The sequence below is a fragment of the Streptomyces sp. NPDC058086 genome (genome assembly GCF_042885015.1).
Lineage (GTDB): Bacteria > Actinomycetota > Actinomycetes > Streptomycetales > Streptomycetaceae > Streptomyces.
The window spans coordinates 67,428-122,937 of sequence record NZ_JBHVST010000009.1 but is presented as its reverse complement, the minus strand read 5'-3'; the positions used below and the strand labels follow the sequence as shown (position 1 = coordinate 122,937).

54 protein-coding genes (2 of these 54 only partly in view) are annotated in these 55,510 nt (G+C 71.3%); 32 read left to right on the top strand and 22 right to left on the bottom strand.

The window, feature by feature from the left end:
• On the bottom strand, positions 1-683 hold the 5' portion of the coding sequence (locus tag ACFVWD_RS09925; protein ID WP_389594826.1) for a DUF4765 family protein. It extends 490 nt beyond the left edge of the window; the window shows 683 of its 1,173 coding nt (coding positions 1-683); it begins with the start codon at positions 681-683; its stop codon lies beyond the left edge, outside the window.
• A gap of 233 nt (positions 684-916) precedes the next feature.
• Between ACFVWD_RS09925 and ACFVWD_RS09920 the strand changes: the two genes are divergently transcribed.
• The 4 genes from ACFVWD_RS09920 to ACFVWD_RS09905 all read left to right on the top strand — a co-directional run bounded on the left by ACFVWD_RS09920 (position 917) and on the right by ACFVWD_RS09905 (position 3,643).
• Complete coding sequence (locus ACFVWD_RS09920) at positions 917-2,497, top strand: phage tail sheath subtilisin-like domain-containing protein (RefSeq protein ID WP_385376043.1); 1,581 nt, start codon at positions 917-919, stop codon at positions 2,495-2,497.
• 71 nt (positions 2,498-2,568) lie between these two features.
• Positions 2,569-3,012, top strand: a complete 444-nt coding sequence (locus ACFVWD_RS09915; RefSeq protein ID WP_054230236.1) for a phage tail protein — start codon at positions 2,569-2,571, stop codon at positions 3,010-3,012.
• Positions 3,012-3,488 (top strand): hypothetical protein, encoded by a 477-nt coding sequence (locus ACFVWD_RS09910; protein ID WP_389594823.1) that lies wholly within the window; start codon positions 3,012-3,014, stop codon positions 3,486-3,488. The genes ACFVWD_RS09915 and ACFVWD_RS09910 overlap by 1 nt, the downstream gene beginning before the upstream one ends.
• Complete coding sequence (locus ACFVWD_RS09905; protein WP_095856654.1) at positions 3,485-3,643, top strand: DUF6760 family protein; 159 nt, start codon at positions 3,485-3,487, stop codon at positions 3,641-3,643. The genes ACFVWD_RS09910 and ACFVWD_RS09905 overlap by 4 nt, the downstream gene beginning before the upstream one ends.
• Before the next feature lie 2,246 nt (positions 3,644-5,889).
• Here the strand turns inward: ACFVWD_RS09905 and ACFVWD_RS09900 are convergent.
• Positions 5,890-6,066, bottom strand: a complete 177-nt coding sequence (locus ACFVWD_RS09900) for a hypothetical protein (RefSeq protein WP_389594821.1) — start codon at positions 6,064-6,066, stop codon at positions 5,890-5,892.
• A gap of 757 nt (positions 6,067-6,823) precedes the next feature.
• Between ACFVWD_RS09900 and ACFVWD_RS09895 the strand changes: the two genes are divergently transcribed.
• Genes ACFVWD_RS09895 through ACFVWD_RS09860 form a run of 8 tightly spaced genes read left to right on the top strand, consistent with a single transcriptional unit; the run spans position 6,824 to position 14,719 of the window.
• The gene (locus ACFVWD_RS09895) at positions 6,824-7,105 is read left to right on the top strand and encodes a hypothetical protein (RefSeq protein WP_389594820.1); all 282 of its coding nucleotides are present in this window, start codon (positions 6,824-6,826) and stop codon (positions 7,103-7,105) included.
• Between the two features lie 42 nt (positions 7,106-7,147).
• Positions 7,148-7,573: a phage tail protein gene (locus ACFVWD_RS09890; RefSeq protein ID WP_054235291.1), complete on the top strand. Its 426-nt coding sequence runs from the start codon at positions 7,148-7,150 to the stop codon at positions 7,571-7,573.
• 15 nt (positions 7,574-7,588) lie between these two features.
• Positions 7,589-8,317, top strand: coding sequence for a LysM peptidoglycan-binding domain-containing protein (locus tag ACFVWD_RS09885; protein WP_382017667.1), 729 nt, complete (start codon positions 7,589-7,591; stop codon positions 8,315-8,317).
• Complete coding sequence (locus ACFVWD_RS09880; protein WP_389594818.1) at positions 8,317-10,233, top strand: VgrG-related protein; 1,917 nt, start codon at positions 8,317-8,319, stop codon at positions 10,231-10,233. The genes ACFVWD_RS09885 and ACFVWD_RS09880 overlap by 1 nt, the downstream gene beginning before the upstream one ends.
• 40 nt (positions 10,234-10,273) lie before the next feature.
• Positions 10,274-10,714: a GPW/gp25 family protein gene (locus ACFVWD_RS09875; RefSeq protein ID WP_382178605.1), complete on the top strand. Its 441-nt coding sequence runs from the start codon at positions 10,274-10,276 to the stop codon at positions 10,712-10,714.
• The gene (locus tag ACFVWD_RS09870; RefSeq protein ID WP_389594816.1) at positions 10,714-12,672 is read left to right on the top strand and encodes a putative baseplate assembly protein; all 1,959 of its coding nucleotides are present in this window, start codon (positions 10,714-10,716) and stop codon (positions 12,670-12,672) included. The genes ACFVWD_RS09875 and ACFVWD_RS09870 overlap by 1 nt, the downstream gene beginning before the upstream one ends.
• A complete protein-coding gene (locus tag ACFVWD_RS09865; RefSeq protein ID WP_389594814.1) occupies positions 12,669-13,226 on the top strand; it encodes a phage tail protein in 558 nt (185 codons plus the stop codon). The genes ACFVWD_RS09870 and ACFVWD_RS09865 overlap by 4 nt, the downstream gene beginning before the upstream one ends.
• On the top strand, positions 13,223-14,719 hold the full coding sequence (locus ACFVWD_RS09860; protein WP_389594812.1) for an NADase-type glycan-binding domain-containing protein: 1,497 nt from the start codon (positions 13,223-13,225) through the stop codon (positions 14,717-14,719). Before ACFVWD_RS09865 ends, ACFVWD_RS09860 begins: the two co-directional genes overlap by 4 nt.
• Positions 14,720-15,226: 507 nt before the next feature.
• Here the strand turns inward: ACFVWD_RS09860 and ACFVWD_RS09855 are convergent.
• The 8 genes from ACFVWD_RS09855 to ACFVWD_RS09820 all read right to left on the bottom strand — a co-directional run bounded on the left by ACFVWD_RS09855 (position 15,227) and on the right by ACFVWD_RS09820 (position 24,073).
• A complete protein-coding gene (locus tag ACFVWD_RS09855) occupies positions 15,227-16,444 on the bottom strand; it encodes an SPFH domain-containing protein (RefSeq protein ID WP_389594810.1) in 1,218 nt (405 codons plus the stop codon).
• 12 nt (positions 16,445-16,456) lie between these two features.
• Complete coding sequence (locus ACFVWD_RS09850) at positions 16,457-16,708, bottom strand: hypothetical protein (RefSeq protein WP_389594808.1); 252 nt, start codon at positions 16,706-16,708, stop codon at positions 16,457-16,459.
• 108 nt (positions 16,709-16,816) lie between these two features.
• Positions 16,817-17,698 (bottom strand): hypothetical protein, encoded by an 882-nt coding sequence (locus ACFVWD_RS09845; protein ID WP_389594806.1) that lies wholly within the window; start codon positions 17,696-17,698, stop codon positions 16,817-16,819.
• A 131-nt stretch (positions 17,699-17,829) separates the two neighbouring features.
• Positions 17,830-18,744, bottom strand: a complete 915-nt coding sequence (locus ACFVWD_RS09840; RefSeq protein WP_389594921.1) for an ROK family protein — start codon at positions 18,742-18,744, stop codon at positions 17,830-17,832.
• Positions 18,745-18,776: 32 nt separating this feature from the next.
• Positions 18,777-20,441 (bottom strand): dipeptide ABC transporter ATP-binding protein, encoded by a 1,665-nt coding sequence (locus ACFVWD_RS09835; protein ID WP_389594804.1) that lies wholly within the window; start codon positions 20,439-20,441, stop codon positions 18,777-18,779.
• The gene (locus tag ACFVWD_RS09830) at positions 20,438-21,319 is read right to left on the bottom strand and encodes an ABC transporter permease (protein ID WP_385376012.1); all 882 of its coding nucleotides are present in this window, start codon (positions 21,317-21,319) and stop codon (positions 20,438-20,440) included. The genes ACFVWD_RS09835 and ACFVWD_RS09830 overlap by 4 nt, the downstream gene beginning before the upstream one ends.
• Positions 21,316-22,275 carry an ABC transporter permease gene (locus ACFVWD_RS09825; protein ID WP_389594801.1) on the bottom strand — a complete coding sequence of 320 codons (960 nt, stop codon included), beginning with the start codon at positions 22,273-22,275 and terminating at the stop codon, positions 21,316-21,318. The genes ACFVWD_RS09830 and ACFVWD_RS09825 overlap by 4 nt, the downstream gene beginning before the upstream one ends.
• 4 nt (positions 22,276-22,279) lie before the next feature.
• Positions 22,280-24,073, bottom strand: a complete 1,794-nt coding sequence (locus ACFVWD_RS09820; protein ID WP_389594799.1) for a peptide ABC transporter substrate-binding protein — start codon at positions 24,071-24,073, stop codon at positions 22,280-22,282.
• 198 nt (positions 24,074-24,271) lie between these two features.
• On the opposite strand from ACFVWD_RS09820, the gene ACFVWD_RS09815 reads away from it, so the two are divergent.
• Positions 24,272-25,522, top strand: a complete 1,251-nt coding sequence (locus tag ACFVWD_RS09815) for an ROK family protein (protein WP_389594798.1) — start codon at positions 24,272-24,274, stop codon at positions 25,520-25,522.
• Complete coding sequence (locus tag ACFVWD_RS09810) at positions 25,519-27,048, top strand: M81 family metallopeptidase (protein WP_389594796.1); 1,530 nt, start codon at positions 25,519-25,521, stop codon at positions 27,046-27,048. The genes ACFVWD_RS09815 and ACFVWD_RS09810 overlap by 4 nt, the downstream gene beginning before the upstream one ends.
• Before the next feature lie 744 nt (positions 27,049-27,792).
• On the opposite strand, the gene ACFVWD_RS09805 is transcribed toward ACFVWD_RS09810, so the two are convergent.
• Positions 27,793-28,029, bottom strand: a complete 237-nt coding sequence (locus ACFVWD_RS09805) for a chaplin (protein ID WP_389594794.1) — start codon at positions 28,027-28,029, stop codon at positions 27,793-27,795.
• Between the two features lie 196 nt (positions 28,030-28,225).
• Between ACFVWD_RS09805 and ACFVWD_RS09800 the strand changes: the two genes are divergently transcribed.
• A complete protein-coding gene (locus tag ACFVWD_RS09800; protein ID WP_075029382.1) occupies positions 28,226-28,432 on the top strand; it encodes a hypothetical protein in 207 nt (68 codons plus the stop codon).
• A gap of 87 nt (positions 28,433-28,519) precedes the next feature.
• On the opposite strand, the gene ACFVWD_RS09795 is transcribed toward ACFVWD_RS09800, so the two are convergent.
• Positions 28,520-29,170: a DUF4360 domain-containing protein gene (locus ACFVWD_RS09795; RefSeq protein WP_389594792.1), complete on the bottom strand. Its 651-nt coding sequence runs from the start codon at positions 29,168-29,170 to the stop codon at positions 28,520-28,522.
• A 253-nt stretch (positions 29,171-29,423) separates the two neighbouring features.
• Positions 29,424-29,996 (bottom strand): YbhB/YbcL family Raf kinase inhibitor-like protein, encoded by a 573-nt coding sequence (locus tag ACFVWD_RS09790; protein ID WP_389594791.1) that lies wholly within the window; start codon positions 29,994-29,996, stop codon positions 29,424-29,426.
• A 141-nt stretch (positions 29,997-30,137) separates the two neighbouring features.
• Here ACFVWD_RS09790 and ACFVWD_RS09785 point away from each other — a divergent pair, with 141 nt between their 5' ends.
• The 13 genes from ACFVWD_RS09785 (at position 30,138) to ACFVWD_RS09725 (ending at position 43,396) form a co-directional block, all read left to right on the top strand.
• Positions 30,138-30,680 carry a hypothetical protein gene (locus tag ACFVWD_RS09785; RefSeq protein ID WP_389594789.1) on the top strand — a complete coding sequence of 181 codons (543 nt, stop codon included), beginning with the start codon at positions 30,138-30,140 and terminating at the stop codon, positions 30,678-30,680.
• A 114-nt stretch (positions 30,681-30,794) separates the two neighbouring features.
• Complete coding sequence (locus ACFVWD_RS09780; RefSeq protein ID WP_168487918.1) at positions 30,795-31,961, top strand: acyl-CoA dehydrogenase family protein; 1,167 nt, start codon at positions 30,795-30,797, stop codon at positions 31,959-31,961.
• Positions 31,961-32,728, top strand: a complete 768-nt coding sequence (locus tag ACFVWD_RS09775; RefSeq protein WP_389594787.1) for an SDR family NAD(P)-dependent oxidoreductase — start codon at positions 31,961-31,963, stop codon at positions 32,726-32,728. The genes ACFVWD_RS09780 and ACFVWD_RS09775 overlap by 1 nt, the downstream gene beginning before the upstream one ends.
• 90 nt (positions 32,729-32,818) lie before the next feature.
• Positions 32,819-33,577, top strand: a complete 759-nt coding sequence (locus tag ACFVWD_RS09770; RefSeq protein ID WP_389594785.1) for a FadR/GntR family transcriptional regulator — start codon at positions 32,819-32,821, stop codon at positions 33,575-33,577.
• A gap of 107 nt (positions 33,578-33,684) precedes the next feature.
• On the top strand, positions 33,685-34,491 hold the full coding sequence (locus tag ACFVWD_RS09765; RefSeq protein WP_101406897.1) for an enoyl-CoA hydratase/isomerase family protein: 807 nt from the start codon (positions 33,685-33,687) through the stop codon (positions 34,489-34,491).
• 2 nt (positions 34,492-34,493) lie between these two features.
• Positions 34,494-35,486 carry an acyl-CoA dehydrogenase family protein gene (locus tag ACFVWD_RS09760; protein WP_389594783.1) on the top strand — a complete coding sequence of 331 codons (993 nt, stop codon included), beginning with the start codon at positions 34,494-34,496 and terminating at the stop codon, positions 35,484-35,486.
• Entirely contained in the window at positions 35,483-36,652 is a 1,170-nt protein-coding gene (locus ACFVWD_RS09755) for an acyl-CoA dehydrogenase family protein (protein ID WP_389594781.1), read from the top strand. The genes ACFVWD_RS09760 and ACFVWD_RS09755 overlap by 4 nt, the downstream gene beginning before the upstream one ends.
• A gap of 42 nt (positions 36,653-36,694) precedes the next feature.
• Positions 36,695-38,284: a FadD3 family acyl-CoA ligase gene (locus ACFVWD_RS09750; RefSeq protein ID WP_389594780.1), complete on the top strand. Its 1,590-nt coding sequence runs from the start codon at positions 36,695-36,697 to the stop codon at positions 38,282-38,284.
• A complete protein-coding gene (locus tag ACFVWD_RS09745; RefSeq protein ID WP_389594778.1) occupies positions 38,274-39,476 on the top strand; it encodes a CaiB/BaiF CoA transferase family protein in 1,203 nt (400 codons plus the stop codon). The genes ACFVWD_RS09750 and ACFVWD_RS09745 overlap by 11 nt, the downstream gene beginning before the upstream one ends.
• Positions 39,473-40,309 carry an enoyl-CoA hydratase/isomerase family protein gene (locus tag ACFVWD_RS09740; RefSeq protein WP_389594777.1) on the top strand — a complete coding sequence of 279 codons (837 nt, stop codon included), beginning with the start codon at positions 39,473-39,475 and terminating at the stop codon, positions 40,307-40,309. The genes ACFVWD_RS09745 and ACFVWD_RS09740 overlap by 4 nt, the downstream gene beginning before the upstream one ends.
• Complete coding sequence (locus ACFVWD_RS09735) at positions 40,294-41,451, top strand: thiolase family protein (RefSeq protein ID WP_389594775.1); 1,158 nt, start codon at positions 40,294-40,296, stop codon at positions 41,449-41,451. Before ACFVWD_RS09740 ends, ACFVWD_RS09735 begins: the two co-directional genes overlap by 16 nt.
• Before the next feature lie 20 nt (positions 41,452-41,471).
• Positions 41,472-42,620, top strand: a complete 1,149-nt coding sequence (locus ACFVWD_RS09730; protein ID WP_389594773.1) for an acyl-CoA dehydrogenase family protein — start codon at positions 41,472-41,474, stop codon at positions 42,618-42,620.
• A gap of 5 nt (positions 42,621-42,625) precedes the next feature.
• A complete protein-coding gene (locus ACFVWD_RS09725; protein ID WP_389594772.1) occupies positions 42,626-43,396 on the top strand; it encodes an SDR family NAD(P)-dependent oxidoreductase in 771 nt (256 codons plus the stop codon).
• Positions 43,397-43,408: 12 nt separating this feature from the next.
• Here ACFVWD_RS09725 and ACFVWD_RS09720 read toward each other — a convergent pair whose 3' ends face one another.
• Together ACFVWD_RS09720 and ACFVWD_RS09715 are read right to left on the bottom strand one after the other, a co-directional pair.
• Positions 43,409-44,689 carry an amidohydrolase family protein gene (locus ACFVWD_RS09720; RefSeq protein WP_389594771.1) on the bottom strand — a complete coding sequence of 427 codons (1,281 nt, stop codon included), beginning with the start codon at positions 44,687-44,689 and terminating at the stop codon, positions 43,409-43,411.
• Between the two features lies 1 nt (position 44,690).
• Positions 44,691-45,671, bottom strand: coding sequence for a CoA transferase (locus tag ACFVWD_RS09715; protein ID WP_389594769.1), 981 nt, complete (start codon positions 45,669-45,671; stop codon positions 44,691-44,693).
• A 102-nt stretch (positions 45,672-45,773) separates the two neighbouring features.
• Between ACFVWD_RS09715 and ACFVWD_RS09710 the strand changes: the two genes are divergently transcribed.
• A complete protein-coding gene (locus tag ACFVWD_RS09710; RefSeq protein WP_389594768.1) occupies positions 45,774-46,835 on the top strand; it encodes an enoyl-CoA hydratase/isomerase family protein in 1,062 nt (353 codons plus the stop codon).
• 115 nt (positions 46,836-46,950) lie between these two features.
• On the opposite strand, the gene ACFVWD_RS09705 is transcribed toward ACFVWD_RS09710, so the two are convergent.
• The 7 genes from ACFVWD_RS09705 to ACFVWD_RS09675 form a co-directional block, all read right to left on the bottom strand.
• Positions 46,951-47,679: an enoyl-CoA hydratase-related protein gene (locus tag ACFVWD_RS09705; RefSeq protein WP_389594767.1), complete on the bottom strand. Its 729-nt coding sequence runs from the start codon at positions 47,677-47,679 to the stop codon at positions 46,951-46,953.
• Positions 47,676-48,971, bottom strand: coding sequence for an amidohydrolase family protein (locus ACFVWD_RS09700; RefSeq protein ID WP_389594766.1), 1,296 nt, complete (start codon positions 48,969-48,971; stop codon positions 47,676-47,678). The genes ACFVWD_RS09705 and ACFVWD_RS09700 overlap by 4 nt, the downstream gene beginning before the upstream one ends.
• A 62-nt stretch (positions 48,972-49,033) precedes the next feature.
• Positions 49,034-49,351 (bottom strand): hypothetical protein, encoded by a 318-nt coding sequence (locus ACFVWD_RS09695; RefSeq protein ID WP_389594765.1) that lies wholly within the window; start codon positions 49,349-49,351, stop codon positions 49,034-49,036.
• Positions 49,317-49,700 carry a hypothetical protein gene (locus ACFVWD_RS09690; protein ID WP_389594764.1) on the bottom strand — a complete coding sequence of 128 codons (384 nt, stop codon included), beginning with the start codon at positions 49,698-49,700 and terminating at the stop codon, positions 49,317-49,319. Before ACFVWD_RS09690 ends, ACFVWD_RS09695 begins: the two co-directional genes overlap by 35 nt.
• The gene (locus ACFVWD_RS09685) at positions 49,697-50,404 is read right to left on the bottom strand and encodes an ABC transporter ATP-binding protein (protein WP_389594763.1); all 708 of its coding nucleotides are present in this window, start codon (positions 50,402-50,404) and stop codon (positions 49,697-49,699) included. Before ACFVWD_RS09685 ends, ACFVWD_RS09690 begins: the two co-directional genes overlap by 4 nt.
• Positions 50,401-51,111 carry an ABC transporter ATP-binding protein gene (locus tag ACFVWD_RS09680; RefSeq protein WP_389594762.1) on the bottom strand — a complete coding sequence of 237 codons (711 nt, stop codon included), beginning with the start codon at positions 51,109-51,111 and terminating at the stop codon, positions 50,401-50,403. Before ACFVWD_RS09680 ends, ACFVWD_RS09685 begins: the two co-directional genes overlap by 4 nt.
• The gene (locus ACFVWD_RS09675) at positions 51,092-53,209 is read right to left on the bottom strand and encodes an ABC transporter permease (protein ID WP_389594761.1); all 2,118 of its coding nucleotides are present in this window, start codon (positions 53,207-53,209) and stop codon (positions 51,092-51,094) included. The genes ACFVWD_RS09680 and ACFVWD_RS09675 overlap by 20 nt, the downstream gene beginning before the upstream one ends.
• Before the next feature lie 299 nt (positions 53,210-53,508).
• Between ACFVWD_RS09675 and ACFVWD_RS09670 the strand changes: the two genes are divergently transcribed.
• The 3 genes from ACFVWD_RS09670 to ACFVWD_RS09660 all read left to right on the top strand — a co-directional run.
• A complete protein-coding gene (locus ACFVWD_RS09670) occupies positions 53,509-53,979 on the top strand; it encodes a pyridoxamine 5'-phosphate oxidase family protein (protein ID WP_389594760.1) in 471 nt (156 codons plus the stop codon).
• A gap of 73 nt (positions 53,980-54,052) precedes the next feature.
• Complete coding sequence (locus tag ACFVWD_RS09665; RefSeq protein ID WP_389594759.1) at positions 54,053-54,490, top strand: nuclear transport factor 2 family protein; 438 nt, start codon at positions 54,053-54,055, stop codon at positions 54,488-54,490.
• On the top strand, positions 54,487-55,510 hold the 5' portion of the coding sequence (locus tag ACFVWD_RS09660) for an acyl-CoA dehydrogenase family protein (RefSeq protein ID WP_389594758.1). It continues 77 nt past the right edge of the window; 1,024 of the gene's 1,101 nt are visible here — the first part of the coding sequence; the start codon lies at positions 54,487-54,489; its stop codon lies off the right edge, out of view. Before ACFVWD_RS09665 ends, ACFVWD_RS09660 begins: the two co-directional genes overlap by 4 nt.

Below are 55,510 nucleotides of genomic sequence, written 5' to 3'. Positions count from 1 at the left end.
GTGGCCGTGGTGGCGAGTTCCGTGTGCACCCGCTGCACCACCGGGTCCGTCATCCTCTGCACGGCCGGCGCGCCCGCGGGGGCCGCCGTCTCCGTGCGGGCCCCGGGGTCCACGGCCCGCTGCGTGGGGACCGCGCCCGACATCACCCGGCGCGAGGTCTCCTCCGCCGCCCTCTCGGCCCAGTCGTTCGGGTCGGACACCTTGACCCCCGAGCCGTTGTCGGTACCTGGTACGGGTCCCGCCAACTGCTGGCGGTAGTGGTCGAGTTCGTGGGCGAGGACGTGCTTGTCCTGGCCGTCCCACACCACGTTGGAGCCGGAGGTGTATGCCTTCGCGCCGATCTCGGCCGCGGAGCGCTGCGCCACCGCGTCCGTGTGCACGCGTACGCCGCTGAAGTCGGCGCCCTCGCCGAACCGGGCCTCCATCTCCGTCTGCAGCGGGGCGTCCAGCGGACGGCCCGGGGAGCGCAGGACCTGGTGCACCGCCGACCTCTGGACCGACGGGCCGTGTCCGCAGTTCGCGTCGTGGGCGTGCTGCTCCTCCGCGACGGCCCGGGCCACTGCCGCGTTGCCCGCCATGCGCTGGAGCGACAAGAGCTGATGCGCGGGGGTGTTCACCGCGGCGGACCGGCGGACCTTGTCCTGGTCGCCGGCTCGGCCGACCTCTGATTCCTGCGCGCGCATGATGCTCCCTCCACGGTTGGCCTCTCAGCGATACTCCCCTACGGCGTACATCGGGAGAGTCGCACGGGCAGCCGCGGGGGCAGCACGGATGGCTGTGGGGGCAGACAGTCAGGGCGATTGCCCCTGCGGGCAACAACGGTGCCCGCGAACAGGTACGGCAGGACGTTTCGGGGGACGCGCTTCGCGCGTGAGGGTGAGTGACGTCCCATCTCGTACCCCGAGGAGAGCAGAGCATGCCGTCCTACCTGTCGCCGGGCGTCTACGTCGAGGAGGTGGCCAGCGGCTCGCGTCCGATCGAGGGCGTGGGCACCTCGGTGGCGGCCTTCGTCGGGCTCGCCCCGATCGGCCCCCTGAACGAGCCGACACTGGTGACCAACTGGACGCAGTACGTGGCGGCCTTCGGTGAGTTCACCGACGGGTACTACCTCGCGCACTCCGTCTACGGCTTCTTCAACAACGGTGGCAGCGCCGCCTATGTCGTCCGGGTCGGCGGAACGCCCGGCGGCGCCTCGGGCGACTCCGCGGCCCCCGCCGCGGTGACCGGCTCCGGCGCGCAGGCCGCGCTGCCGCCGGGCGAGCCCAAGCAGCTCGGCACGTTCTCGGTGAGCGCCGTCGCGGGCGGCTCGCTGAGCGTCGAGGTCGCCGACCCCGAGGGCGAGGGCCCGGCCGAGCGGTTCAAGCTGATCGTCAAGGACGGCGACAAGGTCGCCGAGACCTTCGACGTGACCGCCAAGAAGGGCGGTCGCAACTACGTGGTCACCCAGGTGAAGGAGCGTTCCAAGCTCATCGCCGTGCAGGAGGCCGCGCCCGCCGCCCAGCTGGCGCGCCCCGACAACCAGACGGTGGCGCTCGCCGCCCCGTCCGCCTCCGCCCCCGCCGTCCCGGCCACCACGGACAACGGCCACCCCGGCCCCGCCCAGTACCTCGGCGACTCCGCCGACCGCACCGGCTTCGGCGGCCTGGAGGCCGTGGACGAGGTCTCGATGGTCGCCGTCCCCGACCTGATGGCCGCCTACCAGCGCGGCGCCATCGACCTGGAGGCCGTCAAGGCCGTCCAGCTCGGCCTGATCGCGCACTGCGAGCTGATGGGCGACCGGGTCGCGGTCATCGACCCGCCGCCGGGTCTCAACGCACGTCAGATCCGGGTGTGGCGCCAGGAGACGGCCGGCTACGACTCCAAGTACGCCGCCCTCTACTACCCCTGGGTCAAGGCCTTCGACCCGGCCAGCGGCCAGTCCCGGCTGATCCCGCCGAGCGGCCACGTCGCCGGCATCTGGGCCCGCAACGACTCCGAGCGCGGTGTGCACAAGGCGCCCGCCAACGAGGTCGTACGCGGAGCGGTGGACCTGGAGCTCCAGATCACCCGTGGCGAGCAGGACCTGCTCAACCCCATCGGCGTCAACTGCATCCGCGCCTTCCCGGGCCGCGGCATCCGCGTCTGGGGTGCCCGCACCATGTCCTCCGACCCGGCCTGGCGCTACCTCAACATCCGCCGGTACTTCAACTACCTGGAGGAGTCGATCCTGATCGGCACCCAGTGGGTGGTGTTCGAGCCGAACGACCACGCCCTGTGGGCCCGGATCCGGCGCAATGTCTCCGCCTTCCTGGTCAACGAGTGGCGCAACGGCGCCCTCTTCGGCTCGCGGCCGGAGGAGGCGTACTACGTCAAGTGTGACGAGGAGACCAACCCGCCGGAGTCGGTCGACCTCGGCCGCGTCATCTGTGAGATCGGCATCGCGCCGGTCAAGCCCGCCGAGTTCGTGATCTTCCGGCTGGCCCAGTTCTCCAGCGGCAGCGGCGAGTTGGAGGAGTAGTACCGCCCTCTCGGCCATCGGCCACCAGCTCCGCCCCGTACGCCAAAGAAACCTAGAAGGACAGAGAACAGATGAGTCTCCAGCCGGGTGACGCCCTTACTTCACACAATTTCGGCCTCCAGATCGACGGTGTGATGGTCGAGTACCTCGCGGAGGTCAGCGGCCTCAGCATCGAGCAGGACGTCATCGAGTACCAGCAGGTCTCCTCTCAGGGCATCCCCGTCACGAAGAAGCTGCCGGGCGTGAAGAAGGCCGGCACCTGCACGGTCGTCCGCGGTATGACGCAGTCGGCGGCCTTCAACCAGTGGATCACCGAGTCCGTCGCCGGTCAGATGAGCACCGCCCGCAAGAACGCCACCATCATGGTGATGGACTACATGAACAACCCGGTCAAGCGGTACAACATGCGCAACGCCTGGTGCAGCAAGATCGACACCAGCACCGTGAAGGCCGGCGAGGCCTCCGCGCTCACCGAGACCGTGACGATCACCTTCGAAGAACTGGTCATCGAGTAATGCGCCGTACGGCTCCCAGGGCGGCGGCTGCGGCCGTCGCCGAACCGGGGCCGGAGCAGACCGCTGCTCCGGCCCCGGCCGCAGCCCCGGCCGCAGCCGTGCAACCGCTGCGCACCGAGTTCGAGTTCGAGCTGCCGCGCGGGTACGTGGACGACTCCGGCACCGTGCACCGGCACGGCGTGATGCGGCTCGCCACCGCCCGCGACGAGCTGGTCCCCTTGCGGGACATGCGGGTGCAGGAGAACCCGGCGTACCTGTCGGTCGTGCTGCTCGGCCGGGTCATCACCCGGCTCGGCACGCTTCCGCTGGTGCACGACGGGGTGGTGGAGAACATGTTCGCCTCGGACCTCGCCTTCCTGCAGGACTTCTACCGCCAGGTCAACGCGGAGGGCCACACCCGTGCCGCCGTGACCTGCCCGCACTGCGAGGAGCCGTTCGAGGTCGAACTCGGCGGGAGCCGCCTGGGGGAATCGTGACGTACGCGACCGACCGCATCCAGGAGGAGATCGCGTACATCGCCTATCACTTCCACTGGAGCCTGGAGACCATCCTGGATCTCGAACACCGCGACCGGCGCGGCTACACGGAACAGATCGCGGCACTCGTCAACCGCGGCGCCGGAGAAGGGTGACACGGCGTGGGGCTTTTTGATCGGCTGCGGGGCGGCGGACCTGAGCGGGGGTCCGGCAGCGGTTCCGCCACCGCGTCCGCTTCCGGACCGGCGGATGCTTCGGCTCCGGCCGGCGGTACGGAAGCCGGGGCGAGCGATACGTCCACGGCGGGCGGTGCGGGGCAGGCAGCCGGTGCGCGCGTGGTCCGGCCTGCCGCCTGGCCCGCGCTGCCGCCGATCCAGCGCGCCACGGACCGGCCGGGCTCCGTCGCCGACGCCGGGTTCGGCGGCCGGCTGACGACCTGGCAGAACCCCTCCTTCACCGGCACGCTGTCGCACGCCGTCCTCGACGGCGCTCCCGGCGGACTGGTCAAGGGCCTTCTCGCCGCCCCAGTGGGACCCGCCTCCGGGCTCGAACTGCCCTCGCTCTCGCTGCCGGTGGCCTCCCCCGTCGAATCGGGCGAGGGGACCGGCGCGCTGCCCGTGCAGCGCATGAGTTCCCCCGTCGCGGCCCTCGGCCCGGCGGGCCCACGCGTGACGCCCGCCGTTCCCCGGGCCACACCGCCGACCTCGCTGACCAAGGCACCGGCCAGGCCCGCCGTACAGCGCCGGGCTCTGCCGGCGATGAAGCCGTCCACGCCGTTGCCGCCCGTACCTCAGCAGTCTGTACCTCAGCAGCACTCCGTACCGCAGCCGCCGTCGGCGCCTGCCTTCACCGTCCCGGCCACTGGTGGCGGCGGCAATGACGGCGCCAGTGCTAGTGGTGGTAGCGGCCCTGACAGTGGTGGTGGCGGAACGTCGGCCGGTTCTGACGCTTCGGTGGGTGTTTCCCGGACATCGGACACTGCTCCCCGGGCTTCGGCCCCCGCCGCCACGCTCCCGCGTTCCGGGACACCGGCTGCCTCCGCCGGCCCGGTCGCCCCTCCCGTCTCCGTGTCGCCATCGCGCGACGGTTCTGCCGCCGGATCCGATCTTCCGGTCCAGCGGAGTACGCGGAGTACGTCGGGCGTTTCCGGACGTACGGGGCTCGCGGCGCCCTCCGTCGGTGACGAGCCGTCGGCCGAGGCATCCGTACCGGCGTCCCCCCTTCCGGCAGCACCGACGGCACCGACCGCTCCAGCGGCTCCGGTGACTCGGGGCGGCAGCCCGACTGGTCCCCCGCGTCGACGCTCGGGGCTGGGCGCCCCCTTGTCCACTCCGCCGTCGCACGCGACGCCGGTACAACGCCCGGTGCAGCGGGCGACGGGAACCCCAACAGGACGACCGGCCCCACACAGCGGTGCGACGACTCGCCCCGTCCCCTCCGCGACGACGTCTCCCGGGACGCCGTCCCCAGAGCCAGGGATGCCGGCTTCGGGATCGTCGTCATCAGGTGGGGCGCCGTCTCGACTGGAGATTCCCGAGCCGGGAGCCCCGTCCGGGGACCTGCCTGTTCAGCGTGCGGTATCTTCCCCGACTGCGGCTCCGGCTCCGGCTCCGGCTCCGGCTCCGGCTCCGGCTCCGGCTCCGGCAGGTTCCGCCGCGTCAGGGACGGCCACGGTGGGCAGCCCTGTCGTACAGCGGGCCGTCGTGGCAGAACCTCGCGCTCAGGAACGTACGAGTGCGGCGGAGGGCACGGCGCAGAGCCCGGCGGGCAGTGGGCCCATGGCCCCCCGGCAGGACGGTGGCGGGGAACCGGCCGCTCCCGCCTCCCCGCCGTCGCCGGCGCGTCCACCGGTGCGCGCGCTCGCTCCCGCACGCGCACTGACCTCACTGCTGCCCTCCACGCCTCCTGCCGTCGCCGTACAGCGCCGTACCGCTCCCGCGGCCGTACCGCTGCGGCGCGCCACATCAGCCGACAACGGCCGGAGCGGGTCCCGTTCCGGCGGCTCCGGTGGCGGCTCTGGTAGTGGCCCGTCGGCGCAGCGTGCCGACGGGCCCGGGTCGGCAGGAGCAGCCGGCCAGTCAGAGGGCGCGTCCATCGGCCCCGGTGGGGTCGTCGCCGGACCGGCTTCGGTCCCGACCCCGGCCGTACAGCGTTCCTCGGCAGCCGGGGCCCTTCCCGTGCCCGGCGGCAGTCTCGTACCCCGTCCGATACGCCGGTCGTCTGAGACACCGGGAACGGCACCTTCGTCGACCAGGGCGCCCGGTGGCGCCGGTGCCGTGGTGCAGCGGGCGGTGTCGCAACCGTCCGTCGCCGGTGCCCACGGCGGTCCGGCAGCGCGCGGTCCCGAGGCGCCCGGCGCCGGTGCTCCGGTCCTCCGGCGCCTTGCCACCGTCCCCCTTGCTCAACCCGGCACCGGTGCGAGCGGCCCGTCGGCGCGACGCAGCCCGGCCTCCGCAGGCCCCGCGAAGCCGTCGACGCCGAGCTCACCGACGGCAACTGTCCCTGCGGTCCAGCGCGTTGCCTCCTCGACTCCCCCGGCACCGCTGCCCGATGCGAGTTCGCCGCCGGTAACACCCACGGGCGCCATGGGACCGCTCGCCCCTCGCGCATCCGTTCCGGCTTCCGCTTCCGCTCCTGCTCCTGCTCCTGCTCCTGCTCCTGCTCCTGCTCCTGAGCATCTCGGCATCGCCCCTACGAATGTCGTCGTGCCCGTCGAGCCCGTAGTGCAGCGCTCGGCAGTTCGGCAGCCCGAGACCTCGACACCCGCACCCCAACCCCAGGTGTCCGCGAAGCGGCACCGCGCTCCTCGCTCCTACGCCACGACCCCACGCCGTCTCGGCCTCGGTGCCCCCGTCGTCCAGCGAGTCACCTCCGAGCCCGCTCCGCCGCAACAGGCACCCTCCGGAGACGTTTCCCCGGGTCTCACGCCCCCCGCGACGCACAGCGCCACCCCCGTCGTACAGCGTTCATCCACTCCGAGCACGCCCACGTCTCGACCGTCGGACGGGCTCCCCCTTCCGGCAGAGCCGGCGCGACCGGCGCAACCGATGCAACCGATCCAGCCCACGAACTCGACGGCCCCAGCGCACTCAACGCCCCCAGCGCCCCCGACGAATTCCGCGAGCCCCACCCCCCGAGCGGCCGTCCCCCTCAAGGCAGCCCCCGCCGCCCCACCCGTATCCCTGCCGGTACAGCGCTCCTCCACCGCCTCCCCCGTACCTCCCGCACCTCCCGCACCTCCCGTACTTCCCGCACCCGCCACCATCGCACCCGCACCCGCACCCACCACCGCCGTGCCCCCAGCCCTCCCCTCAGTCCAGCGGGTCGTCAACCCGATGTCCCCTCCCGCGTACTCACCCGCCTCGTCACCGCCGCCGAGCGGCCCCCCGCCCCCGTACTCCGCGACCGAGCCGCCCCACCGGCCGCTGCCCTCGCACGCCGAGCGCGAAGAGGCTCCGCCCACGTACACCCCCGTCGATTTCGATCCCCGATCTCTGACCCAGGGTCAGATCGACGAGCTGACACACAAGTTGGCCGGTCCGATCACCCGCTTGCTGCGGACCGAACTCCGCCTCGAACGGGAGCGGATCGGCAAGTTGCGCGATCCCCGTCGCTGACCTCCACCACCCGTACGACACCCCAAGAAAGGCCGATCTCCGATGGCCACCGATCGAGACCCGGGCTCCACCATCTTCTTCACCCTGACCATCGACGGCGAGAGCCTCGGTTACTTCAACGGGTGTGAAGGACTCTCGTCACAGGTGGAGATCGAGCAGCGCCAGGAGGGCGGCAACAACGGGTTCGTGTGGCAGCTTCCGTCCCGCGTGACCTTCTCCAATATCCGGCTGACCCGCCCGCTGACGCCGGACACCGCGAAGGTCGCGGCCTGGGTGTCCTCCGTGACCACGGGGGTCAAGCGGCCGACCGCGCAGATCGCGGCGTTGCGCGCGGACGGATCGGAGGTGGCCCGCTGGGGTCTGCTGGACGTGCTCCCGGTCAGTTGGCAGGGGCCCTCCCTGGACCCGGCCAGCCCGGCCGTGGCCACGGAGGTGCTGGAAATCACCCACCACGGGTTCACGGACTAGGGAACGGCGAAGAACATGGCAGGCAAGTCAGGAAAGGGCGGCGCGGGCAAGAGTCTGGTGAGGGCCTCGCTGGCCATTCACGAGCCGCCCATCGGCCGCAGCACCACTCCGGGCGCGTTGATCAAGACGTTCAACTTCGACTTCAACCCCTCGACGCTCTCACTCAGCCGTCGCGCCCGCTGGAAGACCACCCCGACCGCGGCCGTACGGAAGGGCTCACTCCCGGAGTTCATGGGGCCCGAGCCCCAAGAGATGACCGTCGAGATCTTCCTCGACTCGTCCGACGACCCGACCAGCAACTCGGTGCTCAAGAAGGTCGAGTCGCTGTTCTCCTGCTGCGAGGTGACGGAGAAGAGCATCGCCGCCAAGCAGCCGTCCACTCCGTGGGTGGTGTTCCAGTGGGGGTCGTTCTCGACCGCGCGGTTCACGGCGTACGTCAGCTCGGTGGACGCCAGTTACTCCCTGTTCGGCACGACGGGCGTGCCGATCCGCGCCACCTGTCAGGTGCATCTGCACGAGATTCCCAGCAAGACCAAGGGACAGAACCCGACGTCGGGCGCGCTCACCGCGCAGCGTGTGCACCGGGTCGTCGCCGGGGACTCGCTCCAGTCGTTGGCGTGGCGGGAGTACGGGAACGCGGCGGCCTGGCGGGCGATCGCCGAGGCGAACGGCATCGACGACCCGAACCGGCTGTCGAACGGCACCGAGCTCGTGCTGCCCGCCGCCGAAGAGGTGGGTTTCTGATGGTCCAGCCTTCGTACTCCAACGTCGTCCACGTGACCGTGGACGGCAGTCCGGTTCCGGAGAAGATCGCCTCCGACCTCGTCGGCTGCTGGGTCGACCTCGGGGCGGGGGTGCCGGCCGCGTTCCGGCTGACCTTCCGCGACCCGGACCGGCTGGTGCTCGGCGAACTCCGCATCCAGTGCGGCACGCCGGTGACACTCGCGCCGGTCGCGGACGGCCAGGGCGCGGCCTCCCCGCTGCTGACCGGCGAGGTGACCGGTATGGAGACCGACTACGACGGCACCGGCACCTTCACCGTCATCCGCGGCTACGACATGGGCCACCGCCTGATGCGCCAGCGCAGGGTGGCCGCGTACCGCAATCAGACGGCCGCGGACATCGCGAAGAAGCTGGCCACGATGAACGGCATTCCGATCGGCAAGGGGAAGGGCGGCATCAAGCCCACCACGACGGTCTACGAGTTCATCAGCCAGGCCAACGTGACCGACTGGGACTTCCTCGCCCGGCTCGCCGACGAGAACGACGTGGTCATGTCGCTGGACTCCGAGGGGAAGTTCCAGTTCGCCAAGGCCGACCCGGCCTCCACCGCGCCGCCGACCAGCATGCCCGGCGACAAGAGCCCCTTCGTCCTCCAGGGCGGCGTCGACATACTGCGCTGCCGGGCCGCGGTCACCTCCGCCGACCAGGTCGCCAAGACCGAGGCGCGCGGCTGGAACGTCACGACGAAGAAGAAGCTCACCGCCACGTCGCCCGCCACGTCCAACGACGGCTTCGCCATCGGCACCACCCCGCAGAAGACGGCGAAGAAGTTCAAGACCGCCAAGCTGGTCGAGACCGACACACCCTTCGACCGCCTGGCCGAGGTGAAGGTCGCCGCCAAGGCCCTCGCCGAGGACGTGACCTCCTCCTTCGCCGAGCTGGAGGTCATGGTGTTCGGCAACCCCAAGCTGCGGCCCGGTGTTCCGGTCACGCTGACCGACGTGGGCAAGCCGTTCGAGGGCAAGTACACGGTGACGTCCGTGCGGCACGTCTTCGGCTACGACGAGCACTATCAGACCTGGATCACCGTCAGCGGCCGCCAGTGGCGCTCTCTGTACGGCCTCACGTCCGGCGGGGGCACGGCCACCGCGCCGAAGCTGCCGAGCGTGGCCAACGCCCTGGTGACGAATGTGCAGGACCCGCTGAAGCAGGGCCGGGTCAAGCTCCAGTTCCCCTGGCTGGACGACGCGTACGAGAGCGACTGGACGCGGACCGTGCAGCTCGGCGGGAAAGGCGGCGGCGGGGTGTTCCCGTTCGACGTCAACGACGAGGTGCTGGTGGCCTTCGACCGCGGTGCCCTGGACCACCCGTTCGTCATCGGCGGCCTCTACAACGGCAAGGACAAGCCGACCGTGGTCAGTGACGTACCCCTGCACGACGGGCTGAAGAAGCAGGCGATCCGGCACACCCTGTCCGACCGGAAGGGCAACCGGGTGGACCTGCTCAGCCAGCAGACCGGTGCCCGCAAGCAGGGGGTGCGGATCGCCTCCGGCAACGACAAGCTGATCATCAATCTCGATCGCACGAAGACCGAGATCACCGTGGACAGCAAGGGGTCCGTCACCATCAAGGGCAGCCGGTCGGTGTCGGTCGAGGCCGGCACCGATCTCACTCTGAGCGCGCGCCGAAGGCTGACCATCAAGAGCGGCGGCCCGCTCGACATCGAGGGCCGCGGGCTGGTCAACCTCAAGTCACTCGGCGGTGCGGTCACCGTCGACGCGATGGGGGCGCTCAGCCTCAAGGCGGTGGGCGCCGCGACGCTCACCGCCGGCGGCAGCGTTCAGGTCAACTCCATCGCGAATGTGGGCATTCGGGCCATCACGCTCGCCCTGCAGGGCGTGGTGCTGGTCAACAACAAGCCGTATCCGCTGCCGTGACGGCCGGGACGTTCTTCAGGAGTAGGCGGGTGGCCCTCTGATGGCCGAGCAGTTCGTTGGATCCGGCTGGGCGTTCCCCATGCGCATCGGTCCCACCGGTGGCATCGCCATGGTCAGCGGGGAGCGGGAGATCGAGGAGGCCATCCGGCTGGTGCTGGCCACCGCACCGGGCGAACGGCCGATGCGGCCCGAGTTCGGCTGTGCCATACACGACCTGGTGTTCGCGCCGGTCAACGAGGCGACGGCGGGCCGGATCCAGCACGAGGTGTACACCACCCTCGACCGCTGGGAGCCACGGATCGAGGTCAACGACGTCGAGGTGACGGCGGGTCCCGACCAGGGCGTGCTCTTCATCGACGTCCGCTATTCGATCCGCGGCACCAACAACCCGCGCAGCCTGGTCTTTCCGTTCTACGTCATCCCATCCCACGAGGAGCCCGACGCCCCCGGCGCGGGCGACTCCCTTGAAAGCGACCGCTGATGGCACTGCCCTCCCCGAACCTCGACGACCGCCGCTTCCAGCAGTTCGTCGACGACGCCAAGCGCTACATCCAGCAGCGCGCCCCCGAATGGACCGACCACAACGTGTCGGACCCCGGCGTCACCCTCGTGGAAACGGTCGCCCACATGGCCGACCAGATCGTCTACCGGCTCAACCGCGTCCCCGAGAAGAACCATCTGGCGTTCCTCGACCTCGTCGGCATCACGCTGTTCCCGCCCTCGGCCGCCCGTACGGACCTCACGTTCTGGCTGTCCGCACCGCACGAGGAGCCCATCGTGCTGCCCGTGGGAACCGAGGCCGCCACCGTGCGCACCGAGAACGAGGAGGCCGTCGTCTTCGCGACCGAACGCGAACTGACCGTGGTTCCCTGCTCGTTGAGTCGTCTCGTCGTGCAGCAGAGCGGTGGTGCGGTCACCGACCGGACCGCCGATCTCGCCGAGGGCAAGGACGTGCTGTGTTTCGCGGAGTCACCGAACCCCGGTGACTGCATGCTCCTCGGTCTCACCTCCGCCGTACCGCACTGCGCGCTGGGCCTGGAGCTCGACAGCCGGGTCGACGGTGTCGGTGTCGATCCGCGCCAGCCGCCGCTGGTCTGGGAGGCGTGGACCGAGGACGGCTGGGCGGCCTGCGAGGTGGACCGGGACGGCACCGGTGGCCTCAACCGGCCCGGTGAGGTGGTCCTGCACGTCCCGGGCGGCCACACACTGTCGCGCACCGGAGGTCACGAGGCGGGCTGGCTGCGCTGCCGGGTCACCGAACCGCTGTCCGACCAGCCCTTCTACACCACGTCTCCGACCATCCGGTCCGCCGACGCGTTCACCCTCGGCGGGACCACCTCGGCCATCCACGCCGAGACCGTCCAGGACGAGGCGCTCGGCGAGTCCACCGGTCTGCCCGGGCAGCGGCTGCGGCTCGCCCACTTCCCCGTCGTGGGCGACACCCCGCCGGTGCTGTTGCAGACCGCCGAGCGCGACGGCTGGGTCGACTGGGACGTCGTCCCGCACTTCGCCGCGTCCGGCCCCACCGACCGGCACATCACCCTGGACGCGGCGACCGGCGAGATCGCCTTCGGGCCCGCCGTCCGCGAAGCCGACGGCACGATGCGCCAGTACGGGACGGTGGCGCCCAAGGGGGCCGTGATCCGCGCCCGCCGCTACCGCACCGGTGGCGGCCGGGCCGGGAACGTCGCCCGGGGCGCCGTCCAGGTGCTGCGCAGCTCGGTGCCGTACGTGGCCGACGTCGTCAACCGGGAAGCCGCCCGGGGCGGCGTCGAAGGGGAGACGGTCGAGGAGGCGAAGACCCGGGCGCCGATCACGCTGCGCGCCCAGGAGCGGGCTGTGACCCTGCGCGACTACGAGGAACTGGCCCGGCGCGCCGCCCCCGAGACGGCCCGTATCACCTGTCTGGAGGGCGATGAGGGCGAGCACGGCGCCTACGCGGTCCGTGTCCTGGTCGTCCCGCAGGCCGTGCCCGACCCCGGCGGACGGCTGCGCTTCGAGCAACTCGTGCCCGGCGACGCCCTGTTGCAGCGCATCACGCGGCACCTCGACGAGCGCCGGCTGATCGGCACCCGGCTCGCGGTCGGCCCGCCCTTCTACCAGGGCGTCACCGTCGTCGCGACCGTGCACGCCTTCCGCGGGGTCGACACCGACCGGGTGCGCCGCCAGGCCCACGACGCGCTCTACCGCCATCTGGACCCGCTCACCGGCGGCGCGGACGGCACCGGCTGGCCGTTCGGCCGACCCGTGCAGGCGGGCGAGGTCTTCGCGGTGCTGCAACGCGTGCCAGGCGTCGAACTCGTCGACGCGGTGCAGCTCCACCCCGCCGACCCGCTGACCGGCAAGCGCGGCGACCCGACCGACCGGATCGACCTGGAAGCCCCCTCGCTGGTGTTCTCCTTCGACCACCGGGTCCGCGTCATCGGAGACGGCTCATGAGGGGCTCCATCGACGGCCTGGAGTCCTCGGCGCCGATCGGCGGCATGCTCCCCGCGGTCTTCGCCGACGACGACCTGGCGCTGCGCTTCGTCGCGGGGCTTGACGAGGTGGTCGCACCGATCCTGCTGGCCCTCGACTGTCTGCACACCTACTTCGACCCGGCGCTCGCACCGGCCGACTTCACCCGCTGGCTGGGCACCTGGGTCGGCGCCGAGGTCGACGGCACGGAACCGGACGCGCGGCTGCGCGCGGCCGTCGCCGCCGCCGCGTACCTGCATCGCGTACGAGGCACCCGCCGCGGCCTGTCCGAAGCGGTACGCCTCGCCTTCGGTGTCGAGCCGGAGATCACCGAGAGCGGCGCCGCCGCCTGGGACCCGCGTCCGCTCGGCCCGGTCCCCGGCGACCGCCGCCCCCGCCTGCACGTCACGCTGCGGCTGCCCGAGCCGACCCCGGCGGACGAGTACCGGCTGGAGAACCTCGTGGCGGCCGCCCGTCCCGCCCACATGCCCTACACGGTCCAGGTGACCGCCGCCGAAAGGATCCCCGAGAAATGACCACCCAGACCCCAGGCACCGGCCCCGGGCGTGCCCCGGCCTGCGCCGAGTGCGGCACCCGGGCGGAGCCCGGCCAGTCCTTCTGCGACGCCTGCGGCGCGGTGCTCGACTGGGCCGGGGCCCCGGCTCCGGCGGGGGTCGCGGCCCGGACCCGTCGTCCCGCGGCCGCCGCCGACGAGACGGCGGCGCCGACGGCCGGCGACCAAGGCTCCCGGGCGGCGGATCCCGCCGGGTCGGCCGAGAGCGAGCCGGGCTGGGACGCGTTCGCACGACCGGGCGCCGGTACGGGAACGGCTCGTACGGCGCACGACACGGCGGGCTCCATCGCGGAGGCGGACACCGTGGGCGCCGACAGGGCGGGCACCGCGCGACCCGCACGCGACCCGCACGAGGACGATGCCGTCGACAGCGGACCGGACGCGTCGGCCCCCAGTCCGCCGGTATCCGGTGACGCGGCGGATCCGAGCCCGATGAGCGACGACACCGCGCGTCCCCACCCGGCCCCCGTCGCCTCCCACGGCTCCGTACCGGCCGCTCCCGCGCGGCCGGACGAGACCGCGGCCACCGAGCCCCTGCCTTCCGCCGCCCCCGACCGGGACTCCGCGGCCGAGCGGGCCAGGTCCCTGCTGGTGCCGGTGGCGGATCCGGAACCGCGGGTCGCGCCGTCGGTTGCGCCCGTGCTGCCCGGCCGCCCCGCGGCGAGCCGCCCACAGGTCCGTACCCCGGTCGCGGAGCCCGGTGCGGACGGGGGTGTGCCCTGCCCCTGGTGCGCCACTCCCAACCGGCCGGACCGGCACTTCTGCGGGCGTTGCGCGCTGTCCATGGCCGGGGAACAGCAGGCGCCGGGCCCTCTGCCCTGGTGGCGTCGGGTGCTCAACTCCCGCAACGGTGAGGTGCCGTGGGCCGGGGACCGGCCCCGACTGCGGCGGGGCTTCGGACGCGTCATGAACTGGGTGGTCGGCGCGGTGGTGCTCGGTCTGCTGGTGTTCGCCGTGATGAACACCGGTACGGCCGTGCAGGCGGTGAAGGACCACTTCGCCAAGCGGGTCCCGGTCGGCCCGGACCACGTGAAGGCGTCCCGTTCCTTCGCCGGTCACGGCGCGGGGCTCGCCTTCGACAAGCTCAACAACACCTGGTGGGGACCCGGCGTCTCGGAGTCCGGGGACGGCGAGTGGCTGGAGGCCCGCTTCGAACAGCCCACCCGGCTGCTGGACGTGATCATCACCTCGGGCACGTCCGCCCGCCCGGACCAGCTCACGAAGTCGGCGCTGCCGCACCGTATCGAGGCCCGGATCACCACGGCGAACGGCAAGACGAGCACCCGCTTCCTCACCCTTGACCAGGTTGCGGGCGGTCAGCAGCGTAAGTTCCGCGTGGGTGATGTCACGGCGGTCCGTTTCATCATCCGCTCGGCCTATGGCACCGCCCGGGACAAGCAGGTCTCCATAGCCGAGATCGAGTTGTTCGGTCCGTCGAGCGCCAATGACTCGTAGGGACACCCACGGCTGCGGGGGGAAGGTGTCATTCCTTGGTCAGGTGCTTCCGGTTCTGGCCGAACTGGGAGGATGAGTCCCGCGGTACCGCCGCGGCCTTACCGTAGAGGGAAGGCACCAGACCCGAGGAGAAGCACCACCTGTGCACGACGCACCGATCTACGCCCAACTGATCTCCGAACGAGGGGACATACCGCTGCAGGTCCGCAACGAGGCCCGCAGGATCCAGCGCGAACTCGAATGGATCCTCAACAGGGATCCCTCGTCGGGCGGTCTCCTCCCGAGACCACCCGGCGCTCCGGTCCCCGGCCCGCGCGCTCTGCCCCCGTCTCTTCCGCCCGGGAACAGCTCCACCGGATGGCTTTCCTGACGGGTCGTCAATACCGGTGTAACGCTCCGGTGGGAGCGTGCCGCCGTCCCCAGGGAACGGCGGCCGCTTCACTCCGTCACTCGTCCACCGCCGCACCGAACCGGGTACCCGCGCCGTTGCGGTAGGGGGACTTCCGGTCAGGTCGTCGAGGACGGGCCGCCCTCCGGCTCGTTCCCGTCCCTGTCCTGCTGTTCCGGGGTCCGCCGGTAGCTCTGGAGCTCCAGCAGTCCTTCCGTCTTCTCCGAACGACCCCCGGACTTCTGGTCGCCCGAGTTCTGGCCGTTCAGGTTCTGGCGGACCGAGTCCAGGATCGTCAGGCCCTGGGCGACCAGCCCGGCGGCGATCTCACCCAGTCCGTCCGCGCCGTTCAGGACGTTGACGTTGGCGCCGGCGAGACCGCCCGCGGCCTCCTTCACGATCAGCGGGAGCTGGTCGATCAGCATCCGGTCGAGCGCCACGCGGTCGTGCGAGGCGGCGGCCTCGGCCTGGATCTTCATGCGTTCCGCGTCGGCGATGGCGAGCACCTTGATCCGCTCCGCCTCGGCCTCGGCCGGCTTGACGATCTCGGCGACGAGCTGCTGCTGACGCAACTGGGCCGCCCGCTGTGCCAGTTCGGTCTGCGCGGCGAGCACCTCCTGCTGGGCGTGCGCCTGGGCCAGCGGTCCGGCCTGGGCGGCCTGCGCCTGCGCGCGGTCCACCTCGGCCGAGTACTCCGCCTTCACGATCGCGGTCTGGCGGGCGTACTCGGCCTGGTTGCGCGCGGCCACCTGCTCCGCCTCGACCGAGGCCTGGGTCGCCTGGGCCTGCGCGATCTGGGCCTGCCGCTGGATGGCCGCCTTGTGCGGTGCGGACATGGCCGCGATGTAACCGGTGTCACCGTCGTCGATCGACTGGATCTGCAGCGAGTCCACGATCAGGCCGATCTTCGCCATCTCGACCTTCGAGGTGTCCAAGACCTCCGCGGCGAGCTTCTGCCGCTCGGTGACGATCTCCTCGACGGTCATCGAGCCGATGATGGCGCGCAGATGACCGGCGAAGATCCGGCCGGTCAGCACCGACATCTGTTCCTGGTCGGAGAGGAAGCGCTGACCGGCGTTGATGATGCTCTCGGTGTCGTTGCCGACCTTGAAGGCGATGACGGCGCGGACGTGCAGCGCGATGCCCTGCCTGGTGACGCAGGTCTCGGTGACCTCGGCCTCACACATCGACAGTGTGAGGAAGCGGGTCTTGCGGAAGACGGGCAGCACGAATTTTCCGTGCCCCGTCACCACTCGGAACGGCGCGCCCCCCAGTCCCCGCCTGCCTCCCGAGATCAGCATCGCCTCGTCGGGAGCGGGAACGCGGTAACCGAACATCCTGTTTTCTCCTTAACCGGCGTCGACGGCGTCGCCGTCCAACGCGTCCAGCGGATCGACCCAGCGGATGACGTCGACCTCACGGCATCCGCGGGATTCGACCACGAGCACGGTCGCCCCCACGGGCAGGGGCTCCTGCGACCAGGCGAGGAAGGTCTCGGATCCGCCTCTGACCCGCACAAGGATCTCGCCGGGACCGGCGGTTCCCCGTGTGCCGATGAGCAGCTCCCCGGTACAGCCGATCACGGCCTCGTCCTGCACCACTGTCGGCCGCCTCCCCATTTCTCTGGTTCTGCTTCCGACCTTAGACCTCCCCCACCTCGAACGCCTATGCTCCCTTCGCTGTCCGTGTCACGCCCCGGGTACGGACGCTCAGCTCTTGGTGAACCGGTAGGTCTTGCTGTCGGTCAGGACGCAGAAACCGGGCGACACGACGATCACACGCAGTGTGCCGGTGCGCCGGTCGTAGTCGATGCCCTCGGCCTCGAAGGTGCCCGAGCAGGAGCTGCGCAGCGGGAGCTGACGCAGGGCGGTGACATGGCCCGTCACGTCGCCGCTGCCACTCGGGGCGGCGGACAGGTCGATCTGCAGCAGCGGCTTGGTGATGCCGAAGAGGGTGCCCGCCGGGTCGTCGGAGGAGCACAGCAGCTGGGTCGCGGTGACGAAGTCGCAGCCCTGGACGTCACGGACGGCGTGGTCGAGGTTGATGGTGGAGGCCTGCGGAAGGTTGGCCGAGGGGGAGGTGCTCGCGTTCACGCCGGGGGTCGGGAACACCAGCAGCCGCGTCATCGTGCCCCACTCCCCCGACACCATCCACTGGCCGTCCGGGGAGATGGTGTCGAAGGAGTTGTTCAGGGCCTCGCCGGGGCTCAGCGCGTGGACGTACTCCGACCAGGCGCCGCCGGGCGCCTGCACCCGGAACATCTTGGAGCTGCCGGAGTCGCTCTGGTACGGCTCGACGTAGTAGCCGTTGTAGGAGGCGTCCGGGTCGCCGACGTGGTTCCAGCCGCGGCTGCTGACGCCGATCGGGATGGTGCCGATCCCGGTGTAGTGGTTGGGGCTGCCGGCCGGGACCTCGACCGAGGCCAGGCCCTGGCTCTCGGTCAGCGGGTCGGCACGGTCGGAGCCCACCTCGGTCCAGGTGTCGGCGGCCGCGGCGGGCGTGGTGACGGCTACGGACAGCACGGCGGCCGTGGCGAGGGTGACGAGTCCGGCCAGGGCGGCGTGACAACGTTGCCGGGCGGGCTTGCGCATGAGGTGCTCCTCGGTGGGGGGCGGGTTTCGGCGCACAGTCTGACCCGTCAACTGCCGTCATGTACAGACCAATGAAGGAGCGTTGGCCGTCAACTCACCCACCGGTCAACAGCAGTTACCCACCCCGCCCCCTACACCCTTGTCACCGCCACGAGTTCCGTCCGCGCCCGGGACGCCGCGCCGATCGCCACCGCACGGCTCCCCAGCCGGGACCGTACGACCCGGATCGGCTGTCCGCTGACCGGCGGCTCGGCGGCGAGCACGGCACCGATCGACGGTTCGAGGAGGTCCCAGGCCCGGCTGACCCCGCCGCCGATCACGAAGGTCGTGAGGTCGACCAGGCCCGCCGTGATCAGGATCGCGCGGGCGACGCCCGCCCCCGCGGCCTCGTAGACGGCGAGCGCGTCGGGGTCGCCGTCCACCGCCGCCTCGGCGATGCCCCGGGCGGTCAGGGAGCGCCCCGTCCGCTCGCCGTAGCGCGCCGCGAGGGAGCGGCCGGAGGCGAGCGTCTCCAGGTGGCCACGGCCGCCGCAGGTGCACGGCAGGTCACCGAAACCGGGGAGGTGGCCGATCTCGCCCGCCGCCCCGTGCGCCCCTTCGAACAGCGCGCCGTCCAGCCACAGCGCGCCCCCGACCCCGGTGCCGAGCGTCATCCCAAGTGCGGCGGACTCGCCCTCGACAGCTCCCTTCGCGACCTCGCCGCGCAGGAAGGCGTTGACGTCGTTGTCGAGGAAGGCCGGTACGCCGAGCGCGTCCTCGACCGTCGCCGTCACCGGAAACCCGGCCCAGGAGTGGAAGGAGTCGCTGGCCACGAGGATGCGGCCGGCCCGGCTGTCGACAACACCTGCCGCGCCGACGCCGACGCCCAGCAGCCGCGTGCCCGCGCGTGCGCGGAGCAGATCCAGGGCGGCGAGCGCGGCGCGGACCATCGCTCCTCCGCCCTCGGCCGCCGGTGTCGGCACCTCCACCGAGTCGACGACGGTGAGGTCGGCCGCGCAGAGCACGACCTGGGTGGTCGTACCGCCGATGTCGACACCGGCGTACACCTCGGGCGTCGGGGGGCGGCTCCCGGATACGGTCACGCCGTGACCCCCGTGGCGGCCCGCCGTTCCGCGCGCCGACGGCGTTGCAGCACCGGGTCCGGCACGGGCACGGCGGCGATGAGCCGTCGCGTGTAGTCCGTGCGCGGATGCAGGAGCGTGGTCGCGGTACTGCCCTCCTCCTCGATGCGCCCGGCCCGCAGGACGACGACGTGCTGGGCGAATTGCTGGACGACGGCGAGGTCGTGGGACACGAACAGACAGGCGAACCCCAACTCGCCCTGGAGCCTCGCGATCACCTCAAGGACCGACTGCTGCACACTCACGTCGAGCGCGCTCGTCGGCTCGTCCGCGACCAGCAGTCGCGGCTCAAGGACCAGCGCCCGGGCGAGACTCACCCGCTGCCGCTGGCCACCGGACAACTCACGCGGACCCCGGTGGGCCAACTCCCTCGGCAGACGGACGAGTTCGAGTACGTCGCCGACCCGGGTCCGGCGCTCGGCCGCCGGCATCCCCCGGCGGTGCACGCGCAGCGGCTCGGCGACGCACTCCGCCACGCTCATCCGGGCGTCGAGCGAGGCGACCGGGTCCTGCAGGACCACGCCGACACCGGCCAGCAGCGCGCGCCGGGCCCGCCCCCGGGTCCTGCCGAGGTCGGCGCCGAACAGCGACACCGAGCCGGACGACGGTGGTACGAGGCCCAGCGCGACGCGCGCGGCGGTCGACTTGCCCGAACCCGACTCCCCCACCAGACCCACGGTCTCACCGGCCCTGACCGTCAGCGAGACACCGTCGAGTGCGCGGACGGCGCGGCGCCCGCGGCCGAACCGCACGCTCACGTCACGCAGTTCGACCACCGCGTCCGCGGCGGGCCGATCCCCTTCGGTGCGCCGGGAGTCGGCCCCCGGCTCGGCGACGGCCAGCCGCGGCACCGCGCCGAGCAGGCGCTTGGTGTACTCGTGCGTGGGCCGCAGGAGCACCTCCTCCACCGGCCCCGTCTCAACGATCTCCCCCTGAAGCATGACGGCGACGCGGTCCGCGAAGTCGGCGACCACTCCCATGTTGTGCGTGACCAGCAGTACCCCTGTGTCGAAGTCGGCGGCGAGCGACCGCAGCAGGTCGAGGATCTCGGCCTGCACGGTGACGTCGAGCGCGGTGGTCGGTTCGTCGGCGATGAGCAGGCTCGGGGCGTTGGCGATCGCCATGGCGATGACCACGCGCTGCCGCTGTCCCCCGGAGAGCTGGAACGGGAACGCGGACGCCCTCGTCCCCGGATCCGGGATGCCGACGCGACGCAGGAGTTCGACCGCCTCCCCGGCGGCCTCCTTGGCCGTGACGGGACGGTGGTTGCGGATGACCTCGGCGATCTGGGCGCCGATGCGGGTGAGCGGGTCGAGCGCGGTCGCGGGTTCCTGGAACACCATCGACGCGATGCGGCCCCGTAGACCCGCGAGGTCGGCCTCGGTGGCGCCGACGACGTCGGTGCCACCGACGACGGCGTGGCCCGTGGCGTGGGCGGTGCCCGGCAGCAGCCCCATCGCGGCGAGCGCGACGGTCGACTTGCCGGAGCCCGACTCGCCGACGAGGGCGAGCGTCTCACCGGGTCGGACCCGCAGCGAGACCTCTCGTACCGCGGCCACCTCACCCGTCTCCGTGGAGAAGGTGACGCCCAGGTTCTCGATCCGCAGGATGTCGGCGGTCATCCGCGTCCCCTCACGTCGAAGGCGTCGCGCAGTCCGTCGCCGATGGCGTTGAAGGCACAGACGACGAGGATGATGGCGAGGCCGGGCGGCACGATGAGCCACCAGCGTCCCGAGTACGCGGCCGTCAGACCGGCAGAGAGCATGCCGCCCCAGTCGGTCGACGGGGGCTGGACGCCCAGGCCGAGATAGGACACGTAGGCGACGAGGAGGATCGCGTCGGCGACCTGGAAGGTGGCGGCGACCACGACCGTCGAGACGGAGTTCGGCAGGATGTGCCGGCCGATCGCCCGGCCGTGCGTGCCGCCGATGGCGCGCAGTGTCAGCACGTAGTCCCGGCCCTTCAGGGTGAGTGTCTCGGCCCGGACGAGACGGGAGGGGACCAGCCAGGAGACCAGGCCGAGGATGACGACGAGCCCCCAGGTGTCCGGGGTGGTGATGGCGGAGACGACGAGGAGGATGAAGAGCGCCGGGATGGCGATTCCGGCGTCCACGACCCGCATCATCACGGCGTCGATCCAGCCGCCCGCGTAGCCCGCGACCGCGCCCCAGAGCGTGCCGATGACGGTCGCGAGGAGGCCGGAGGCGAGGCCGACGAGCAGTGACACCTTGCCGCCGTACATGAGCCGCCCCAGCTCGTCGTGTCCGACGGCGTCGGTGCCGAGCAGGTGCGCGCCGCTCGGCGCCAGGTTCACCTGGGTGAGATGGGTGTGGGTCTGGTCGGTCGAGTGGAGCAGCGGGCCGGCGAAGCAGAAGAGCAGGAAGAGGACGACGACCGCCAGACCCGCGACCGCGAGCCTGTTGCGCGCGAACCGGCGCAGGGCGAGGCGGTACCCGGCGGCCGCCTCCACGGTGGGTGTCACCGGCAATACGGCGCTCATGACCGGCCCGCCTTCACTCGGGGATCGACGATCCGCTGGACGATGTCGGCGAGCAGGGTGCCGACGACCGTCGCGACGGAGATGACGAGGACGCAACCGAGCAGCACCGGATAGTCGGAGGACTGCGCGGCGCTCCAGAACAGCAGCCCCATCCCCGGGTAGTTGAAGAGCTGCTCGACGACCAGGGCGCCGCCGAAGAGGACGGGCACGTAGTAGCCGAGCATCGCGACGACGGGGGTCAGCGAGTTGCGGAACACGTGCCGCCACAGGATCGCGCGGGGACGGGAGCCGCCGGCCCGCGCGGTACGCACGTAGTCCTCGGAGAGGTTCTCCAGGGTCGCGGCGCGCATGTACCGGCTGAAGACGGCGACCATGGACGCGGCTCCCGCGACGACCGGCAGGACCAGCGCGTTCGGCTGGGAGAGCACCTGCCCGAGCGTGTCGCCCTGCGGCGCCTGCGAGGGGAACCAGGGCAGCATCTGTGTGAAGACCAGGACCAGGACGAGCCCGAGGAAGTACACGGGGGTCGAGTACGCGACGAAGCTCAGCGTCGTGATGACGTAGTCCACCGGCTTGTTGCGACGCACCGCCTGCCACATGCCGAGCGGGATCGCGAGCGCGAGCCCGACCAGCGCGGACAGCACGGTGAGGACCAGGGTCTTCGGGAGGCGCTGTTCGATGAGCCGGGAGACCGCCTCGTTCAGGGTGTACGAGGTGCCGAGGTCGCCGTGCAGCAGGGTGCGCAGGTAGTAGAGGTACTGGACGGGGAGCGAGCGGTCGAGGCCCTGCTCGTGGTCGAACTGCGCGATCTGCTGGGCCGTCGCCTGCGGGCCGAGGATGCCGCGTGCGGGACCTCCGGGCAGCGCGTGCAGCAGGCAGAAGACCACCACCGTCACGATGAGGATCACCGCGAGGGACTGCAGGACGCGCCGGGTGAGATAGAGGAGGGTGTCCATGCGGTCAGCGGTTCCACTTCCACTGCGCCGGGTGGAAGTTGGCGAGTGAGTCCTGTGAGAAGCCGCCGAGGCCGTTCTTGACGACCGAGATCTGGTAGTCGGGCTCCGGCAGCCAGATGACCGGGAGGTCCTTGGCGACGGCCGCGCTGTAGTCCCGTACGGCCTGCGCGGAGTTCGACGTGGTGGAGGCGGTGATCAGCTGGTCGGTCTCCGGGTCGGAGTAGTTGCCGAAGTTCGAGCCGCCCTTGCTCTGGAAGAGCGAGTCGCCGGTCGGGAAGGCGTTGAAGTACCAGCTGCCGGCGGTGCCGAAGAACGACAGCTGCCACGTGCAGATCGACTGACTCGCGGTGCACGGCGGGGTCTGGGACAGCACCGAGTTCACGGGCGCGGTCCTGATCGTGAACTTGATCCCGGTCTTCTCCAGCGAGGACTGGATCGCGCTCATCATGTTGTCGGTGACGGTCGAGCCGGACTGCGACAGCACCTGCATCTGGAACCTGGTGCCCTTGGCGACCCCGTCACCGCACTGCGAGGCGCCCGCGCCCGGATCCGTGCACACCATGACTCCGCCCTGTTCGGTCCAACCGTGGCTGGACAGGAGTGACTTGGCGGCAGAGGTCGAGAAAGGGTACGGATTGCCCTTCTGCGTGGGCGAGAGGAAGTCGCTCGACTGCGCCTGCGGGATCGGGCCGTAGCCGGGGACCGCGGTGCCGTTGAAGATGACCTTCGCCAGGCTGCTCTGGTCGATCGACCGCTGGACCGCCTGACGGGCGTAGAGCTGCTTGAACACGGCGCCCATGGACGGGTTGTTGAAGTTGTACGGCATGTAGGTGATCGCCCAGCCGGACCAGGGCTTGACCGTGTACCCCTGGGCGGTGAACCGGTCCTTCTGGTCGAGGTCTGTCGCCTCGATGTAGCCGTAGTCGACGCTCCCCGAGCGCAGCGCGTTCTTCTCGGCGTCCGCCGTCGTGAAGGGGAGGAGGTTCACGGTGGCGATGTCCGGCTTCTCACCGCCGTCGTACTTCTTGTTGGCGGTGAGCACGACCTTGCCCGCGGTCGAGAAGGACTTGACCGCGTAGGGACCGCTGATGGTCTTCCACAGCGCGTCCTTCTCGTAGCCGGAGATGTTCTTCGCGGCCGTGTTGAGGTACGTCCACACCTGCTTGGCGCCGGCGGCCGTCCGGTCGGCGTCCGACACCGTGGCCGACGCGGCCGTCTTGTCCCATGCGTGCTGTGGGAGCGGGTTGATCGCGCTCAGCTCGTTGGCGAGCATCCAGTCGGAGTTGTAGGCCTTGTCGAACGTGAGCGTGAAGTGGTGGTCGTCCACGGTCTTGAACGAGGTCCAGTTGTCCGGCGCCTTGCCGGGGTTGTAGCCCGCCCACTGTTCCTTGTTCGCCTTGATGAGGTTGAACCAGAACTCGACGTCGCGCGAGGTGATCGGCTTGCCGTCGCTCCACCTGCGGTCGCCGAGCGTGAGGGTGACGCTCTTGCCGTCGGAGGCGAAGGCGGCTGCGGTCGCGATGGACCCGCTCTTGTTCCAGGCGATCTTGCCGGTCGAGCCGTCGTACGCGACGAGCGGCTCCCAGAGGCTGTTGGCGATGGAGATGTTGTTGGTGTTGAGATGCGCCGCCGTGCCGATCGGCAGGATCCAGTTCGGGGTGAAGTTCGCGGGCAGCGCGTAGTTGATGGAGTCGGAGGACGTGGACGACGTGCCGCTCGTCCCGGAGCAGCCCGCGAGCAGCAGCGTGCCCGCCGAGACGACGGCACCGGCGACGAGTGTCGCGCGAGCAGGGGACATGGCTCTCCTCGGGGTGAACAGGGGTGAACAAAGGGGCCGGGCAAGGGGCGTGGCGGAGCCAGTCAACGACCCGACTGTTCGAAGAAACAGACGCCCTGCTGTAAAAAGCCTGTTTCTGCTGTTCTGAAAAAAGTGGAGAGGCGGCTTCAGGGACGTACGCTCGGCATCCCGATCCCGTCGTCGGAAGTTACTTCGTCCATGCCTGAAAAAAGTGCGGTACACCGCAGGGGTGCCACGGGCGTCTCGTCCCTGGCCGAGCGCGTCCTCGAACTCCTCGCCTCCGGGCGGGCGACCACGCGCACCGAACTCGCCGATCTGCTCGGGGCCGCGCCCTCGACGATCTCCCTGACGGTCGGTCAGCTCGTTGCCCACGGGCTGGTGGCGGAGCAGGGCACGCGCTCCTCCGCGGGAGGACGTCCGCGCAAGGTCCTGCGGCTCGGCGGCAGCGACGGGTTCGCGGTCGCGGCCGAACTCGGGGGCAGACACGCGCATGTCGGTGTCGTGCTGCCGGGCGGCGGGCTCACGGACGTGTCGACGGTGCCGTTCCCTACGGCGGAGGGGCCCGAGGCCGCGCTGCCCGGGCTCGCCGGGACGCTGGAGGGCCTCGCCGAGCAGCACGGGCGTGAGCTGCTCAAGGGGGTCGGCCTCTCGCTGCCGGGACCGGTCGACGTCGCCTCCGGCGTAGTGACACTGCCGTCGCGCATGCCCGGCTGGAACCGGTTCCCCGTCCGGGCCTGGCTGGAGGACCGCTTCGGCGTTCCGGCGGCGATCGAGAACGACGCCAACTGCATGGCCGTCGGCGAGCACAGTGTCCAGCCGGCCGAGCGCCGCCAGTCGATCATGGTGAAGATGGGCTCCGCGATCGGCGCGGGTGTCATCGCCGACGGACGGCTCTACCGGGGCGGGACCGGCGCCGCCGGCGAGATCACCCATGTACGGGTCGAAGCGGGGCACGACATCCCGTGCTCCTGTGGCAACACCGGATGCTTGGAGACCGTCGCGTCGGGCGCGGCGCTGGTGCGCGTCCTGCGTGAGCGGGGGCTCGACGTCGACACGATCGAGGACGTCGTCCGGTTCGCGTCCGACGCCGACCCGGAGGCGACCCGCGCCGTCCGTCAGGCCGGCCGCTACCTCGGCATGGTGCTGGCCGCGAACGTCAACTTCTTCAACCCCGACGCCGTGTCCCTCGGCGGCATCCTCTCCACGCTCGAACCGTTCGTCGCCGCCGTCCGCAGTCAGCTGTACGAGGGGTGCCATCCGCTGGTGACCAAGCACCTGGTGATCGAGCGGGCGAGCCTCGGCGCGGACGCGGGGCTGGTCGGCGCGGGGCAGTTCGCGCTCCAGCGGGCGCTGTCCCACGCACTCCACACCGTGACCGGAGCGGCAGCGGGAACAGGGACAGGAGCGGGACTCCATTCCGACCAGCGCATACGAATCGAGGAGCCATGACGCACCCCCGTACCGCCGTCGCCCGGCCCGTCATCGCCATCGCCGGACTCGGCATCGAGTCGTCGACGTTCTCACCGGCGCGGACCGAAGCGCCCGCATTCCACCCACAGCGCGGCGAGGACGTCCTCACGCGCTATCCCTTCCTCGCGCCCGGGACGCCCCTGCGTGACGCCGCCGACTGGCGCGGCGCGCTCGTCGGCAAGGCGCTGCCCGGAGGCACGGTGACCGCGGCCGCGTTCGCGGAGCTCTCCGCGGAACTGCTGCGCCGGCTCGGGGAGCTGCCGCGCCTCGACGGGCTCTGGTTCGACATCCACGGCGCCATGACGGTGGAGGGCGTCGACGACGCCGAGGCCGTCCTGCTCGCCCGGATCCGCGAGACCGTCGGAACCGATGTCATCGTGTCCACCTCGATGGACCTGCACGGCAACGTCTCGCGCGAGCTCGCCCACATGAGCGACCTCATCACCTGCTATCGGATGGCTCCGCACGAGGACCACATGGAGACGAAGGAGCGGGCCGCCCGCCATCTCGTGGATCTGCTCACCACCGGTGCGCCCCGGCCGGTCAAGGCCTGGATCCCGGTACCCGTGCTGCTGGCCGGTGAGCAGACCTCGACGCGCATCGAGCCCGCCAGGAGCGTGTACGCGGCCATCGACGAGGTGGAGGCCACGGACGGCGTGACCGACGCCGCGATCTGGGTCGGGTACGCGTGGGCGGACGAGCCGCGCAACCGCGCCGCGGTCGTGGTCGCCGGGCCGTCGGAGGCCGCCGTCGCGCGGGGCGCCGAGCGGCTGGCGCGCGGATTCTGGGAGGCGCGCGGGGCGTTCGCGTTCGTCGCGCCGACCGGATCACTGGACGAGTGCCTCGACGAGGCGCTGGCCTCCTCCCCCGACGCCCGGCCGTTCTTCGTCAGCGACACCGGTGACAATCCGACGGCGGGCGGCGCGGGCGATGTCACGTGGGGGCTCGAACGCGTCCTCGCCCGTCCGGAGTTCAAGGAACCGTCCGGGCCGACGGTCATCTACGCGTCCGTGCCGGGGCCGGCCGCCGTCGAGGCCGCGGAGAAGGCGGGCGTCGGCGCGACCGTCACGGTCACGGCCGGTGCCGAGGTGGACGACCGGCACGCGGGGCCGCTCACCATGACCGGGGTGGTCCACGCGGTCCGGCACGGGGACCGGGACGCCGGGACCGAGGTCGTCCTGCGGGTCGGGAGCGTGTACGTGATCATCACGCGCCTCCGCAAGCCGTACCACCACGAGCACGACTTCACCGGCCTGGCGCTCGACCCGCGCGGCGCCGACGTCGTCGTGGTCAAGATCGGCTATCTGGAACCGGAACTGTTCGCCATGTCCGCCGGCTGGAAGATGGCGCTGACCCCGGGCGGCGTCGACCAGGACCTCGTCAGGCTGGGGCACCACCGCATCCGCCGCCCCATGTTCCCGTTCGACCCGCACATGCCGGACCCGGACCTCACGGCCCGCATCATCCCCCCGTCGAACGAGCCGCTGAGCGGAACGGACGAGTAGCCCACCGAGCGCCCCACATCCACAACCCCGCATCGGGACAGGCGGCGCCCCGCCGGGTCGGGGGGACAGATCCCCGGCCCGGACGGTAGATCGCCGGGCCTGGCAGCGCTCAGCCAGGACCAGTGGCTGCCTGCGGGTGGCCGCCCGCCGGGCCTGGTGGCAGCCCGCCAGGATCGATGGCCATCCGCCAGGACGAGCAGCGGCCCGCCGACACCCGTGGCAGTCCGCCAGGACAGATCCCCCTCCGCCGGGATCGATGGCCGTCCGCCAGGACCGGCGACCCGACGCCGAAGCCGTCCGCCAGAACCGGTGACCGTCCACCACGTCCGGCAGCTGTTCGCCAAAACCGGCGACCGTGCGCCGACGCCGGTGATCGCCCGCCATGACCGAAGGCCGACCAGCCTTGGGCAGCGGTTCGCCAAGACCGACGACCCTGCGCCGAAGCCGGCGGCCGTCCGCCAGGACAGATCCTCCCCGCAGGAATCGGTGGCCGTCCGCCAGGACCGGCGACCGTCCGCCGGAACGGGTACCCGTCAGCCAAAACCCGGCGACTGTGCGTCGACGCCGGTGGCCGTCGGCCAAGGCCGGTAGTCGTCCGCCAGGACACGAGACCACCGGCCAAGCCGATCGCCGTCCGCCAGGGCACAAGACCACCCGCCCAAGCCGATCGCCGTCCGCCAGGAATCGGTGGCCGTCCGCCGGGCAGGGGAAGACCTGCCCGGCGCGGCTCGGCGGTCAGCCGGTTCAGGCGTTCGTGCAGGTGTTCCCCGTGGCCGGGTTCAGCAGACCCAGCAGGTCGAGGGAGTTGCCGCAGAGGTTGAGGCCGAGGTCGAGGGGGATCTGGATGACGTTGCCGGACAGGACTCCAGGACTGTTCGAGGCGACGCCGACCGGGGTGGGGTCGGCGGCGGCAGCGGTCCCGGCGGTGGCCAGCAGGGCCACGCCTGCCAGCCCGGCGGCGGCCATCAGACGAATACGCATTACATGCTCCGATCAGTCGCAGGGGTGCGAGTGCTTCCACCATCACCTCCGCGACCGACGACCGACATCGTTGTACGTCCGAATGGGGCCCGGGCGCCCCGACCCCGCCCTCAGCCGCGTCCGCACGCGGCGTGTCGCGCGGGGTGTGCGGAATGCCCGTAGCGTGAGAACAGGTCAGGTGGAAGAGGGAGAGATCATGCCAACAAGCCAGCCCGATTCGTCCTCACCGTCCGACGACAGGGCGACCCCCGACTCGCTGTTGCACACCGGCTCCGAAGGCCCCGTGACCGCCGAGGACATGGTGCTCGCCGCGGGTCGCGACCTCAGCCCGAAGAACCTCGCCTGGGCCGAGCGCAGGCTGCGGGAGGACGGACCCACAGCCATCGAACGACTGCTTCCCTAGCTCGCCCAGCTCACTCAGCTCGCCGGCTCCACTTGACCGGCTCCGATGCGGCGGAGCCGGTCAAGGTCATGCGGACGGAGCGGGAGGTCAGGAGGCGGGGCACTCCTTCCAGGCGAGGTGGTAGATGGTGCTGATGTCACCGTCCGTGGAGTCCATGGTCATGAAACTGGTGCTGCCGGGCGTGGACGTGCCCGCGTTGACGCGCAGCTCGGTGTTGATGTTGAAGTTCCGCTGGACACCGCAGGGCGCCCAGACCAGTTGGGCCCAGTCGGTGACGTCCGTGGACTGCCAGTTGTCGTTGTAGGGGCCGCGGAAGGGGTGGGTGATGGCCGCCGTGCTCGACGAGCCCTGGAAGTAGTACGAGGCCTTCTCGGTGCTGCTCGCACCCGACTGGAGTGCGGCGAAGCCACGGTAGTCCGCGCTGGCGATGGCGTACGTGAAGCCCTGCGGCACGTGGACGATCAGGTTGAGCTGGCAGTTCTTACGGAAGGCGGTGGGGTCGGAGTTGCCTCCGACCTGGGCGAGGTAGTTGCTGTAGGTGACCGTGAAGGCCGTGTTGTCCGGGGAGACCGCGACAGCGGCGGTGCCCTGCGGACAGCCGGAACCGTTCACGGTGGCGACCTTGATGACGATCTTGTCCGGGGGCGGGTCGACGATCCCGGAGGACGGGTCCGGCCCCGGGAGTGCGGTGGCGAACAGGGCGGCTATCGCGCCACCCAGAAGCAGCCCACCAGCCATGGTGCTCCAATCCGTTGCGTTGGTGTCTACGGCGGCACGGAACGTGTGCCGCCGTGAATTGGGGGGTGCGGCGCCTCACGCGGACGTGCGGCGCCGTCGCAGACCAGTGCGTTGGATCAAGCGCGGATCGTTGAAGCATGGACATGTCAAGCGCATGCTCATGCGACCCCGCCCTGTGAAGGAGCTGTGAAGGCCGGGATCGACCGCATCGTATGTACGCCCGTCATTGTTGGGCAGGGCGATCTCCGGCCATTCAGCCCGTACGTCCGTACCGCCCGACGAGGGTGCCGGAGCCCACGGTGTGACCGGCCAGCGCGCGCCGTACGGCGTCGACCGTGGCGTCCTCGGGAAGGTGCAGCCTCACGTCGGCGGCGAGGACCGAGAAGACGTAGTGGTGGGGCTTGCCGGCGGGCGGGCAGGGACCGCCGTAGCGGCGCTGTCCGAAGCCGTTGCGGCCCTGCACCGCCCCCTTCGGGACGGCGCCCGCACCCAGCGTCGTCTCGTGCGGATCGACGCCCCACATGAGCCAGTGCACGAAGGTCCCGGACGGGGCGTCCGGGTCCTCGGCCAGCACGACCAGCTCGGCCGCACCACCCGGCACACCGGAGAGACGCAGCGGCGGGGACACGTTCGCGCCGTCGCAGGTGAAACGGCGTGGGACGGTGCCACCGTCCCTGAAGGCCGGGCTTGTCACCCTGATCGCCCCCGAGGCGCCCGGTGTCGGTGCCACGGACGCGGCGGGCCTCCCCGAGGCACCCCCGCAGCCCGCGGCAAGGGCCACCACGGCTGCCGTCATGACGGTTCCGAGCCAGTTCCCACGGCGCATGTCCGCCACGTTAGCGCCGGGCGTGCGGCCACGGTCGGCAACCCGGCCGCCCCACTCCGCTCCCCCCGGCACCGGGCGGCGCACTCGGTGAATCCCGCGCCGCCTCACCGCTCCCTGCGCGCCCCTGCGACACTGAAGGGCATGGAGCCCCGACACCTCAGAATCGGCCGCCGTCGCATCTGGATGCTCAGCGGGGCCTGCCTCCTCGTGCTCGGCCCGATCGGCTACTTCCTCGGTGGCTGGATTCCTCTTACCGCCCTCACCGTCTCCCTCCTCACTGCCACCACCGTGGCCCACTGGAAGGCCGCCGCCTGGCTCGGGCCCGCCATCGCGCGGGGACAGCGGGAGAGCCGCCGGGACGTGGCGACCTTCTGCGTGGTGATCGCGGTCAGCGGCTACGCCCAGCCCCCGGCGCGGCCCGCCCCCTCCGCCGAGGAACTGAAGGCGCTGCGACTGGAGGCGTACCGGGCCGCGGCGCACGACGACCTCGCCGAGGATCTCCGGGGCCTGGCGGCCGACGCGCTGGCCGCCGCCGACACCGCGCACGCCGAGGACACCCCGGTGGCCTGGCGGGCGGCACGCGCGAGCGCGGAGCGACTGGCGCACTCCGCGCAGGAGGGCAACCCGTACGTGCGCCAGCTCCTCATCCAGTGGGTCGAGGGCAACCCGGCCGCGGACCGCTAGGACAGGTCGCACTCTCGTCGCACTCTCGTAGAGGGCCGCCGCATTCACGCTGTACTTACGGTCTGACCTTTGTTATGTTTCGCAGATATCAAAGCTGCGGAGGGGTCCAACATCGTGGACTTTGAGCTGACCGAAGATCAGGAAACCATCCGCAAGGCAGTCGTCGGGCTCCTGCGCGACTTCGACGACCGGTACTGGATGGAGAAGGACCGGGACCACCGGTTTCCCGAGGAGTTCTACGCCGCCGTGGCGAACGGCGGATGGCTGGGGCTCACCATTCCGGAGGAGTACGGCGGCCACGGTCTCGGCATCACCGAGGCCACGCTGCTGCTCGAGGAAGTGGCGCGATCCGGCGGCGGGATGAACGCCGCGAGTTCGATCCATATGTCGATCTTCGGAATGCAGCCCGTGGTGGTGCACGGCTCCGAGGAACTCAAGCGGCGCACGCTTCCCCGTGTCGCCACCGGCGACCTGCACGTGTGTTTCGGGGTGACCGAGCCGGAGGCCGGTCTGGACACGACGAGCATCACGACCTTCGCCCGGCGGGACGGCGACCACTACGTCGTCAACGGCCGCAAGGTGTGGATCTCCAAAGCCGTGGAGTCCGAGAAGATCCTGCTGCTCACCCGCACCACCAAGGTCGGCGAGGTCGCCAAGCGGACCGACGGAATGACGCTGTTCCTCACCGACCTGGACCGCGACAGGATCGACGTCCGCCCCATCCCGAAGATGGGCCGCAATGCCGTGACCTCGAACGAGTTGTTCATCGACGAGTTGCGCGTCCCGGTCGAGGACCGAGTGGGCGAGGAGGGTCAGGGGTTCCGCTACCTCCTCGACGGACTGAATCCGGAGCGCATGCTGATCGCCGCCGAGGCACTCGGGATCGGCAGGGTGGCACTGGAGAAGGCCGTGAGCTACGGCAACGAGCGCGTGGTGTTCGGCAGGCCGATCGGCATGAACCAGGCCATCCAGTTCCCGCTCGCGGACTCGCTCGCCCGGCTGGACGCGGCCGAGCTGATCCTGCGCAAGGCCACGTGGCTCTACGACAACGGCCGGCCCTGCGGGCGCGAGGCGAACACCGCCAAGTACCTCTGCGCGGACGCCGGATTCACCGCCGCCGACCGGGCCCTGCAGACGCACGGCGGTATGGGCTACTCCGAGGAGTACAACGTGGCCCGCTATTTCCGCGAGGCCCGTCTGATGAAGATCGCGCCGATCAGTCAGGAAATGATCCTGAACTATCTGGGATCGCACACTCTGGGAATGCCGAGGAGCTATTGATGGCCGACAACACCGGTCTGTTCGATCTCAGTGGACGATCGGCCCTGGTCACCGGCGCCGCGGGCGGCATCGGTTCCGCGGTCGCCGAGGCGCTCGCGCGCGCCGGGGCGGCGGTTCTCGTCACCGACGTCGACGGGGCGGCGGCCGCGGCGGTCGCCGAGAAGATCTCCGCGGCCGGCGAGCGGGCGGACAGTGCCGTACTGGACGTACGGGACCGTGCGTCCGCCGACGCGGCGGCGGCCCGGGCGGCGGCGCTGACCGGCGGGAGGCTGCACATTCTCGTCAACAACGCCGGAATCATCGCGCCGGACATGTTCGAGAACCTCCAGGAGGAGGCGTTCCGGCGGATCGTCGACATCCACCTGATGGGCGCCTTCCACTGCGCGCAGGCCGCGCTGCCGTTCCTGCCCACCGACGGCACGGGACGGATCATCAACGTCACCTCGTCGGCCGGCATCGTCGGCACCCTAGGCCAGGTGAACTACTCCGCGGCCAAGGCGGGCATCATCGGCCTGACGAAGTCCCTGGCGCGTGAACTGGCACACAAGCAGATCAAGGTCAACGCGCTCGCGCCGCTGGCCGCGACGCCGATGACGGAGACGATCCGCACCAACAAGAAGTTCGCGGACGCGATGCTCGCCCGGATCCCGCTGGGACGCTGGGCCGAGCCCGAGGAGATCGCCGGAAGCTTCGTCTTCCTCGCCTCGGACGCCGCCTCCTTCGTCACCGGGCAGGTGCTGCCCGTAGACGGCGGCATGGTCATGTGACCCGCGGCCGCGGCTCGTGGTGGCCATGAGCATCCGTACTATGCTGAATGGTTCAACCAAAGCAGTGGCATCGGTCCCAGGAGTACGTACATGCCCGGTAGGTCTCACCCGCGCTTCGACGCCCTGACGGTTCCGAAGGCATCGGACGTCCTGGCGTCGGAGGTACGTGAGCGCATTCTCTCCGGCGAGTTCACCGAGGGCATGGCGCTGCCGCCGGAGCGTCAACTCGTCGAGCAGACGGGGCTGAGCCGCGCCACGGTACGGGAGGCACTGCGGATTCTCGAGGTGGAGAAGCTGCTCCAGATCCGGCCGGGCCGCGGCGGCGGCGCCTTCGTGCACCGGCCGGGCCGTGAATCGCTCGCCAGTACCGTGCAGTTGGTCATCCGGGGGCAGCGGATCCGGCTGGAGGCGCTGCACGAGACACGGGAGGCCATCGAGCCCACGTGCGCCGCGCTGGCGGCGGTGCGCCGCACCGACCGTGATCTCGCCGAACTGGACGCCGCCCAGCGGGATCTCGTCGAGGCCGGGGACGACATCCCGCGCTTCCTGCGGGCGAACATCGACTGGCACAGCGCGGTGGCGAGGGCCAGCGACAACGAACTCCTGATCGGGTTCATGAGCGCGCTCTCGCAGTCGATCTACGCCGCCACGAACCTCGAACAGTTCATGGACGCCGAGATCCGCTCGATCACCGCCCGCGCGCACGCGAAGATCACCGAGGCGATCCGCGACCAGGACGGCCCGGCGGCGATGCGGCGCATGGCGCGCCATGTGTGCGGATTCGCCGACGCGGCCGCGCGCGTGGACCGGCGGGGCCAGGTGGAACTGTCCGGGCCGACGCAGGACTGACTCCCGCGAGCTCAAGGCGGTCCCCTCCGGATCATTGACGGCCATTCGGTCTGACCTTTAATATCATCTGAGGTTGGGGCGACTGAGGCACTGGAGATGGGGTCCCCATGGGCGAGGTCAGCTCCGTCATCACCGTCGAAGCGGACGGCGACATCCGTATCGTCACGCTCAACAGGCCCGAGCGGCTGAACGGCGTGTCCGAGGAGCTCCACCGCCGGCTGGCCGACGTCTGGCGGGAGTTGGCGGACGATCCCGGCGCACGGGCCGTCGTCCTCACCGGCGCGGGCCGGGCGTTCAGCGCGGGCGGGGACTTCGACCACCTGCGGCGCCACCACAGCGATCCGGAGCTGCGCGAGCGGTCGATCCGGCTCGACCGCAGCATCCAGACGGCGATGATCCGCTTCCCGCTCCCCGTCGTCGCGGCGGTCAACGGCCCCGCGGTCGGCCTGGGTTGCAGCCTGGCGCTGGGCTGCGACCTGGTCCTGATGGCGGAGGACGCCTACCTCGCGGACCCCCATGTCTCGGTCGGTCTGGTGGCGGGCGACGGCGGGGTGACCCTCTGGCCCCTGCTCACCAGCCTGCTCCGCGCGAAGGAGTACCTCTTCACCGGCGACCGCATTCCGGCCGCCACGGCGGTCGAACTGGGCCTGGCGAACCGTACCGTTCCCCCCGAGGACCTTCAGAAGGAGGCCCTCGCGCTGGCCCGGCGGCTGGCGGCCCAGCCTGCCGAGGCGCTGCGCGCCACCAAGATGGCCCTCGCCGTGGTGGTCGAGCAGGTGTCGCGCGGTGGCATGGAGGCGGCGCTGATGGCCGAGCGGGCGACCATGACCAGCCCCGACCACATCAGGATCGTCGAGGAGTTGGCGTCCCGCGCCCGACGACGGCCGACCGACACCGAGGCCAAGGAGGACTGACGGTGGAGGCCGAGGAGTTCCTGCTCGTACGGGACATGTTCCGCACGTTCGCCGCACGGTTCCGGATCGGCTCGACCGACGAGGTGAAGCCGACCGCACGCACCGCCGCGCAGGAGGCGCTCGGCAAACTGGGCCTCGCCGAACTGCGCCGCTCCTCACCCCCGGCCGCCACCGTCCAGGAGTGCGCCCTGCTCGCCGAGGAACACGGCCGGCAGCCCCTGACCACCTCCCTGGTCGGCACCGTGCTGCTCGCCCCGGAGCTGCTGCGACTCCTCGACCGTGCCGAACCCCCGCCCCATGGCGCGACACCGACGATCGCCCTCGCGCACGACCTGCGCTTCCCGGGCTCCGCTCCGGGCTCCTCCCCGTCCCGACTCCTCGCCTGGGACTGCGAGGGAGCGGACAGCGCGCTGTGCGTCGCACCCGACGGAACGGTGACCGCGCTCGAACTCGGCCCGACCGCACCGGGCATCGACCTCCTGCGCGGCATTCGCTCGGTGTCGTCCGAGCCGACCGCACGCGTCCTCGGCCGGCTCGACGCACACGAGTACCAGCACTGGCAGGCCTACGCGCTCGTCCTGGTGAGCAGTGAACTCGTCGGCGCGGCCGGGTCGTTCGTCCGGCTGAGCGTCGAGTACGCCCGGGAGCGGCGTCAGTACGGGCGGGAGGTCGGCTCGTTCCAGGCGGTCCAGCATCTGCTCGCCGACGCGACGGTCCTCGTCGAGGCCTGCACCAGTGCCACCCGGTACGCCGCGTGGTGCCTGGACAACGAGTCGCCCGCGAGGGCCCTGACGGCCGCGCGCGTCGCCAAGGCCGAGGTGAACGCCTCCGCCCTCGACGCGGTGTACACGGGCATGCAGGTCTTCGGCGGTATCGCCCAGACCTGGGAGCACATCGCGCACCTGTACCTCCGCAAGGTCCGCCTGGGCGCCATGACGCTGGCGACGACGGCCGATCTCCTGACGACGCTGGCCCAGCCGGAGCTGACCCGATGACCGAGACCCCCCTGGACTTCGGCGACCCCGCGGACCTCGAACGGCTGCGCCGCCGGTTCCGTGCCTGGATGGCCGACCACCCGCTGCCCGAACGCCTCCCGGACGAGCCGGTCCCGGTCTTCCTCCACCGGTGGCACCGCCTGCTGTACTCGGGCGGCTGGGTGGGCCTCGACGTCCCCGTCCAGTACGGCGGCCAGGGCCTGAGCGCGCTGCACCAGGTCGCCGTCAGCGATGAACTCGGCGCCTGTCACGCCCCCGGAGTCCCCCGGATCGGCTATCTCGCCCACGCGCTCCTGGAGTTCGGCTCCGAGGAGCAGCGCCGACGCTGGCTGCCGCGCATGCTCGCCGGTGACGACGTGTGGTGTCAGGGCTTCAGCGAGCCGGGAGCCGGATCGGACCTCGCGGGGATGAGCACGGTCGCGACCTCGCACGAGGACCACTACACCGTACGCGGGCAGAAGCTCTGGACCAGCTACGCGCAGTACTCCGGTCTGTGCCTGCTGCTCGCAAGGACCGACCGGTCGGCGCCCGCGCACCAGTCGATCTCGGCGTTCGCCCTGCCGCTGGACCGGCCGGGCGTGACGGTACGGCCGCTCAGGGCGGCCAACGGCGACGACGAGTTCTGCGAGCTGTTCCTCGACGACGTACGCATCGCCCGCTCCGAGCGCATCGGCGCCGAGGGCGACGGCTGGCCACTGGCCATGACGACGGTGTCGTACGAGCGCAACGCCCTGGACACCGGTCACCTCTCGAAGTACGGGCTGCTCGTCGAGCGGCTGCGGCGCGCCGCCCGGGAACGCCGAGGAGACCTTCCGGACGGGCTGATGTCCGAGATCGGCCGGTGCTTCGTGGACTACGAGGTCCTGGTGGCGCACGCCCGGCGCCGCACCGCCGAGCGGCTGGCCGGACAGCTCGCAGGACCGGAGTCGTCCATCGACAAGCTGCTGATGACCAGGACCGAGCAGCGGCTCTACGAGACGGCGCTCAAGGTCTTCCCCGAGGAACAACTCCGGGGCGGGGACGGGGGGCACGCGGGGCGAGGAGGGGCGAGCGAGCTCTTCGGGGACTTCCTCTATTCCAGAGCGGCGTCCGTGTACGGCGGAACATCGCAGATCCAGCGCAACATCATCGCGAAACGGGTCCTGGGTCTGCCGTCCGGCAACTAGCACCTGGATCAGCGGGATTTCATGTCCGATGGGAGTTCACCCGTGCGATACGACCTCGAATACCGGAGTATTCCCCATGTGATCAGAGTTGCCGCCAAGCAATTCGCGGACGCGCCGGCCATCGTCGACGAGAGCCGGCGGTGGAGTTTCCGTGAGCTGGAGCAGCAGATGGTCCGGGCCATAAAGGCCGCCGTCGCGCTGGGGGTCGAGCCGGGGGACCGTGTCGGTCTGTGCGCTCCGAACTCCGCCGAGTGGATCCTGGCCGCGCTCGGCATCCAGGGCGCCGGGGGCATCGTGGTGCCGCTCAACACCAGGTTCAAGGCAGCGGAGATCTCCTACATTCTGCGCAAGTCCGGAGCGAAGGCCGTCTTCGCCTCGTCCTTCCTCGGCAATGACTACATAGCCGAGTTGAGGAACGCCGATCCGGATCTGCCCGCGTTGCGCAGGACGGTGTCGATTCTCGGCCCCCAGGGGGCGGCGGACCTCGCGTGGGAGGACTTCCTTCGGGCGGGAGAAGCCGACTCCTCGTCCATGGCCCACGACTTGATCGACCGGCTCACCCCGGACGACGTGTCCGACGTGATGTTCACCTCCGGCACCACCGGCCATCCCAAGGGCGTCGTCCTGACCCATGGACAGTCCCTGCGCGCCTATGGCTGGATGTCCGAGGAATACACGTTCAGGAATTCCGACAGCTTTCTGATCATCCCGCCGTTCTTCCACTGCTTCGGTTACAAAGCGGGGTGGCTCGCTTCCCTGATCCACGGCGTGACGGTGATTCCCATGCGCACCTTCGACCCGGGGCGGGCGCTCGAGATCATCGGCCGGGAACGGGTCAGCATTCTCTTGGGGCCTCCCACCATTTTCCAGGACCTGGTCAACCATCCGGACCGTGCCGCGTTCGACCTTTCCTCGCTGCGGGTGTCCATGACGGGCGGCACCACCATTCCGGAATCGCTGATCCGCGCCATGAAGTCGGAACTGTCCTTCGACATCGTGATGAGCGCGTACGGGCTGACGGAGTCGACCGCGTTGGTGACGACCACCCGGATCGGGGACTCGGAGGAGACGGTCGCACGGACCACGGGACGGACCATCCCGGACGTCGAGGTGAGCATCGTCGACGACCGGGGCCTGGCCGTTCCCGCCGGGCAGCACGGCGAAGTCCTGGTACGCGGCTACAACGTCACCCGCGGGTACTGGAACGACCCCGAGGCCACCGCGGCGGCCATCGACGCCGAGGGATGGCTGCACACCGGTGATGTCGGGCGCCTCGACGAGAGGGGAAACCTCTCCATCGTCGACCGCAAGAAGGACCTGTACATCGTCGGCGGTTTCAACGCCTATCCGGCCGAGATCGAGAAGCTGCTGCTCGGGAACGAGGCCATCGAGCAGGCCGCCGTCATCGGAGTGCCGGACGAGCGTCTCGGTGAGGTCGGCTGCGCCTTCCTCGTCGTGCGGCCGGGCCACCGGCTCACCGAGGCCGACGTCGTCGCCTGGGCACGCGAGAACATGGCCAACTTCAAGGTCCCCCGGCACGTCCGGTTCGTCGACGCGCTGCCGCGCAACGCCAGTCAGAAGGTGCTGAAGGACGGACTGCGGCGCGATTGGAGCAAGCCGAGTGACAACTGAACGCGTGGACGCGCCAGGACACGGCTCGGCCGGTCCCCTCGCGGGCATCACCGTGGTGACCCTGGAGCAGGCGGTGTCGGCTCCCATGTGCACCCGCACGCTGGGTGACTTCGGGGCGCGGGTGATCAAGGTCGAGAACCCCCGGGGCGGCGACTTCGCCCGGCACTACGACGACGTGGTGGGCGGCCTCGCGGCCCACTTCGTCTGGCTCAACCGGGGCAAGGAGTCGGTGGCCCTGGACCTCAAGTCCCCGGCCGGGATGGCGGTGCTGCGCCGACTGCTCGACCGCGCCGACGTCCTGGTCTCCAACCTCACGCCCGGGGCGACCGCGAAACTCGGCATCGCCCCCGCCGATCTGGCCGTGAGCCACCCCGAGCTCATCGCGGTGGAGATCGACGGATACGGGCCCGGCGGGCCGCTCTCCCACAAGCGCGCCTACGACCTGCTGGTCCAGGCCGAGTCGGGGGCGTGCGCGACCACGGGCCGACCGGGCGCGCCGGCCAAGGCGGGGCCGCCGATGGCCGATGTGAGCACCGGTCTGTACGCCGCCCTGTCGATCATGGCGCTGCTCTGCGGGAAGGAGCGCGGCCGGGTTCAGGGGCCCACCTCCGCCGCGGTCAGCCTGTTCGACACCATGACGGAGTTGATGGGCTACTCGCTGACCTACACCAGGCACACGGGCGTGGACCAGGAGCCGAAGGGCATGGGCTCGCCCGCGGTGGCACCGTACGGGGCCTATCCCACGGCCGACGGTCACACCGTCGTCCTCGGCACCACCAACGACGGCGAGTGGCAGCGGCTCGCGCGTGAGCTCCTCGGCCGCCCGGACCTGGCGGACGACAAGCGCTTCCGGAGCAACTCCGGCCGGGTCGCGCACAGTGAGGTACTCGACGCGGAGATCGGCGCCTGGTGCGCGCGTCATGACCTGGTGTACGTCCAGGACCGTGCGGATGCCGCGGGGATAGGGAACTCCCGCTACAACACCCCGAGCGACGTCGTCGCGCACCCGCATCTGACGGCCCGCGACCGCTGGCGCGAGATCGACACGCCGGGCGGTCCGGTGCCGGCGCTGCTGCCGCCGCCGGTCATCTCCGGCTACGAACAGCCGATGGGGCCGATCCCGGCCCTCGGCGAACACACCGCGGCCGTCCTCGCCGAACTGGGGATCCGCGCCGAGGGGGAGTTGCCGTGAGCGAGGAGCCGGTGCTGCTCTCCTGCGACTGGGGCGGCGTACGGACGCTGACGCTGAACCGTCCGCACCGCAGGAACGCGATCGACGAGGAGTTGTGGCGCGCGCTGCGGGACGCGCTCACGGACGCCGGGAACGACCGGTCCGTACGAACACTCGTGCTGACCGGGGCCGGTGGCGCGTTCTGCTCCGGCGCGGACATCTCGGGGGGACTCAGCGCCGCGCACCCCATGTACCGGATGCGCACCCTGAGCGAAGTCACCCTGCTGCTGCACGAGTTGCCCGTCCCGACCGTCGCCATGGTGACCGGGGTGGCGGTCGGCGCGGGGTGGAACCTGGCGCTCGGGTGCGATCTGGTGGTCGCCACTCCGGAGTCGAGGTTCTCGCAGATCTTCGCGCGGCGCGGGCTGTCCCTCGACTGCGGGGGATCCTGGCTGTTGCCGAGGCTCGTGGGTCTGCAGCAGGCCAAACGGCTCGCGCTGCTCGCCGAGACGATCGACGCCGAGGAGGCGCGGTCGCTGAACCTGGTGACGTGGGTGGTGCCCGCCGAGGAGATCGACGACTTCGTGGCGCGCCTCGGGGCGCGGCTGGTGGCGGGCGCCCCGGTGGCCCTCGCCCAGAACAAGGCGCTGCTGAACGAGGGCGCGGACCGCACACTGCGGGACGCGCTCGCGAACGAGGCGCGGGGCCAGGCGGTCAACTTCGCGACGACGGACGTCCCGGAGGCGTACTCCGCGTTCAAGGAGAAACGGGAGCCGGTCTTCACGGGCCGCTGGGCGGTACCGAGCTCGACGCCATCTCAACGACCGGAAGGGTCGACATGCGGGAAGCAGTGATCGTGGAGGCGGTCCGCACCGCCGTGGGCAAGCGGAACGGCGGGCTGTCGGGCATGCACGCCGCCGACCTCTCCGCGGTCGTCCTGGGCGCGCTTGTCGAGCGGACGGGCATCGATCCGGAGGTCGTCGACGACGTGATCTGGGGCTGTGTCTCACAGGTCGGGGACCAGTCCAGCAATATCGGGCGCTATGCGGTGCTGGCCGCGGGCTGGCCCGAGAGCATCCCGGGGACCACGGTCAACCGGGCCTGCGGATCGAGCCAGCAGGCGCTGGACTTCGCCGCGCAGGCGGTCATGTCCGGCCAGCAGGACGTCGTCGTGGCGGGCGGAGTCGAGGTGATGAGCCGGGTCCCGCTCGGGGCAGCGCGCTCCACCGGCATGCCGTACGGGCCCCAGGTCCTCACCCGCTACCAGGACTTCTCCTTCAACCAGGGCATCTCCGCCGAGAAGATCGCGCAGAAGTGGGGCTTCGCACGGGAGCGGCTCGACGCGTTCTCGGCGCTGTCGCACGAGCGGGCCGCGGCGGCGCGGGACGCCGGTGCCTTCGAGGCTCAGATCACCGCCGTGTCGACCGAGGGGGCGACGACCGTGACCCTCGACGAGGGCATCCGGCGCGGTACGAGTGTCGAGACCCTCGCCAAGCTCAGGCCGGCGTTCACCGAGGACGGTGTGATCCACGCGGGCAACGCCTCCCAGATCTCCGACGGGGCGGCGGCGCTGCTGGTGACCACACCGGAGAAGGCGCGCGAGCTGGGGCTGACGCCGCTCGTGCGTTACCACGCGGGCGTGGTCACCGGCTCCGACCCGGTGCTCATGCTCACCGGCCCGATCCCCGCGACCGAGAAGGTGCTGCGGAAGACGGGCGTGGGCCTGCCGGAGGTCGGCGTCTTCGAGGTGAACGAGGCCTTCGCGCCCGTACCCCTGGCCTGGCTCGCCGAGACCGGCGCCGACCCGGCGCTGCTCAATCCGCTGGGCGGCGCGATCGCGCTCGGGCATCCGCTCGGCGCGTCGGGGGCGGTGCTGATGACCCGGATGGTTCACCACATGCGGGACCAAGGGATCCGCTACGGCCTTCAGACCATGTGCGAGGGCGGCGGCACCGCCAACGCGACCCTCGTAGAGCTCGTATCCCCCGCATCCTGAGCACCCTCACGGAGGACGTCGTGCGCCGAGAACTCTTCACCGCCGACCACGAGGCGTTCCGGCAGCTCGTCCGGGACTTCGTGGCCAAGGAGGTGGTCCCCCACTACACGGAGTGGGAGCACGCGGGCCGGCTTCCGCGCGAGCTCTTCGAGAAGCTCGGCTCGCTCGGAGTGCTGGGCATCTCCATACCGGAGGCGTACGGCGGAGCGGGCCTGCACGACTACCGCTACAACGTCGTACTCCAGGAGGAGGCGGCCCGCGCCCTGGTCACGCTCGGCACCGTACGCACCCAACTCGACGTCGTCCTGCCGTACTTCCTCGCGTACTGCGACGAGGACCAGCGCGAGCGCTGGTTCCCCGGCCTCGCGGCGGGACGGCTCCTGACCGCCGTCGCCATGACCGAACCGGGCACGGGCTCCGATCTCGCGGGCATCCGTACCACCGCCGTGCGCGACGGGGACGCCTACGTCCTCAACGGGGCCAAGACGTTCATCACCGGCGGTCTCCTCGCCGACCTGGTGATCGTCGTGGCGCGTACGTCGACCGATCCCGACAACCGGCGGGCGGGCCTGACCCTGCTGGTCGTGGAGGACGGCATGCCCGGGTTCGCGCGCGGCCGGGTGCTCGACAAGATGGGCATCAAGGTGCAGGACACCGTGGAGCTGTCCTTCGACGAGGTGCGGGTCCCGGTCGCCAACCGGCTCGGCGAGGAGGGCGAGGCCTTCGGCTATCTCGGCCACAACCTCCCCCAGGAGCGGATGACGGTGGCGGTCGGCTCGGTCGCCCAGGCGAAGGCGGCACTCGACACGACCCTCGAATACGTCAGGGAACGGCAGGTGTTCGGGACTGTGGTCGCCTCCTTCCAGAACACGAAGTTCGAACTCGCCGCGGTGGCAGCCGAGATCGAGGCCGCACAGATGATGCTCGACCGGGCGGTGCGCGAGCTCGTCGACGGGGAACTCTCCGGAGCGGACGCGGCCAAGGTCAAACTGTTCTGCACGGAGATGCAGGCACGCGCGGTCGACCGCTGTCTGCAACTCTTCGGGGGGTACGGATACATCCTGGAGTACCCCATCGCCCGGCTGTACGCGGATGCGCGCATCACCCGCATCTACGCCGGCACCAGCGAGGTCATGAAGGTCATCATCGCCAAATCCCTGGGACTGTGAGCAGCATGGCGGACTTCTCCAGCAGGACCGGCGTCGCGTTCGTCGCGGGCGGCACCGGCGGCATCGGCGCGGCCGTCGTGCGCATGCTCGCCGAGCGCGGCAGCGACGTGGCGTTCACGTACCGCACCAGCCAGGCCGGGGCCGACGCCCTCGCCGCCGAGGTGAAGGCAAACGGGCGTCAAGTCCTCGCGCTGCGCCTCGACCTGGCCGACGAGCGGGCCACGGCGGAGGCGGTCGCCGAGGCGGCCGACGCCTTCGGGGGCCTGCACACGCTGGTGTACGCGGCGGGCCCGCATGTGCCGATGGTGCACCTCAGCAAGGTGACGCCGAGCCAGTACCGGGCCCAGCTCGACGCGGACGCGGTGGCGTTCTTCAACCTCGCCCATCCCGCGCTGCCCCGGCTGCGGGAGACGCGGGGTTCCATCGTCGCCGTCACCACCGTGGCCACCCGCCGGTTCCCCGTGCGCGACGGGCTGTCGTCGGGCACGAAGGGGGCGGTCGAGGCGGTGGCGCGAGCGCTGGCCGCCGAGGAGGGCCGCTATGGCGTCCGCGTGAACTGCGTCGGCCCCGGCATGCTCACCGACGGCATCGCCGCCCGTCTGATCAGCTCCGGCGAACTCGACACGGCGGCGCTGGACATCACCCGGCGCAACATCCCGCTGCGCCGTTTCGGCGAGGCGAAGGACATCGCTGAGGCGGTGGCGTTCCTGGCCTCGGACCGCGCCGGCTTCATCACCGGGCAGGCGCTGGGGGTGGACGGCGGGTACAGCGTGTAGTGCCCTGGGTGTTCACTCCGGCGGCGTGATCCGCTGTCCGCCGACGAACGTCGCGCGAACGACGTCGGCGGACATGAGGTCGAGGGCTTCTTTCAGCGGTACGCGGAGGAGGCACAGGTCGGCGACCGAGCCGACGGTCAACTTCCTTACTCGTGAGGGGTGTTGGTGCTCTCCCGCGAACAGGTCCAGCGCCGCGCGCCGGTCCATCGCCTCCCCGCCGGACCGACCGACGGCCGCCCGCATCACCGCCCAGGGGTCGGCACTCCCGTACGGCGCGTCGGTCCCGGCGGCGAGCGGAATCCCCGCCTCGGCCAGGGACCGGCAGCGGTACAGGTGGCCCTGGTCGTCCGGGTCCACATCGGTCGCGTACTCCCGGCCCCGCTCCACGGGAAAGTGCGGTTGGGTCACGACCGTCACGCCGTGCCGCGCGAGCCAGGGCATCGCCTCGGCCGGGATCACCGACCCGTGCTCGATCCGGTCACCCGCGACCGGCCCGGCCTCGTCCAGGGCGAGCAGGGTCACGAGCAACTGCACCCGGGTCACACAGTGCACGGCCACCGGGCGGGGCCGCACCACCGCCATGGACGCCGCGAGTTCGTCCGGCGTCGGCAGGGTCGCGTCGTCGAGCAGGAACTTCACCGGCGCGTCGCCGAGCCCCATCACGACGAGCCGCTGCGGCAGCACCGAGAGCAGCTCGGCCAGCCCCTCCCCCGGCTGCGGATCCGCGTTGGTGAACCCGGTGATCCCGTACGCCGCGGCCCGGGCTCCCACGCCGCGCAGATCCAGTCGTACGGGCGGAGCGAACCCGCGCAGCCTCTCGTCCTCCCGCCAGAACCGCCCGTCGCCTTCGCCGTCCAGCCCGTCGCCCTCGCCGTCCAGCCCGGCGGCCCGCAGCGCGGCGCTGTTCCACACCCACAGGGCCCCGCTGCGATGCTGGACCCGCACCGGCCGATCGGGCGCGAAGCCGTCCAGCATCCACCGGTCGAGCTCCCCCGCGACACTCTCGTGGTAGCCGACGGCGCGCACCCACTCCCCCGGCGCCCCCCGCCGCAGGGCGGCCACCAGTCCCTCCCGGTCGCGCACATCCGCCGGACCGACCCGCACGGACGCCGCCTCGGCCGCCAGTGCCGCCAGGTGTACGTGGTGGTCGTGCAGGCCGACCAGCAACGCGCCGCCCCGGCCGTCGACATCGCCGCGCCCCGCCCGTCGTCGACCGATCCCGACGACCCGTCCTCCTCCGAGGCGCACGTCCACCCTGCCGTGGCCCTCGACCTCCACGTCCGTGATCAGCATGTCAACGGCTGCCGGTGAGGGCGGCGGCGCAGGCGGCCATGGAGAGGCCGAGAAGCTCGCCTCCGCCGTCGGCCAGCGAGCGGGCGACCGCATGGGCGGCGAAGACGCCGGTGACCGGGTCGGCGAGCGCGTCGCCCAGAAAGACGGGGGCGCAGGCGCGGTCGATGCCGGTGAGGCCGCCCGCAACCGCCGCGTCGTCGCCGAAGGCGATACGGTCCTCGTCGCGGCCGTAGCCGGTGATGCTCAGCCAGACACGGCCGGGGCGGGCCGCGAGGAACTCCTCGGCGTGGATGCCCACTCGGCGCAGTGCCCTCGGGCGTGACGCCTCGATGACGACGTCCGCCTCGGCGACGACCTCGGCGGGTGCGCCGGAGGCGAAATCGAGCACCAGGCTCTCGTGTCCGTCGTGCAGCCAGCGGTAGAAGGCGGGCGATCCCCTGCGCGCGCCGTCCGGTCGGGTCGTGCTCTCCACCTTCACGACCCTCGCGCCCGCCGCCCCCAGCAGCCGGGCGCACAGGGGGCCCGCCCACAGGGCCGAGAAGTCGACGATCCGCAGCCCGGCCAGGTCGCGTGGGCTCGCCGCCCCGCCTCGCTCGGCGCGTACGGGAGCGCGGATGCCGCGGGCCGAACCGTGGGCGGCGGCCGCGATCCCGAGCAGTTGCGCGTGTGCCGCGACCTCGGCCGCCGCGGCCCGGCGCGCCGCCTCGTGCGGTTTCTCCGTCCCGGCTCCCCCGAGCAGCGCGACGAGAGCGGGCACGGCGGCCAGGTCGTCGGGGCGGGCCAGGTTCACGGCGGCCCAGCCGTCGGCGGTTTCGAGGAGGTGGCAGGAACCGCCGGCCGAGACCCTGCCGGGCAGGGGGAGGCCGGTGAGGTCGGCACGGAGGAAGAGGGCGGTCGGTATGTCCACGGGCACGCCGGTGAGGCCGGTGAAGGCCTTCGCCACGTCGTGGAGGGGGCCGAGGAACGGCTCGACGGGTTCCATCCAGCCCCGGAGAGTATCGTTCTCCAATTCATGAACCCCCTTCTCCACCATGGCGATCCCCCATTACACTCCAGTCGCCGCCGGTTGGGGGAGGGGAACGACATGACCTTGGACTCGCCCTTCCACCTGGTCGACCTCGACCGGGAGGCGCCGGTGCGGGCCGACGCGAAGGATCGGGTGCTCGTCGGTGTGGCGGCGGAACCGGTCGACGCGGGCGCGGAGTTCGACATCCTGCTCACCGGTGTCGCCGATCCCCCGCGACCGTGGGTGGGGTGCGCGGACCCGTACGCCGTCGCCCAGCGCCTCGCGGCGATCGTCGCGGCGCAGCCGACGGCCTCCGTCGCGCTGACGCAGGTGCTGCGCATGGGCGGCCAAGTCGATCCGCCCGAGCGGCTGGTGCTCGAGTCCCTCGCCTACTCGATGCTGCAGAGCGGCGCGGGTTTCCGTGCCTGGCTGGCCTCGGCGCGCCCGCGCACTCCGCGTCCGGCCGCCGAGCCCGTACGGCTGTGTCGTGACGGCGACCGGCTTGCCATCACCTTCGACCGGCCGTGGGTACGGAACGCGTTCGACGCCGGGACCCGGGACGCCCTGTGCGAGGCGCTGCACGTCGCCGTGGCGGATCCGTCGATCGCGCACGTCGAGCTGTACGGGAACGGTGCCGCGTTCTGCAGCGGAGGTGACCTGGCCGAGTTCGGGACGTCCCGCGATCCGGCGCAGGCCCACCTGCTGAGGGTGCGGCGCAGTCCGGCCGCGCTGCTCCAGGAGTGCGGTCCCCGGGTGACCGCGCATCTGCACGGCGCCTGTGTCGGCGCCGGGATCGAGCTGGCGGCCTTCGCGGGGCGGGTGCTGGCCGCGCCGGACACGGTGATCCGGCTGCCGGAGGTCGGGATGGGGCTGATTCCGGGCGCGGGCGGCACGGCGAGCCTCCCGGTCCGCATCGGCCGGGAGCGCACCGCGTATCTCGCCCTGTCGGGCGGCACGTTGAGCGCGGCGGAGGCGCTCGGCTGGGGCCTGGTCGACGGGATCGGCGAGGTCACCGTGGCGGGCGCTCCCTCACCGCCCGCCACGGCCACCGACGCCCCGGCCGCCACAGCCACCGGCACCCCGGCCGCCACGGCGTCGGACGCCCCCTCCTCGTCCGGCGCGGCGGCGGGCGGGCGCTGAACCCATCGCGCGGCGCGGCTGCCGGCGCACCGTGCCGACCGGGCCCGACGTCACCCCGTGGTGACGCTCCGGGCGCCGTGGGCACCGTACGGCGGCCGTCGGGGGACGCCGCGCGTCAGCTGCCGGTCCACACCGGCGTTCGGCGCTCCGCGAAGGCGTGGGCGCCCTCCGCCGCGTCCTTGCTGCGGAACACCGACACGACCTCGTCCGGTTCGGCCCAGCGGCGTTCCCGTATCAGCTTCTTGGTCATGGCGACGCCCAGTGGACCGTTGGCAGCGATCCGCCCGGCCAGGGCGAGCGCCTCCTCCCGTACCCGGTCGGCGGGGACGGCGCGGTTCACCAGGCCGGCCCGCTCGGCCTGCGCGGCCGTGACCGGATCGCCGGTCAGGCCCATCTCCAGGGCGACCGCCAGCGGCACCCGGTCGGCGAGCGTCGTACCTCCCCCGGCCGCGAACAGGCCCCGCTTGACCTCGGCGATCCCGAGCCTGGCGTCCTTCGCCGCCACGACCAGGTCGCAGGCCAGCACCATTTCGAAGCCGCCGCCGAGGGCGGAGCCGTTCAGCGCCGCGATCACGGGGGTGCCGATGCCGTCCCGGAAGAACCACACCAGGCCGTCGAACCTGCCGCCGCCCTTCGCGAACGCCTTGAGGTCCATGCCGGCGCAGAACACGGTTCCGGCGCCCGTCAGGACGATCGCCCGGACCCCCGGATCGGCGTCCGCCTCCCGCAGTACGTCCGACAGGTCGTCGATCAGCTCCGGACTCAGGGCGTTGCGGGCCTCGGGCCGGTTCAGGGTCGCGACGAGGACGTTGTCGACCCGTTCGGTCAGGACCAGGTCGCTCATCGGGCGGCACCCGTCGCCGCGCGCGCCCGGGAGCGGTACGCCTCCAGCTTCTCGGCGGGTTCGATCAGACGGTGGCTGCGCGACTGGATGGACACGTCGTGGCCCTCGGCCCGCTTGCGCAGCGCCCCCACCGTGGCCTGCTCGCGCGGGACATGGGTGAAGGGATCGAAGGAGTACCAGCGCATGGCGTTCTCGTGGGTCATCCTGGCGATGTCCGAGTCGGGCACGTCGAAGCGCTCCATCACCCCCATGAGTTCCTCGGGCGCCTCCGGCCACATCGAGTCGCTGTGCGGGTAGTCGCACTCCCAGGCGATGTTGTCGATGCCGATCTCGTGACGGAGTTTCACCCCCATCGGGTCGCTGATGAAGCAGGTGAGGAAGTGCTCCCGGAAGACCTCCGACGGCAGCTTCCCGCCGAAGTCCTGGAGGGTCCAGGCCGCGTGCATCTCGAAGGTGCGGTCCACCCGCTCCAAGAAGTAGGGGATCCAGCCCGTGCCGCCCTCCGACAGGGCGATCTTCAGATCGGGGAAGTCCTTGACCGGCTGGGACCACAGCAGGTCGGCGGCGGCCGAGACGATGTTCATCGGCTGCAGGGTGATCATGACGTCGGGCGGCGAGTCGACCGCCGGGATCGCCAGCCTGCCCGAGGAGCCGATGTGCACCGACAGGACGGTGTTGGTGTCGGACAGCGCCCGCCAGAGGGGGTTCCAGTACGGGTCGTGGAAGCTCGGGTACCCGAGCACCGCGGGGTTCTCGGTGAAGGTCAGCGAGTGGCAGCCCTTGGCGGCCACCCGGCGGACCTCCGCCGCGCACAGTTCGGCGTCCCAGATGACCGGGATCGCCATCGGGATGAACCGCCCGGGATGCGCCCCGCACCATTCGTCGATGTGCCAGTCGTTGTAGGCCCGTACCAGCGCGAGTGAGAAGTCGGCGTCCTCCGTGGCGAACAGCCTGGCCGCGAAGCCCGGGAAGGACGGGAAGTTCATCTGGGCGAGGATGCCGCCCGCGTTCATGTCGGCGACACGCTCGTTCACGTCGTAGCAACCGGGGCGGATCTCGTCCAGGGCCTGCGGTTCGAGGCCGTACTCCTCCTTGGGCCGGCCGGCCACCGCGTTCAGCGCGGCGGTGCGGATCACGGTCTCCCGGAACGTCCAGGTGTCGGTGCCGTCGTCCTGGTGGACCAGCTGGGGCGCGTCGTCCTTGTACCGCTCGGGGAGGTGGTTCACGAACATGTCGGGGGGTTCGATGATGTGGTCGTCGACGCTGATGAGGATGAGATCGTCTCGATCCATGACGGGTTCCCTTCCGGAAGGGGGGAGGCAGGCGGCTCGGGTGGGGGCTTGAGTGCGTACGGCTAGTCGGAGGCGGGCAGCGGCTTGGCCGCCTTGATGGTCATCGGGACGCCGTCGCAGCTCAGTTCGCCGGCGCCGGAGGAGGTGCAGAGCACTTCGAGGGCCCCGCCTGCGTCCACGTACCGCTTTCCGATGAGGGTGACGGCCTCGGCCGCGCCGCCGGGTGCCGGCTTCGCGCCGGTCGCGGGGACCATCGGACTGCCCCCGCAGGAGAGCTGGACCGAGCCGCCCGCGGGGGCGCGGACGACGACCACCCGCGTACTGCAGACGGCGCTGGCGAGCTGGTCACCGGGGCGCGGCGTCGTTACCGGTGGGGTCATGGTGGATGTCCCTTTCGAGCAGGCGGTCGGCGAGCAGGTTGATGTCGTAGGACTGGCGGGCCATCCAGAAGCGCAGGAAGCCGGTCAGCGAGTACCGAAGGAAGAGCGCGGAGCCCACCACGGTCGCGGAGATGCCCCCCAGTCCGAGTGCGAGTCCGTCGCCCTGGACGAGCGGGTCGACGGTGTTGTGGGAGACCAGGTAGCCCGACACGCCGAGCACGAGGCCGCCCACCATCAGCAGGACGCCGAGGCGCAGCCAGAGGGTGGCACGGGCGGCGGCCGGGTCGGGGATCTTCAGTACCGCCAGTTCTCGGACGAAGCGCTCCGCGCGCGGCTCGGTGGTGGTCATGCGGAACTCCCCAGGTAGAGGGCGGACAGTTCGGCGCGCAGCCCGCCGTCGGGGTGGCCCTGCCGTTGGACCCGGCCACGTACGAGGACGGCCGCGTGGTCGGCGATGTCGAGGACGGCGGCCGCGAACTGCTCGACCACCAGGACGGCCACGCCCTGCCGGGCGATCTCGGCGACCTGTTCGTAGAGCCGGCCGACGATCAACGGGGCGAGCCCCATGGAGAGTTCGTCGAGCAGCAGGACGGCGGGGCCGGTGGCGAGGCCGCGGGCGAGGGCGAGCATCTGCTGCTCGCCGCCGGAGAGGGTGCCGGCCGCCTGCGAGGCGCGGCGGTGGAGGATCGGGAAGCGCTGGAAGGCGAGCTCCTCGATCTCCGCACGGCTGCGGCCGGTGAAGGTCATCATCAGGAGGTTGTCGCGGACGGACAGGTTGGGGAACACTCCGCGGCCCTCGGGGATCAGACAGACCCCGGCGCGGGCCAGGTCGCGGGGGTCGGCTCCGGTCATGTCCCGGCCGCCCAGCCGGAGATGGCCGGATTCGACGGGGTGGACTCCGGCGGCGACGCGCAGGGTGGTGGTCTTGCCCGCCCCGTTCGGGCCCAGCAGGGCCACCACCTGCCCGGCGGCGACCTGGAGGTCGACGCCGTGCAGGACCGTGATCCGGTCGTAGGCGGCACGGACGCCGCTCAGTTCGAGAATGGCGCTCACGCGTCCCCCAGGTAGGCCGCCAGGACGGTCTCGTCGTTCCGGATCAGCTCGGGCGGGCCGGAGGCGATGACCTTGCCGAGATCGAGTACGTACACCTGGTCGCACACGCCCATGACGAGGCTCATGTCGTGTTCGACGAGGACCACGGCCGTGCCGTCGTCGGTCAGCGAGCGCAGCAGCGCGGCGAACCGTTCGGTCTCCTCGCTGTCCTGTCCGGCGGCGGGTTCGTCGAGCAGGAGCACCTTGGGCCGGATGACCATCGCGCGGCCGACCTCGACCAGGCGGCCAACTCCGGTGGGCAGTGCGTCGGGCGGGCTGTCGGCGAGATGTGTCAGGCCGAGCCTGGTGAGGGTCTCGGTGACGGCGTGGTGCGCCCGGCGCCTGTCGGGGCCGAGTTCGGCCGCGACCAGGAGGTTGTCGCGGACGGTGAGTCGGCCGAAGAGCTCCAGCCGCTGGAAGGTGCGGGCGAGTCCGCGCCGGGCGCGGCCCGCGGGACTGGTCCGGGTGATGTCCTGTCCGTCGAGGAAGACCTGTCCGGCGGAGGGCCTGCGCAGTCCGGAGGCGACGTCGAACAGGGTGCTCTTGCCGGCTCCGTTGGGGCCGATGAGTCCGGTCACGCGGCCCGGTTCGGCGGTCAGGGCGACGCCGTCCAGAGCCCGGTTGCCGCCGAAGGCGACGGTCACTCCGCTAATCCGCAGCGAGGCCACGGGCGAGCACCTCCCTGTCCTCGGGGCGCCAGGCGCGCCGCAGTCCCCACCATTCGACGGGGACCTCCGGTTCGGTCGGGGCGGCGGTCTGCCGGGCCGTCGCCCAGATCCGCAGCGCCACCCCCGCGGCCACCGAACAGCCCAGGAACGTCCAGCCGTTGATCAGGTCGCCGAGCCGCAGGACCCACAGCAGGGCGAGTACGCAGAGCAGGCCGGGCCGGGCGATCCGGTCCCGGCCGAGCGGCTCCCACTCGCGGCGGAAGCGGACGACGATGCCGTCGGGGTTGTGGCCGAGTCCGATGCCGGCGAGGCCGGGCAGCAGGGCGACGAGGTTCTGCGCCCAGGGCGCCACGGCGACCAGCGCGTTCGTCGGGCCGATGTAGGCGGTCCCGGCGAACAGTCCGTTGCCGACCGTGCCGAGGCCCCCGACCACCGCGACCAGGAAGATGGGCAGTCCCGCCACCAGGTTGAACTGGTCGGCGGTGATGGACCGCTGCTGCATTCCGTAGAGCGCGCCGCCGAGTCCGGCGATCCCCGAGGAGAGCGCGAACACCAGGACCTTGGCCCGCAGCAGGCTGCCGCCGAGGGTCGCGTAGGCGGCCTCGCTGTCACGCAGTGCGATCAGCCGCCGCCCGAAGCGGCCCCGGCGCACCGCCGCCACGACCAGCGAGGCGAGCGCGAGGCAGACGGCCGCGAACACCAGTTGCTTCGCCGCGGTGTCCAGTTCGAGGCCGAAGAGCCGGGGTCCGGCCACGTCCACCGAGCCCTGGTCGAACAGGGCGATCCGCATCCCGAAGAGGTGGAAGGCCGGCAGGGTGAAGATCCACCGGTCCAGGACGACCGCGAAGGCGGCGGTCCCGAGCGCCAGATACACCCCGGACAGCCGCAGCGCGGGCAGCGCGACGACGGCGCCGGCCACCGCGGAGACCAGGATCGCGGCGCCGAGGGCCCAGAACTCCCCGTGCGCGCCCAGGTGGGCCCAGACGACGGCCCCGATCCCGGCCATGCTCAGCTGGCAGAGCGAGATCTGCCCGGCGTACCCGGCCAGGGGTACGTACGACAGGGCCACCACGCCGAGCGAGAAGATGGCGCCGTAGGTGATGAGGTCGGCGTCGCCGAGGACCGAGGCCAGTACCGCGCCGAACGCGACGACGCAGACGGCGAACACGGCCGTGCCGCGGGCCGTCGGAACCGGCACCGGGCGCAGCTTGCGGTCCCGGCCGCGCAGCCGCCGGTGCGGGAACGCCAGCAGGGCCACGAACAGCAGCAGTGCGGGGGCGGCCAGCCTGAGGCCGGGCAGGTAGGCGCTCTGCGGGAGATAGCCCGTCAGATAGCTCTCCATGCAGCCGACCACGATCGCGCCGACGAAGGTCAGGGGCACGCTGCGGAGCCGGCCGAAGATGGCCGCGGTGTAGGCGCTCACGATCAGCAGCGAGAGCTGGGCGGCGTCGAGGGTGACGGTAGGGGCGATGAGGATGCCGCCGATCGCGGCGAGTTGGGTGCCGAGGATCCAGGCGGTCTTGTTGGCCCGTACGGGATGGGCTCCCGTCAGCCCGACCAGGGCGCGGTCGTCGACGGTCGCCCGCATCTCGGCGCCGGGGCGGGTGCGGTAGAGCAGGATCCGCAGGCCGACCGCGACCAGCACCGCGACGGCCATGGTGAGGGCCTGGTGCCAGGTGACCACGGCCGAGCCGATGTGGAAGGGTTTACGGTCGGCGAAGAACGTGGGCAGCGTGCGCGGCACGTTGGGATCCCAGATCCAGCGGGCGACGGCGATGAGTCCGCTGAGCAGCGCCACCGTCATGACCAGCCGTTCGGCCTCGCCCAGCGCCTGGACGGGCCGCAGGACGACCCTCTCGACGAACAGGCCGAAGGCCGGGGCGAGGACGAGCAGGACCACGGCCAGCGCCACCGGTACCGGCCAGCCCCAGCCGCCGGTGAGCTGCCAGTAGGTGAAGGCCGACAGCATGCCCGCCGCGCCGTGCGCGAAGTTGAAGACGCCGGTCGTCGTGTAGGTGAGCACCAGACCGCTGCCGATGACCGCGTAGATCGCGGCGGTGCTCAGGCCGACGATCCCGAAGGTGAGGAACTGCTCCATGACGGGCCGTCACTCGCACTCTCGCCGGGGCCGGCGAGAGCGAACGGTCTCGGCGGCCGGTCGGCCGGGAGGCGGCGGTGCCATCTGCCGCAAGGCGTACTCGGCGACCGCCCCCAGGGCGGCGAAGGGTGTGGGCTGGTTCAAGGGGTCTCCTCCTCGGTGCTGTCCCCGAGCGGCCGGCGGGAACAGGTGATCGCCCCGGCCACCTTGAGCGCGAGGTGGTTCTCCTCCTCTCTATTGGTGGAAACTAGCTTCTCACTAAGAGAGAATCAACCATTCAAACAAAGGCAGGAGAGACGATGAGCGGACAGCGCAGGGGAACCGCGATCGCCATGACCGACCCCGAGCGGGACACCTTCCTGCGAACCCAGCCGCTGTGCCGGGTCGCGACCGTAGGACGGAACGGAGATCCCCATGTCAGCGCCCTGTGGTTCGTGTGGGACGGGTCCGCACTGTGGCTCAACTCGCTCGTACGCAGTCAGCGCTGGACCGATCTGGACCGGGATCCGCGGCTCAGCGTGATCGTCGACGACGGGGGCACGGACTTCATGGCCCTGCGCGGCGTCGAACTGCGGGGCAGCATCGAGGTCGTCGGCGAGGCGCCCCGCAAGGGAGACCCCCTGGACGAACTCGTGCACCCCGAACGGCTCTTCGCGGACAAGTACACGGGCGGCGGCGCGTTCCGGTACGACGGGAAGCACGGCTGGCTCCGGCTCACCGCGGAGAAGGTCGTGAGCTGGGACTTCGCGAAGCTCCGCCGCGACCGTTGACGCCATGACCCACACATGGAAACCTGCCACTCGTGAATGAGAATGCCATTCTCACCGAAGGGCGGAAAGGTCCTTGTCCACTGACGACCTGATGGAGATTCAGCAGCTGCTGGGCCGCTACGCGGTCCACATGACCCGGGGCGACATCGACGGGGTGCTCGCGGTCTTCACCCCCGACGGCACCTACAGCGCCTTCGGGGACACCTATGGCCTCGACGAGTTCCCGGCCCTGGTCGCCGCCGCGCCCAAGGGGCTGTTCCTGGTGGGTACGGCGGTGGTCGAACTGCCCCCAGAAGGAGACCGGGAAGGGGGCGGGGACACCGCGGCCGGCACCCAGCCGCTCTGCTTCATCGACCACGCCACCCACGCCATGCGGATCGGCTACTACAACGACACCTATCTGCGGACCGCCGACGGCTGGCGGCTGCGGACACGGGCGATGACGTTCATCCGCCGCAGCGGGGCGCACGACTCGGGCCGCCCGCACGCCTTCGAACGCCCGGGCGCATGAACGTCACGGAGTTCCGGTCGGATCTGCGCCGCTGGCTCGACCGGAACGACCTCTCCCCCGGGCCCGATCACTCCCTCGACGGCCAGGTCGCGCAGCTGGCCAGGGTCCGGCGCGCCCTCTACGAGGCGGACTGGATGCGGTACGGCTGGCCCGCCGAGGTGGGGGGTCTCGGCGGGCCGGCCGTACTGCGGGCCGTGCTCGGCGAGGAGGTCGCCACGCGGGGCCTGGCCGAGCCCGGCATCTACTCGATGATCGAGGTGCTCGCCCCGACGATGATCTCGTACGCCCGTCCTGAGCTGGCGGCAAAGATGGTCCCGCTGCTGCTCGGCGGCCGGGAGCAGTGGTGCCAGGGCTTCTCCGAACCCGGCTCGGGCAGCGACCTCGCCTCCCTCACCACCCGGGCCGTTCCCCGTGGCGGGGACTGGGTGGTGACGGGCCAGAAGGTGTGGACGAGCCTCGCGCAGTACGCGGCCCGCTGTGTCCTGCTCACCCGCACCGCGCCGGGCCACGACGGGATCACCGCGTTCTTCGTCGACATGGACACCCCCGGCATCACCGTGCGGCCGCTGCGCACGATGCACGGCGTGGACGAGTTCGCCGAGGTGTTCTTCGACGACGTGGTCGTCCCCGCCGACCGGATGCTCGGCCGCCCCGGCGACGGCTGGCGACTCGCGATGGACCTGCTCCCGCACGAGCGCTCCACCTGCTTCTGGCACCGCGTCGCCCACCTCTACACCCGGCTCGACCGGCTGGTCACAGAGATGGCCGGACCGGAGGACGCCGGGGAGGACCTGGCCCTGGGCGCCGCCTATCTGGCGCTGCACACCGTGCGCTGCCGCTCCCACGGCACCCAGCGGCGACTCGCGGCGGGCGCCCGGCTCGGCCCGGAGACCTCCGTCGACAAGGTGCTGCTGGCCACCGCCGAGCAGCAACTCTTCGACACCGCCCGGGACCTGCTCCCCGGCGTGCTTCAGCTGACGGACACGCCGTGGCGGGAGGAGTACCTGTACTCGCGGGCGG

Bases quoted from the DNA above. Each gene is read 5' to 3' on its own strand.
- ACFVWD_RS09920 (WP_385376043.1), top strand. From the start codon at position 917: ATGCCGTCCTACCTGTCGCCGGGCGTCTACGTCGAGGAGGTGGCCAGC.
- ACFVWD_RS09915 (WP_054230236.1), top strand. From the start codon at position 2,569: ATGAGTCTCCAGCCGGGTGACGCCCTTACTTCACACAATTTCGGCCTC.
- ACFVWD_RS09910 (WP_389594823.1), top strand. From the start codon at position 3,012: ATGCGCCGTACGGCTCCCAGGGCGGCGGCTGCGGCCGTCGCCGAACCG.
- ACFVWD_RS09895 (WP_389594820.1), top strand. From the start codon at position 6,824: ATGTCCCCTCCCGCGTACTCACCCGCCTCGTCACCGCCGCCGAGCGGC.
- ACFVWD_RS09890 (WP_054235291.1), top strand. From the start codon at position 7,148: ATGGCCACCGATCGAGACCCGGGCTCCACCATCTTCTTCACCCTGACC.
- ACFVWD_RS09885 (WP_382017667.1), top strand. From the start codon at position 7,589: ATGGCAGGCAAGTCAGGAAAGGGCGGCGCGGGCAAGAGTCTGGTGAGG.
- ACFVWD_RS09880 (WP_389594818.1), top strand. From the start codon at position 8,317: ATGGTCCAGCCTTCGTACTCCAACGTCGTCCACGTGACCGTGGACGGC.
- ACFVWD_RS09875 (WP_382178605.1), top strand. From the start codon at position 10,274: ATGGCCGAGCAGTTCGTTGGATCCGGCTGGGCGTTCCCCATGCGCATC.
- ACFVWD_RS09870 (WP_389594816.1), top strand. From the start codon at position 10,714: ATGGCACTGCCCTCCCCGAACCTCGACGACCGCCGCTTCCAGCAGTTC.
- ACFVWD_RS09865 (WP_389594814.1), top strand. From the start codon at position 12,669: ATGAGGGGCTCCATCGACGGCCTGGAGTCCTCGGCGCCGATCGGCGGC.
- ACFVWD_RS09860 (WP_389594812.1), top strand. From the start codon at position 13,223: ATGACCACCCAGACCCCAGGCACCGGCCCCGGGCGTGCCCCGGCCTGC.
- ACFVWD_RS09855 (WP_389594810.1), bottom strand. From the start codon at position 16,444: ATGTTCGGTTACCGCGTTCCCGCTCCCGACGAGGCGATGCTGATCTCG.
- ACFVWD_RS09845 (WP_389594806.1), bottom strand. From the start codon at position 17,698: ATGCGCAAGCCCGCCCGGCAACGTTGTCACGCCGCCCTGGCCGGACTC.
- ACFVWD_RS09835 (WP_389594804.1), bottom strand. From the start codon at position 20,441: ATGACCGCCGACATCCTGCGGATCGAGAACCTGGGCGTCACCTTCTCC.
- ACFVWD_RS09830 (WP_385376012.1), bottom strand. From the start codon at position 21,319: ATGAGCGCCGTATTGCCGGTGACACCCACCGTGGAGGCGGCCGCCGGG.
- ACFVWD_RS09825 (WP_389594801.1), bottom strand. From the start codon at position 22,275: ATGGACACCCTCCTCTATCTCACCCGGCGCGTCCTGCAGTCCCTCGCG.
- ACFVWD_RS09820 (WP_389594799.1), bottom strand. From the start codon at position 24,073: ATGTCCCCTGCTCGCGCGACACTCGTCGCCGGTGCCGTCGTCTCGGCG.
- ACFVWD_RS09815 (WP_389594798.1), top strand. From the start codon at position 24,272: ATGCCTGAAAAAAGTGCGGTACACCGCAGGGGTGCCACGGGCGTCTCG.
- ACFVWD_RS09810 (WP_389594796.1), top strand. From the start codon at position 25,519: ATGACGCACCCCCGTACCGCCGTCGCCCGGCCCGTCATCGCCATCGCC.
- ACFVWD_RS09805 (WP_389594794.1), bottom strand. From the start codon at position 28,029: ATGCGTATTCGTCTGATGGCCGCCGCCGGGCTGGCAGGCGTGGCCCTG.
- ACFVWD_RS09800 (WP_075029382.1), top strand. From the start codon at position 28,226: ATGCCAACAAGCCAGCCCGATTCGTCCTCACCGTCCGACGACAGGGCG.
- ACFVWD_RS09795 (WP_389594792.1), bottom strand. From the start codon at position 29,170: ATGGCTGGTGGGCTGCTTCTGGGTGGCGCGATAGCCGCCCTGTTCGCC.
- ACFVWD_RS09790 (WP_389594791.1), bottom strand. From the start codon at position 29,996: ATGCGCCGTGGGAACTGGCTCGGAACCGTCATGACGGCAGCCGTGGTG.
- ACFVWD_RS09785 (WP_389594789.1), top strand. From the start codon at position 30,138: ATGGAGCCCCGACACCTCAGAATCGGCCGCCGTCGCATCTGGATGCTC.
- ACFVWD_RS09775 (WP_389594787.1), top strand. From the start codon at position 31,961: ATGGCCGACAACACCGGTCTGTTCGATCTCAGTGGACGATCGGCCCTG.
- ACFVWD_RS09770 (WP_389594785.1), top strand. From the start codon at position 32,819: ATGCCCGGTAGGTCTCACCCGCGCTTCGACGCCCTGACGGTTCCGAAG.
- ACFVWD_RS09765 (WP_101406897.1), top strand. From the start codon at position 33,685: ATGGGCGAGGTCAGCTCCGTCATCACCGTCGAAGCGGACGGCGACATC.
- ACFVWD_RS09755 (WP_389594781.1), top strand. From the start codon at position 35,483: ATGACCGAGACCCCCCTGGACTTCGGCGACCCCGCGGACCTCGAACGG.
- ACFVWD_RS09735 (WP_389594775.1), top strand. From the start codon at position 40,294: ATGCGGGAAGCAGTGATCGTGGAGGCGGTCCGCACCGCCGTGGGCAAG.
- ACFVWD_RS09725 (WP_389594772.1), top strand. From the start codon at position 42,626: ATGGCGGACTTCTCCAGCAGGACCGGCGTCGCGTTCGTCGCGGGCGGC.
- ACFVWD_RS09720 (WP_389594771.1), bottom strand. From the start codon at position 44,689: ATGCTGATCACGGACGTGGAGGTCGAGGGCCACGGCAGGGTGGACGTG.
- ACFVWD_RS09715 (WP_389594769.1), bottom strand. From the start codon at position 45,671: ATGGAACCCGTCGAGCCGTTCCTCGGCCCCCTCCACGACGTGGCGAAG.
- ACFVWD_RS09710 (WP_389594768.1), top strand. From the start codon at position 45,774: ATGACCTTGGACTCGCCCTTCCACCTGGTCGACCTCGACCGGGAGGCG.
- ACFVWD_RS09705 (WP_389594767.1), bottom strand. From the start codon at position 47,679: ATGAGCGACCTGGTCCTGACCGAACGGGTCGACAACGTCCTCGTCGCG.
- ACFVWD_RS09700 (WP_389594766.1), bottom strand. From the start codon at position 48,971: ATGGATCGAGACGATCTCATCCTCATCAGCGTCGACGACCACATCATC.
- ACFVWD_RS09695 (WP_389594765.1), bottom strand. From the start codon at position 49,351: ATGACCCCACCGGTAACGACGCCGCGCCCCGGTGACCAGCTCGCCAGC.
- ACFVWD_RS09690 (WP_389594764.1), bottom strand. From the start codon at position 49,700: ATGACCACCACCGAGCCGCGCGCGGAGCGCTTCGTCCGAGAACTGGCG.
- ACFVWD_RS09675 (WP_389594761.1), bottom strand. From the start codon at position 53,209: ATGGAGCAGTTCCTCACCTTCGGGATCGTCGGCCTGAGCACCGCCGCG.
- ACFVWD_RS09670 (WP_389594760.1), top strand. From the start codon at position 53,509: ATGAGCGGACAGCGCAGGGGAACCGCGATCGCCATGACCGACCCCGAG.